This window comes from Rhodoferax sp. BLA1 (assembly GCF_013416775.1).
Classification (GTDB): Bacteria; Pseudomonadota; Gammaproteobacteria; order Burkholderiales; family Burkholderiaceae_C; genus Rhodoferax.
Map to the genome: position 1 here is coordinate 568,625 of NZ_SZVI01000001.1, position 57,671 is coordinate 626,295.

Consider the following 57,671-nt stretch of genomic DNA (forward strand, 5'->3'; position numbering starts at 1 on the left):
AGGGCAACCTTGTTGAAAACTACAAGAAGGCAATTACGGCTTTTAGGCAACTGCTGGCTAAGTACTTAACAGACCAAGGACAGGCCGATGCATTGAGAATGATGATCGAAGAAATAGATCAGATATATGCCGAAATGATCCGCACAGAGGGTACCTATCTGGATAAGTCCGAGTCGCTTCGGTACTTTATTTCTATCAAAGCGGTTCCCACGTTTGTGATGATGCTTAACCGCAGCATGCTGCGTTTCGGCATTGATGAAGCAAAGGGAATTAGTGCAGACGACGTATTCTGGTACTTGCCAACTTGGGAGCCAGATGGACGGCTGACAATGCCTTTGGCAAAAGTGGTGCGCTGGGCCTACGCGGCTTGTGGGACCTCCCAAAAACAATTTCACTGTCCTGGCAGGATCAGCGATCCGACGGAACCGGCGAAACAGCAAAACCTCGACAACGCAATCAACTGGACCCGTGGGAAGACGTTGCCTTCATTGCCCGCCTTGATGGCCAACTTCAACGAGTCGTTCGCGGCCCTAAGTAAATACAACCGCCCTGTGGAACTCGAGAAGCAGACGACCATCCTTACCTCGTTGGTATACGCGCGGTCTGCCACCTTCATCGCGCAGCTAATCCAAGACGCCTACAGCACAGCCTACTTAGAGGACGTCTGTCGGCAAATCCGGCAAATGACCCAGTTTCTGCAAGAAGAAGTGCAGGAATTCAAGGCTCAAGTTGTCCCCATCGTAGCGCGGCAACCCTCTAACGAACAAGCGCGGATTGTCTGGTTCGATGCCTGCAGGCATCACGAATATTTTGTCCGGCATAAGACAAGGAAAGTGCAGGAAACGCTGCTTAAGTTGCATAAAGAGCGTCCTTATAAACCGTTTCGTCCCGAAGTGCTTGATGCTCTGGTGAGCAAGTTCGGTAATTTTGCCGTCCATGCAAATACCGACAGGCTCCGGCGGCAGGCCAATTTCACGCCGCCCACGGGGTTTCAAGAAATGCTCTTTTGTGGGTTGGATATCAAGGGTCAGTCCGAAACTACTCTGGGGCAAATAGACGAATTCGAGCAGCGGTTAGCCAACGGGAAGTTACAAGACACGCTGTGCTGGTTACCACCGTGGTTGCGCGGCGTTTATCACTATCGCCGGGAAGATTTTGCGGCAGCTTTCCCGCACTACGAAGTGGCATTTGAGCAGGCCAAGTACAGAGCGGGGGCCTATCAATACAAGCTTGTGAACCAGTTCGTGGAGCTTGCGGCCAAAAACGACAAGGCATTTCACTTTAAGAAGGGAGTGGATTGGGCCACTTATATTGGTTTGGAGATTCGGTGGCTGCGCGACAAAGAGCCGACGCAGGAGAACCTAGACTTTGCGCGCTACATGATGAAGGTAGCCAACTACTCGCATCAACTCTAGCGGCCGCACGGACAACCTCGTACTTTGGTGAGGTCACCAGCAGCGACGGCACTCACGGCGAGGTCTGATGCGGGGTCATCATTTGCAGCATCAATCAAATCCATCGCTTTGTTTCCTTTTCTACTTGGTGTTGGGCTAAAGCTAAAAATGACCGCTTCTGGTCGTCATGAGACGACCACTTTGAAGATGGACAATCTCGACAGCAGACATTGGCGACCCAGTGACGCAGATACACGGATGTCGGCTATCGGGTGCCGATTTCGACTACCGCTACGACTTCAATGGGTCGGGTCCTGTCTATGGCTACCGAAATCTCAATGGCTTCTGCCAGCCTGACGTTAACTGCGGCCATGCGGCGTCAAGTTACAGCCAAGATGAGGATTCCATGATGTAAAAATGTAGCGAATGGGTCACTTTTACAGCCTAGAAAGCGAACTTGTATACATATAAATTTACAATGTTGTCTAAGATCATCGCAATCAGAACCGATTTGAGAGTGAGTTAGCCGAAAAATTCTGCTGTTTTTACCTAAGAGTCAAAGTCTCAGGTATACATTACCGTTTTGAGAAGTATTTTTTGACACAGTCGTGATCTCAAAAAGCCCGCATAGCGGGCTTTTTGCTGTCCAAAAAAACATGCTTTCCTGCTGCGAAAATACGGTGTCTGTACAAGCAAGACGCTATCGACGGAACCCTGAACCGGGGTTCTGCCAGCCCGCCATCACCAACCCATCATCTTTCAAAACCATGCCGCTTTATTGGTGACAGCGCACGCTGTTGCCCGCAGAGGCGAGCGCACGACAACAACAAGGAAAACCATGAGCCTTTTGAACTGGACCGAAAAATCAACCGAGGTGCTGCAACAAGGCGGGGTCATCGCCCCCGATGAACGCCTGCCCTGGCCCCAGACCACCGTGATGGGCATGCAGCACGTGATTGCCATGTTTGGCGCGACCGTGCTGGCGCCGATCCTGATGGGTTTCGACCCCAATCTGGCCATTCTGATGAGCGGCATCGGCACCCTGATCTTTTTTGTGATGACCGGCGGCAAGGTGCCGAGTTACCTGGGCTCCAGCTTTGCCTTCATCGGGGTAGTGATTGCCGCCACCGGTTATGCCGGTAAAGGGCTCAACACCAACATGGGTGTGGCACTGGGCGGCATCATTGCCTGCGGCGCGCTGTACACCGCGATTGGTGTGCTGGTGCAACTGGTGGGCACACGCTGGATCGAGAAGCTGATGCCACCAGTGGTGACCGGTGCGGTGGTGGCGGTGATCGGGTTGAACCTGGCCTCGGTGCCGATCAAGAACATGGCAGCCAACAATTTCGAGAGCTGGATGCAGGCGGTGACTTTCCTGTGTGTGGCGCTGGTGGCGGTGTTCACGCGCGGCATGGTGCAGCGGCTGCTGATTCTGGTGGGGCTGATCGTCGCCAGTCTGGTGTACGCGGTGCTGACCAATGGACTGGGGCTGGGCAAGCCGATGGATTTGTCGAGCCTGTTCAATGCCGCCTGGGTGGGCATGCCCTCGTTTGCCGCACCGGTGTTTGACGCCAAGGCGATGCTGATGATTGCCCCGGTGGCGATCATTCTGGTGGCGGAGAACCTGGGGCACCTGAAAGCGGTGACCGCGATGACCGGCAAGAACCTGGATGTGTACATGGGCCGCGCCTTCATCGGTGACGGTGTGGCCACCATGGTCAGTGGCGCGGCTGGTGGCACCGGTGTCACCACCTATGCTGAGAACATCGGTGTCATGGCCGCCACCAAGATTTACTCCACAGCGATGTTTCTGGTGGCCGCTTTGCTGGCAGTGGTGCTGGGCTTCAGCCCCAAGTTTGGCGCCATCATCCAGACCATTCCGCTGCCTGTGATGGGCGGTGTGAGCATTGTGGTGTTTGGCCTGATTGCGGTGGCCGGTGCACGCATCTGGGTTGAAAACAAGGTTGACTTTGCTGACAACAAAAACCTGATCGTTGCGGCCATCACGCTGGTGCTGGGCACCGGCGACTTCACCCTGAAGTTTGGCGACTTTGCGCTGGGTGGCATTGGTACCGCCACCTTTGGCGCGATTGTGTTGTACGCCTTGCTGAACCGCAGTTCGCGCAGCGCCTGAACCAAGCGCAAACCTCGGGCCTGCACCGCTGCAAGCCCGAGACCAGTCAAAAAGCCCCGAGTGATCGGGGCTTTTTTTTGCCTGATGGGCAGATGCTGGTCGGGTCGGGTGCAGCGTGTACTTGGGTGTTTGTGGCACTTTTTTGAACTTCCTCATATACTCCCCACCGTATTTTGAAGGAAACTCCATGTCCATCTCTTTTCCATGGTTCTGCGTCAAACCGATCAGATCGTGCAGGTGCTGCCTGGTTGTAGCGGGTCTGTTGTTGGGTGTCCAGGTTGGGGCTCAAAACCCGATTCAGGTTCCGGTGACGGCGGTGCAGTTGCAAGCGGTGGGTCAGGGGTTTGAGATGGACGCGGTGGTGCAGCCCGTCAAGCAGGCCACACTGTCGGCCCAGGTCTCCGGTCGGCTCTTGTCCCTGCTGGTCAAGGCGGGTGATCAGGTGAAAACCGGCCAGCTGCTGGCCACCATCAACGACAGCGAAACACTGGCCGGGCTGCAAGGTAACCAAGCCCAGGTGGCGCAAGCGCAGGCGCAGTTGCACAACGCCCAGGCCAACTTTGACCGCACGCGCGATCTGTTGCGTCAGGGTTTTATCAGCGCAGCGGCCATGGACACGGCCGAAGCACAGCTCAGGTCAACGCGGGCGGCGCTGGATCAGGCAACAGCAGGTGTCCGCCAAGCCCATGTATCGCAGGGTTTTACCCGTGTGACGGCGCCTTTTGAGGGCCGTGTGTTGCAAACCGAGGCCGAGGTGGGCGACTTGGCGCAGCCGGGCAAGACCTTGCTGACGCTGTATGCAACGCTGCCGCTGCGGGTGGTGGTGCAGGTGCCGGTGTCGCGATCGGGGTCACTCACACCCAGCAGCCAGATTGAGGTGCAGCTGCCTGCGGCCGACGGTGCCATGCGCTGGATTCGCCCGGCACGTGTTGACCGCCTACCGGGCGCCGACCCGGTGTCGCAGACCATCGAATGGCGGCTGGAGCTGCCAGCACAAGCGGCTACAGGGCTGACGCCTGGGCAACAGGTCCAGGTGCGTTTTGCCGCTGGCCAGAAGCAACGCCTGATGGTGCCCGCTGCTGCGGTGTTGCGCCGTGGTGAGCTGACGGCGGTTTACACGCTCAGTGGCACCACTTTTGTGCTGAAAGCGGTACGGCTGGGGACCGACCACGGGCCACAGGGGTTTGAAGTGCTGGCGGGTTTGCAGGACAAAGACCAGGTGGCGCTGGACCCGGTCAAAGCCGGGCTAACAGGTGCGCGTGCCCTGCCCGCAGGCGCCCCGGCGCAGTGAGATGACCATGTCAAACCCTGAACCCTTGGGTATTTCCGGGCGCCTGGCGCGGGCCTTTCAGCACAACGCCATCACCCCGTTGCTGGCCTTACTGGCCGTGTTGCTGGGCTTGTTTGCGGTTCTGGTGACCCCGCGTGAGGAAGAGCCACAGATCAATGTGACCATGGCCAATGTGCTGATCCCGTTCCCCGGGGCCAGCAGTGTCGACGTGCAAAACATGGTGGCGCTACCCGCTGAGCAGGTGCTCGGCCAGATCGCCGACATCGAGCACACCTATTCGGTCGCGCGCCCGGGCATGGCGGTGCTGACGGTGCAGTTCAAGGTCGGTGTGCCCAGAACCGAAGCCTTGGTGCGTCTGTACGACGTGCTCAACGCGAACCAGGACTGGTTGCCAAGCGATCTGGGAACCCTGAGCCCGATCGTCAAACCCAAGGGCATTGACGACGTGCCGGTACTGGCGCTCACCTTGTGGAGTCACGATTCGCTGCCTGCAGTGGACCTGGAGCGCACCGCCCATGCGGTGGAAGCTGAACTCAAGCGTGTACCTGGCACCCGTGAAGTTCAAACCATTGGGGGACCGGGGCGGGCGGTGTTTGTCTGGCTGGACCCGGCGCGGCTGCGCGAACGCGGTGTGGATGTGTTGTCGCTCAAAACGCTGCTGGCCAGCGCCAATGCCAGCCAGCCGTCCGGCTCGGTGATTCAGAGCGACGTTGCCAATGGCCAGATGCTCCAGGTGGAAACCGGTGAATTTTTGCGCTCGATCGAAGACGTGGGCGACTTGGTGGTGGGTGTCAGCAAAGGCGCACCCGTGTTTCTGCGCGAGGTGGCGCGTCTTGAGGTGGGTGCCCAACTGCCTCAGCGTTACGTCTGGTTCACACCCGGTGCTGCGCACCAGAGCGCCAGCGCACCAGGTAGCGCCGCAGAACCTGCCACAGCGGGCTCGGTGCACCCGGCGGTCACCCTCACGGTCACCAAAAAACCGGGTACCAACGCGGTGGATGTGACCCAGGCCGTGCGGGCCCGGGTGGCAGAGCTGCAAAACACGGTGATTCCGGCCAACATCAGCATCAGCATCACCCGCGACTATGGTGAAACCGCAGCCGAAAAAGCCAACAAACTGATCCAGAAGCTGGTGTTTGCCACCGGCTCGGTGATCCTGCTGGTGGGTTTTGCACTGGGTCGCCGTGAAGCGGTGATTGTGGGCACAGCGGTAATCCTGACCTTGGCGGCCACCCTGTTTGCCTCCTGGGCCTGGGGTTTCACCTTGAACCGTGTGTCGCTGTTTGCCTTGATTTTTTCGATCGGCATTCTGGTTGATGATGCCATTGTGGTGGTCGAGAACATCCACCGCCACCAGCAGCTGGAACCCACGGCAACCCTGCGCCAGATCATTCCGAAGGCGGTGGACGAGGTGGGTGGTCCGACCATTCTGGCCACGCTGACCGTGATCGCAGCCTTGTTGCCAATGGCCTTTGTCAGCGGGCTGATGGGCCCGTACATGAGCCCGATCCCGATCAACGCCAGCCTGGGCATGGCCATCTCGCTGGGTATTGCGTTCACCGTCACCCCCTGGCTGGCATTGACACTGATGCGCCCGTCTGGACACGGGCCGGATGTGAACCACAGTCCAAGTTCTGGCAAAAGCGCCAAGCTGCAGCGCTTTTTTGCCCGGGTGTTGACGCCGTTTCTCGACAGCGCCCGCCACCGCTGGCTGCTGTTGGCCGGCATCCTGGTGGCACTGGCTTTGTCGGTGGGTTTGGCGATGGTGCAGTGGGTGGTGCTCAAGATGCTGCCCTTTGACAACAAGAGCGAGTTTCAGGTGCTGGTGGAGATGCCCGCAGGCACCCCGCTGGAAAACACAGCGGCCACCTTGCAGGAGCTGGGCGCTTATCTGGCACAGCAGCCCGAGGTGTTGAACCTGCAGGCCTACGCGGGCACCGCCTCACCGATCACCTTCAACGGGCTGGTGCGCCAGTATTACCTGCGCGCCGACGCAGAACTCGGTGATTTGCAGGTCAACCTGGTCGACAAACACCACCGTGATGAACAAAGCCACGCCATTGCCCAACGCCTGCGCCCGGCGCTGGAGAAGATCGGGCAGCGTCACAACGCTGTGATCCAGGTGGTAGAAGTGCCACCCGGCCCGCCGGTGATGTCGCCCCTGGTGGCCGAGGTGTATGGCCCGGACGAAGCGGGTCGCCAGGCTTTGGCGGCCCGGGTGGCCAAAGCCTTTGCGGCGACGCCCGACATTGTGGGGGTGGACACCTCGCTGCAGGTCAACGCGCCGCGCGCTTATCTGCGGGTACGCCGCCAGCGTGCCGAGTCGCTGGGTATTTCGGTGGCGACCGTGGCGCAAACCGCTGCTTTGGCTTTGAGTGGGTCTGACGCGGCCTATCTGCACGACGGTCAAAGCAAGTACCCGGTACCGGTGCGCCTGCAGTTGCCGCTGCAAGACCAGGTGGACCTGGCAGCGGTACTGGCTTTGCCCCTGCGTGCCAGCAATGGCCAGTTGGTGCCCTTGTCGGAGCTGGTGCAGGTGGAACACGGTCTGATCGACCAGCCGCTCTACACCAAGGACCTGCAGCCACTCAGTTATGTGTTTGGCGACATGGCGGGCCAATTGGATTCACCGCTCTACGGGCTGTTCGCCATCCGGGACATGCTGCAGGCAGCAGCCCTACCCGGTACGGGTGAGGTGGGTGAGTACTGGATCAGCCAGCCCAGCGACCCGTACCGGCAATACGCCATCAAGTGGGACGGTGAGTCCCAGATCACCTACGAGACCTTTCGCGACATGGGCACCGCGTACGGCGTCGGTCTGATCCTGATCTACCTGCTGGTGGTGGTGCAGTTCAAGAGTTACCTGACGCCGCTGGTGATCATGGCGCCGATTCCGCTGACCATCATTGGTGTGATGCCGGGGCATGCCTTGCTGGGTGCCCAGTTCACGGCCACCTCGATGATTGGCATGATTGCGCTGGCCGGGATCATTGTGCGCAACTCAATCTTGCTGGTGGATTTCATCGAGCTGCAGCTGACGCAGGGCATCGCGTTCAAGGACGCCGTGGTGGCCTCTGCCGCAGTGCGCGCCCAACCGATTTTGCTCACCGGCCTGGCCGCCATGATCGGCGCGTTTTTTATCCTGGACGACCCGATCTTCAACGGGCTGGCGATCTCCCTCATTTTTGGCATTCTGGTGTCCACCGTGCTGACCCTGGTGGTGATACCTGTCCTGTATTACGCGCTGTTTCGGCGTCGTATCCAAGCGCACACAGATGCGCTGGTTTCTCTCGACTGATGTTCATCATTCCCCATAAAACAGGAGACAAACATGGCCCATATCATCATCATGGGGGCAGGCATTGGCGGCATGCCCGCCGCTTACGAACTGCGTGAAATGCTGCCCCCGGAGCACCGCATCACGGTGCTCAACATCACCCCCTACTTTCAATTTGTGCCGAGCAACCCCTGGGTGGCCGTGGGTTGGCGCCAGCGCGAAGAAGTGACTTTGCCGATTGCCCCGTACCTGACACGCAAAAAAATCGGGTTTGTTGCCCAGGCGGTGACACACATCGACCCAGTCGCCAACCAACTGACCCTGGCCGACGGTGACAAGCTGGACTACGACTATCTGGTGATTGCCACCGGCCCCAAACTGGCGTTTGACGAGGTGCCCGGAGCGGGTCCGATGTCGTCTGGCGGCGGGGGCTTCACCCATTCGATCTGCCATGTGGACCATGCGCAGGCCTTTTTTGCCGAGTACGAAAAATTCCTGGCCAACCCCGGGCCGATTGTGGTGGGCGCCATGCCGGGTGCCAGCTGTTTTGGCCCGGCTTACGAATTTGCCATGGTGCTCGACACCGACCTGCGCCGACGCAAGCTGCGCCACAAGGTGCCCATGACCTATGTGACCAGCGAGCCCTACGTCGGCCACCTCGGTCTGGGTGGTGTGGGTGACAGCAAATCGATGCTCGAGTCCGAGTTCCGCAACCGCGACATCAAGTGGGTCACCAATGCCCGGACCACCAGCGTCGAGGTCGACAAGATGCAGGTGACCCAGCTCGACGACCTGGGCAACGCGGTCAAAGAGCATGCGATTGGCTTCAAGCTGGCGATGATGTTGCCCGCCTTCAAGGGCGTGGATGCGGTGGCCGCTGTGCCGCAGCTGTGCAATCCGCGCGGCATGGTGCTGATCGACGAATTCCAGCGCAGCAAGGCCTACCGCAACATCTTCTCGGCCGGTGTGTGTGTGGCGATTCCGCCAGTCGAGGTGACCCCGGTGCCCACCGGCTGCCCCAAGACCGGCTACATGATCGAGAGCATGATGACCGCCATCTGCCACAACATCAGCAACGAGCTGGCAGGCAAGCCGGTGACCGGCAAAGGCACCTGGAACGCGGTATGTCTGGCCGACATGGGCGACACCGGCGCCGCGTTTGTGGCCCTGCCGCAGATCCCACCGCGCAATGTGAACTGGTTCAAAAAAGGCAAGTGGGTGCACCTGGCCAAGATTGCGTATGAAAAGTACTTCATGCGCAAGCTCAAAAAAGGCACCTCCGAGCCCATTTACGAGAAATACATCATGGGTCTGCTCGGCATCAACCGGCTGGACAACTGATTTTTAAAGGAGGTGTGAGATGACGGTACAACGTTATATTTTGGTGTTTGCGGGCCTGTTTGTGATGCTGTCGCTGGCCTTCGGGGTCGAGGGCAGCCCGCTGTTTGTGAGCAAATGGGCGCTGGCATTCACCGCGTTTGTTGGTGCCAACCTGTTCCAGTCGGGCTTCACCAACTTTTGCCCGCTGGGCATCATCTTGAAGAAGCTGGGTGTGCCGGAGGCTTGAATCGGCTATGCACGCTAGACTGGATAGCAGCGTCCGGCAGCGGGGCCAGGTGTCCGCCCGCCCATGGCGACGCTCAGCATTGGTCAACGAGGAAACACATTCATGACGGTATTAACAAACGAGACGGCACGCACTGATGTGATCAATCGGCTGCGCCGTGCCGAAGGGCAACTCCGGGGCGTGCAGCGCATGGTCGAAGAGGGTGAGAGCTGCCTGAAGATCAGCCAGCAGCTCTCCGCCGTGCGCAAGGCGCTCGACAGCACCTACCTGCGCATGACCCTGTGTTACATGGAACAGGAGTTGCAACAGCAGATCCCGGCAGAACAGATGCAGACACCGGCCATGGAAAGCCTGCTCAAAGACATGGAAGGTCTGCTCGCCAGGATTGGCTAAGCTTATATAAACAAATAGCCTTCTAGCCCTTATACAACAAGGACTAATAGCTATGAATAACAGAGTATTTTAAGGCGCCTTGGCGTGGTCGATGATGCCGCCGCCCAGGCACACCTCGCCGTCGTACAACACCGCAGACTGGCCTGGCGTCACCGCCCACTGGGCCTGGCTGAAGCTCAGCGCAAACTGCTCACCCGACACATCGCGGAGTTCACACGGCGCATCCGCCTGGCGATAACGCGTCTTGGCGGCGAGCGCCTGCGGCTGTGGCGCGTGTCCGGCGACCCAGCTGGCTTGCCCGGCTTGCAAGGTCATCGACTGCAGCCAGGGGTGATCGTGCCCCTGCACCACCCACAAGGTGTTGCCCGGCACATCCTTGCGTGCGACAAACCAGGGCGCATGGTCACCGCCACCGCGTTGTGCCCCCTTGGCCTTGAGACCACCAATGCCCAGGCCCTGGCGCTGGCCCAGGGTGTAAAAGCTCAGACCCACATGCTGGCCAATGGTCTGCCCCTTGTCGTTCTTGATCGGGCCGGGTTCTTTGGCGATGTAGCGGTTCAAAAAGTCCCGGAACGGCCGCTCACCAATAAAACAGATGCCGGTGGAGTCTTTCTTCTTGGCATTGGGCAGACCAATCTCCAGCGCGATGCGCCGCACCTCGGTCTTGAGCAGCTCACCCACCGGGAACAGCGTTTTGGACAGTTGCGCTTGCGTCAGGCGATGCAAAAAATAGCTCTGGTCTTTGGAGGGGTCCAACCCCTTGAGCAACTCGTGCAAACCACTGGCCGGGTTCTGCCGCACCCGGGCGTAGTGACCGGTGGCGATCTTGTCTGCACCCAGGCGCATCGCATGGTCCAGAAAGGCCTTGAACTTGATCTCGGCATTGCACAGGATGTCGGGGTTGGGTGTGCGCCCGGCGCTGTACTCTCGCAAAAAGTCGGCGAACACCCGGTCGCGGTAGTCGGCGGCAAAGTTGACGTGTTCGATCTCGATGCCAATCACATCGGCCACGGCGGCGGCGTCGACAAAGTCCTCGTTGGACGAGCAGTAGCCGGTGTCGTCGTCGTCTTCCCAGTTTTTCATGAAGATGCCGAGCACCTCATGGCCTTGCTGTTTGAGCAACCAGGCGGTCACCGCCGAGTCGACCCCGCCGCTGAGACCCACCACCACGCGTTGAGGTTTTGTGCTCATGCTGCACCCAACGTGATGACGCTGGCATCGGTGTGGATCAGGTCCAGCGGGAAGCGCTGGCCAGACAAATAATCTTCCATACATTGCAGCACCAGCGGGCTGCGGTGGCGTGCGGCGCTGGCGCGGATCTCGTCGGGGGTGAGCCACAACGTGCGCACAATGCCGGTGTCCAGCTGCCGCTCTGGCAACAGCGCGCCCAGTGTGCCAGCAAAGGCAAAACGCAGATAGGTCACATCCTGCGCATCTTCAGTGCCATTGGCGGCACGCTGAGAACGCGACATGTAAACGCCCACAAGATGGGTCGGGGTGAACAGGTACCTGGTTTCTTCGAGCGTCTCACGCTGGCAGCCTTGCACCAGGGTTTCACCCTCGTCCAGATGCCCGGCCGGGTTGTTGATGCGCAGGCCCTCGGGCGTGTGTTCTTCCACCAGCAAAAACTTGCCGTCTTGCTCAATGATTGCCGCCACCGTGGCGCTGGGTTTCCATCTGTCAGTCATGCCTGAATTATCCCGGATGCGGGGTAGCAGGGCTGCTGTCAGCAAAACGCCTTTGCCGAGGCGACAGGGTGAAGACCCCTGGTAAAACTGTTGTAAGCTCAGCGGGCTTCCCAAAACGCGTGTTTTGGCTTTGCTTTTTGCAAGAAAACAAGGAGTCTTCCCATGCAAGCTGATATAGCCACTGCTGCCCAGCCGGGTCAGTCCGTGGAGTCAGGTTCCCCCGAGTCTGCGAAGTTGGCGCAGTCTATCGGTGTGCCCTGCGAAATTTTTCCAGGCGAAAAACGGGTCGCTACCGTGCCCGAGGTGGTGGCCAAGCTGATCAAGCTCGGCTTTACCGTGGCTGTCCAGTCTGGTGCGGGCGCAGCTGCCAATATCAGCGACGCGGATTACCAGGCTGCCGGTGCCAGCATCGTGGCAGACGCAAGCCAACTGTGGTCGACCGCCGACATCGTGTTCAAGGTCCGCCCACCAACGGCGGATGAAGTGGCCCTGATGCGTGAAGGTGGCACCTTGATCAGCTTCATCTGGCCCGCCCAGAACCCTGAGTTGATGCAGTTGCTCACCGCCAAGAAGACGACGGTGTTGGCCATCGACGCCTTACCCCGCACGCTCAGCCGTGCCCAGAAGATGGACGCCCTGACCTCGCAGGCTGGGGTGGCTGGTTACCGTGCGGTGATCGAAGCGGCCAATGCCTTTGGCCGTTTCTTCAACGGCCAGATCACCGCTGCGGGCAAGGTTCCTCCAGCCAAAGTATTCATCGCCGGTGCCGGTGTGGCTGGCTTGGCTGCCATTGGCACCGCAGCGGGTCTGGGCGCCATCGTGCGTGCCAACGACACCCGCGCCGAAGTGGCCGACCAGGTGGTCTCGCTCGGTGGTGAATTTGTCAAGGTCGATTACGAGGAAGAAGGCTCAGGCGGCGGCGGTTACGCAAAGGTGATGAGCGAGGGCTTCCAGCAAGCCCAGCGCGAGATGTACGCCAAACAGGCCAAGGAGGTGGACATCATCATCACCACCGCGCTGATCCCCGGCAAACCCGCACCCAAACTGATCACCGCCGAGATGGTGCGCAGCATGAAACCCGGCAGCGTCATTGTCGACATGGCCGCCGAACAAGGTGGCAACTGCGAACTGACCGAACCCGGCCATTCCGTGGTGAAACATGGTGTGACCATTGTTGGCTTCACCGATCTGGTGTCACGCCTGGCGATGCAGTCGTCCACACTCTACGCCACCAACCTGTTCCGCTTGTCCGAGGAGTTGTGCAAGACCAAGGACGGTGTGATCAACGTCAACATGGAAGACGATGCCATCCGTGGCCTGACCGTCACCAAGGACGGTGCCATCACCTGGCCAGCGCCAGCGCCCAAGCAGGCACCAGCCCCAGCGGCTGCCAAACCCGCTGCAGCGCCTGCGGCCAAAAAGGCCCATGGCCACGGTGAAGCCAGTGCGCCCATGGCAGGCAGCAAGCTGGCCATCGTGTTTGGTGTGGCGGCAGCCTTGTTCTGGCTCATTGGTGCCAACGCGCCCAAGGAGTTCATGTCGCACTTCACGGTGTTTGTGCTGGCGTGTTTTGTCGGTTACATGGTGGTGTGGAACGTCAAACCGGCTTTGCACACACCACTGATGAGTGTGACCAACGCCATCTCCAGCATCATCGCCATTGGTGCGCTGGTGCAGATCTCACCGATTGCGGACGCGCTGGATCGACCCAACAGCCTGATCACCTGGGTGGCAGCGGCGGGCATTGTGCTCACCGCCATCAATATGTTCGGTGGCTTCGCTGTGACCCAGCGCATGCTGGCGATGTTCCGCAAATAAGAAGGGGCCAGAAATGTCTTCAAGTTTGGCCACGGTTGCCTACATTGGCGCAACCATCCTTTTTATCCTGAGCCTGGGCGGTCTGTCCAACCAGACCACCGCGTTGCGCGGCAACCTGTACGGCATGGTCGGCATGACGCTGGCGGTGCTGGCCACGGTGTTTGGCCCCCAAGTCACGGCGGCGGGTTTGCCGTGGATCATCGGCGCCATGGTGCTGGGCGGCGGCATTGGGTTGTACGCAGCGCGCACTGTGCAGATGACCCAAATGCCGGAGCTGGTGGCCTTGATGCACAGCATGGTGGGTCTGGCGGCGATGCTGGTGGGTTTTGCCACCTACATCGACCCAACAGCCAGCGCCGGTTTTGAAGGCGCGGCCAAAACCATCCACGAACTGGAAATCTACATTGGTATCTTCATCGGTGCCGTCACCTTTGCCGGTTCGGTGATCGCTTTTGGCAAGCTGTCGGGTCGGGTCAGCGGCAACCCGGTCTTGCTGCCGGGGCGCCACTGGCTCAATCTGGCCGGTCTGCTGGTGGTGATCTACTTTGGTGGTGTCTTCATGCAGGCCCACGACGTGCAGGCAGGCATGCTGCCGGTGATTGTGATGACCATCGTGGCGCTGCTGTTTGGGGTGCACATGGTGATGGCCATTGGTGGTGCCGACATGCCGGTGGTGGTCTCCATGCTCAACAGCTACTCCGGTTGGGCGGCAGCGGCCACCGGCTTCATGTTGTCCAACGACTTGCTGATTGTGGTGGGCGCCCTGGTGGGCTCCAGCGGTGCGATTCTGTCCTACATCATGTGCAACGCCATGAACCGCAGCTTCATCAGCGTGATTGCCGGTGGTTTTGGCACCACCAGCACACCCAAGCCAGCTGCTGGCGGCGCAGCGCAGCCAGCCGGTGAAGTCACCCCGGTGACGGCGCTGGAAACGGCCGAGCTGTTGCGCGAAGCCAAGTCCGTGATCATTGTGCCGGGCTACGGCATGGCGGTGGCGCAGGCGCAGCACACGGTGTTCGAGATCACCAAGTTCCTGCGTGAAAAAGGTGTGAACGTGCGTTTTGGCATCCACCCTGTGGCCGGACGTATGCCGGGCCACATGAATGTGCTGCTGGCCGAGGCCAAGGTGCCCTACGACATCGTGTTCGAGATGGATGAACTCAACGAGGACTTCCCCGACACCGATGTCACCATGGTAATTGGTGCCAACGACATCGTCAACCCAAGCGCCCAGGACGACCCGAGCAGCCCGATTGCCGGTATGCCGGTGCTCGAGGTCTGGAAAGCCAAGACCTCCATCGTCATGAAACGCAGCATGGCCTCGGGCTACGCCGGTGTGGACAACCCCTTGTTTTACAAGGACAACAACCGCATGTTGTTTGGCGACGCCAAAAAAATGCTCGACGAGGTGCTGACCGCACTCAAAGCCTGAGCGGCCACCCGCCAAGCCCTGCTGACAGGGCAACACACGCTGCCCCAGCCCCCAAGTCCGCTCTGCGGATTTGGGGGCTTTTCCCTAATTAGGGAAAACATAGACGATGCCAGCGGTCCAGCGAGTGAGAATCCTGCATCACATCAGAATACGGAGACTTCCTCATGACCGACCGCATCTGGCTGCAAAGCTATCCCCCGGGTGTTCCCGCAGACATTGACGAGAACCGTTACAGCTCTCTGGTGGAGCTGATGGAGGAAAGCTTCAGCAAATACGCCAAACTCAGCGCCTACAGCTTCATGGGCAAGGAGCTGAGCTACGCCGAGGTGGACGAGATCAGCCAGACCTTTGGCGCCTACTTGCAAAGCCTGGGGCTGGTGCGTGGTGACCGGGTGGCTGTCATGATGCCCAATGTGCTGCAGTATCCGGCGGTAGTGGTGGCCATCCTGCGTGCTGGCTTCACACTAGTGAATGTCAACCCGCTCTACACCCCGCGCGAGCTGGAGCACCAGCTCAAAGACTCGGGCGCCAAGGTCATTGTCATTCTGGAAAATTTTGCCGCCACGCTGGAGAAATGTGTGGCCAACACCCCCGTCAAACATGTGGTGTTGTGTGCCATGGGTGACCAGCTGGGCCTGCTCAAGGGCACCTTGGTGAACTATGTGGTGCGCAATGTCAAAAAGATGGTGCCCGCCTACAAGCTGCCCGACGCGGTGCGCTTCAACGCAGCGATGGCCCAAGCCAGCGGCAGCAGCTTGAAAAAAGTCAGCATCCAGGCCAATGATGTGGCGGTGTTGCAATACACCGGCGGCACCACGGGCGTCTCCAAAGGAGCCGTGCTGTTGCATCGCAACCTGATCGCCAACGTGCTGCAAGCCGACGCCTGCTTCCAGCCCGCACTAGGCCGGATCGCACCGGGTGAACAGATCAACTCGATCTGCGCATTGCCGCTGTATCACATCTTCGCGTTTACCGTGGGCATGATGTTGTCGCTGCGTGTGGGCGGCAAACTGATCCTGATTCCCAACCCGCGTGATTTCCCGGCGGTGCTGGCCGAGCTGGCCAAACACAAGGTGCATGTACTGCCGGCGGTCAACACCTTGTTCAACGGCTTGGCCAACCACCCGGACTTCGGCAAGGTCGACTGGTCACACCTGGTGGTGTCGGCCGGTGGTGGTACTGCGGTGCAAAGTGCGGTGGCCAAGCTCTGGTTTGAGAAGACCGGCTGCGCCATTTGTGAGGGTTATGGTTTGAGTGAAACCTCACCGATTGCCACCTGCAACCCGGTCAATGTGACCGAGTATTCCGGTGCGATTGGGGTGCCGGTGCCCAGCACTTGGCTCAAGTTGCTCGACGACGATGGCAATGAATCGGCCCCGGGGCAACCCGGCGAGATCGCCATCAAGGGCCCGCAGGTGATGGCGGGTTACTGGCAGCGCCCGGAAGAAACCGCGCAGGTCATGACGCCAGACGGCTACTTCAAGTCGGGTGACATCGGTGTCATGGACGCGCGTGGCTACTTCAAGATTGTGGACCGCAAGAAGGACATGATTCTGGTGAGTGGTTTCAACGTCTACCCCAACGAGGTCGAGGACGTGGTGTCGCAGATGCCCGGCGTGCTGGAGTGTGCCTGTGTGGGTGTGCCCGACGACAAATCGGGTGAAGCCGTCAAGCTGGTCATTGTCAAAAAGGACCCCAACCTGACCGAGGTGGATGTGCGCGCCTACTGCAAGGAAAACATGACCGGCTACAAACACCCTAAGGTGGTGGAGTTCCGCACCGAGTTGCCCAAAACCCCGGTGGGTAAAATCCTGCGGCGCGAATTGCGCAACCCCTGAAGGATTTCCGTTGACAACACTTGCCATCGTCAGTGCCCTGCTGGATGAACAAAAAGGACTGCTAGACCAACTGCAACACCCCACAAAGCGGGAGCGTGCCGGGCGCACCTTCTGGTGTGGCCAGTGGGCGGGCCACGAGGTGGTGCTGGTGTTGTCCAAGGTCGGCAAGGTGGCTGCAGCCAGCACCACGGCCACACTGATTGAGGCCTTTGGTGCCGAGCGAGTGTTGTTCACCGGCGTGGCCGGTGGCATTGGTGACGGTGTCAAGGTGGGTGACGTGGTGGTGGCGGACGCCTTTGTCCAGCACGACATGGACTCTGGCCCGCTGTTCCCGCGCTTTGAGATTCCGCTTTATGGCCGCGCCACCCTGGACTGTGATGCAGCCCTGTCTGCTCTGCTACTTGAAGCAGTTCACGCTGGATTGGCGGAGGTTGGCGACCATTTTCACCGTGATAACTTGCTGGCAGATGCGGCTGTGCACAGCGGGCTGATTGCCAGTGGTGATCAGTTTGTGTGCGATCCCTTGAAGGTGCACAAGATCCGCACCGATTTGCAGGCGGCAGGCCATCAAGCACTGGCGGTGGAGATGGAAGGCGCCGCCGTGGCGCAGGTGTGTTTTGACTACGGCATCCCGTTTGCGGCGATGCGCACCATCTCCGACCGGGCGGACGCCGACGCCCACATGGATTTCTCGGCCTTTGTGCAGCAGGTGGCCAGCCCCTATGCCTTGGCGGTAGTGTCGCAGTTCATGCAATCGCTACCAAAAAGATAGCCATCAGCCATTATGAAATAAGGGCTAGAGGCCAATTTCTTATTTAAGCCAACCGCGTTTCCTGAAGTACCACATGGGGCCCAAGGCACTGGCCACCATGAGCGCCAGGGCGTAGGGGTAACCCAGCGACCAGTCCAGCTCGGGCATGAACTTGAAGTTCATGCCATACAGGCTGGCAATCAGGGTCGGCGGCAGCAGCGCCACGCTCGCCACCGAAAAGATCTTGATGATCTTGTTCTGGTTGATGTTGATGAAACCCACGGTGGCGTCCATCAAGAAGTTGATCTTGTCGAACAAAAAGGCTGTGTGGGAGTCAAGCGAGTCCATGTCGCGCAAAATCTGCCGCGCCTCCTCAAACTGCTCGCCGTTGAGCATCTTGCTGCGCACCATGAAACTGACCGCACGGCGGGTGTCCATCACATTGCGGCGGATGCGCCCGCTCATGTCTTCGTGGCGGGCAATCGCACCCAGCACTTCACCCGCCAGCGCGTCAGTGAGGTCGCCCGAGAGCACTTTCTGGCTGACTTTTTCGAGTTCGTCGTAAATTTCTTCGAGGGTGTCGGCCGAATACTCGGCATCGGCGTCAAACAGCTTGAGCAACACCTCTTTGGCGTCCTCAATCAACCCCGGTGCGCGCCGGGCCCGCATACGCAGCAGCCGAAACACCGGCACATCTTCGTCGTGGATCGAGAACAGCACACCCTTGCTTTTGAGTTCCTCGTTGTCGGTGTTCAAGATAAAGGCCACACGCACCGTGTGCGGCTCAGAGTCGTCAGCCACCAAAAAGTCGCTGCGGATATGCAGCTCACCGTTGTCTTCTTTGTAGAAGCGGGCCGACTCCTCGATGTCCTCGTCCATCGCGTCTTCGGGAATCGACAGGCCGTAATACTGCTTGATCCAGCGTTTTTCTTCCGGTGTCGGGGATTCGAGGTCAACCCAGATGGGTTGGAAACGCGACAACTCTTCCAGGGATTCGATTTCTTCCTGGAACAGGCGGCCATTGGCAAGGGTGAAGATATTGAGCATGCGCTCACTCCCAAAATAAACAAAGCATCAGCGGGTGGATTGGGTTGGCTTCCAACCCCTGATGCGTGTTTTGGGGTCGAAAGCTACCGACTAGGGTAGGTTTCCAAGAGGGTCTTCCGGTTGTTGAGAACCTCAGGATTATGGCATCGGGAAGTGCCTCCAGACAAGGAAAGCGCGGCAAGCCCTGACACTGTTGCAGTGCAGCATGGAAATAGTTGCAATACGCCTATCAGCGGGGCATAGTGTCATCAAGGATTCAAATTTGTTCCCCCCTGTCGTTGGCAAACTTGCCCGCGACTCTCTCAACCAAGCTGTAGGAGACTCCTTATGAATTTGACAATCAGTGGGCACCACCTGGAAGTCACTCCCGCGTTACGGTCTTACGTCACCAACAAGCTGGACCGGATCAAACGCCATTTCGACCAGGTTGTGGATGTCAAAGTTCTGCTGACCCTTGAAAACCTCAAAGAAAAGGAACGTCGACAAAAAGCTGAGTGCAATATTCATATCAAAGGCATCGAACTGTTCGCCGAAAGCGCCCACTCCGACCTGTATGCGGCGGTGGATGAGCTGGTGGACAAACTGGACCGTCAGGTGGTTCGCCACAAAGACCGCTTGCAATCCCACCATCACGATGCCGCCAAGCGCCTGATGTAATTTAAACTCCGGCAAGCCGCCCGCTGGTGCGTGCGGCTTTTTTTTGCGCCCAATTTTTCCGGGCGCATAATTTGGGCCAATCATGAACCGACTCGCGTCTATCCTCACGACTGAACATGTGCTTGTTCAGGTGGACATATCCAGCAAAAAAAGAGCTTTTGAAGAAGCAGGCCTGCTGTTTGAGAATCTCCACGGCCTGAGCCGCGCTCTGGTCACGGACAGCCTGTTTTCGCGCGAGCGTCTGGGCTCGACTGGCTTGGGCCATGGCGTGGCCATTCCGCATGGCCGCATCAAGGGTCTGAAGTCACCGATGGCTGCCGTGTTTCAACTGGCGCGCCCGATTGGTTTTGAAGCCCCGGATGAGTTGGCTGTTGGCCTGATGATTTTTTTGCTGGTGCCCGAGGCGGCCACGCAGAAACACCTGGAAATCCTGTCTGAAATCGCAGAAATGCTCAGTGATGCAGATCTGCGTGACAAACTCATGACCAGCCCCACGGTAGCCGACCTGCACGGTCTGATCACCGGCTGGCAGTCAGTCCAGTCTAACTAAGCCAGCACCTTGAAACCCACCGTTATCAGTGCGGATGTCCTCTTTGAGGCGTTTCGCGGCAACTTGCGCTGGGAGTGGGTCGCTGGTTTGGGGGCATCCGAGCGCCGGTTTGATGAGTTGGCGGTGCGTGCGGCGCGCTCCGGCGCCGACCTGGTCGGTTACCTAAACTACATCCATCCCTATCGGGTACAGATTCTGGGTGAGCGCGAAGTCGCCTACCTGGCGGATGCCACGCCCGAAGACGGTTTGCGGCGCATTGCCCGCATCGTCACGCTGGAGCCGCCGGTCCTGATCCTGGCCGATGGTCAAGCCGCCCCGGAAGCGCTGATGTCGATGTGTGAGCGCGCTCAGATCCCGATGTTTGCCACCCAGGGTTCCTCGGCCTTTGTGATCGATGTGTTGCGGGCCTACCTGTCCAAACACTTTGCCGACCGCTGCACCATGCATGGTGTGTTCATGGACATTCTGGGTCTGGGGGTGATGATCACTGGCGAGTCTGGCCTGGGCAAGAGTGAATTGGGCTTGGAGCTGATTTCACGCGGCAACGGTTTGGTAGCTGACGATGCGGTGGATCTGTACCGCATCAACCAGGACACGATTGAGGGGCGCTGCCCTGAACTGCTGCTCAACTTATTGGAAGTGCGCGGCATTGGTCTGCTCGACATCCGCTGCATTTTTGGTGAAACCGCGGTGCGGCGCAAAAAGCGGCTGCAACTCATAGTGCATCTGGTACGCCGCGAAACCATGGAGCGTGATTACGAACGCATTCCCTACGAACCCTTGACCCAGGACGTGCTGGACGTGCCGGTGCGCAAGGTGGTGATCCAGGTGGTGGCTGGCCGCAACATCGCGGTGCTGGTGGAGGCGGCGGTGCGCAACACCATCTTGCAGATCCGTGGGGTGGACACCTACAAGGAGTTTGTGGAGCGCCACCGCAAAGCGATGGAAGAAGCGCCTTAACGGGTTTTGCTGCGGTGCTCGCAGGCGCTGCCACGGGTGCAGTGTGCGTACAGACTCAGGGCGTGGTCGGCAATCGCAAAACCCTTTTCCTTGGCGACAGCGTTCTGACGTTGCTCGATCTGGGGGTCAAAAAACTCTTCGACACGGCCACAGTCCAGACACACCAGATGGTCGTGGTGCTGGCCTTCGTTGAGTTCATACACTGCCTTGCCACTCTCAAAATGGCTGCGTGTCAGGATCTCGGCCTGCTCAAACTGCGACAACACCCGATACACGGTGGCCAGGCCCACATCCGATTGCTCTTCCAGTAACACCCTGAACACATCTTCCGCCGTCATATGGCGTCGGGTGCCCTTCTGGAAAATTTCGAGGATTTTCAGCCGAGGCAAAGTGGCCTTCAGGCCGGTGCTTTTGAGTTCGTCAATCTTGCTCATACAGAGGTTCCGGTTTCGCGCGCAGGTGCGTCTGGGCTGGGGGGCATGGTTGAAAACGCTGCCAGTACAATGCAAGCATCATATCGTTGCGGCCTGTCCTATGTTTGATTCCATTGTTCGTTGTGTCTGCTGGAGTGCACTTGGAGCCGCTGGCGTGATGCTTTCCGGGTGTGGCACGCTTGACAGCACCAGCAACCGGGTGGCCAGTCTCGTCAGACCCTACAAGATCGATATTGTCCAGGGTAATTTTGTGTCTAGCGAGCAATTGGCTGCCCTCAAAGAGGGTATGCCACGGGCCCAGGTCAAAAACATCCTTGGCACACCACTGCTCACCGACATTTTCCACGCAGACCGTTGGGATTATGTCTTCACCTTCAAGCGCCAGGGGGTGGAACCCCAGGCCCGCAAGGTGACGGTGTTCTTCAAAGACGATCTGCTGGTGCGTATCGTGGCCGACCCTTTACCCACGGAAGCTGAGTTTGTAGCGTCGATGGACTCGGATCGCAAGGCCGCTTCGGTGCCCGTGTTGGAAATGTCCCCCGACAGCTTAAAAGCCGCCGCCCCGGCCAAAACAAGCCCTACGGCAGAACCCACCAAGCCGCTCGCAGCCCCTCCCGCCAGCTACCCGCCACTTGAAGACAGCGTGCGTTAACGAGACCCCATGAGCGACTTACATCTCCACCGAATTTGTGTGGCCGGTGCCAGCGGTCGTATGGGCCGCATGCTGGTTGAAGCCATCTCCCAAGCCGAGGACTGCCAACTCAGCGGTGCACTGGATGTATCGGTTTGCCCGGCGATCGGCCTGGACCCGGCCGCATTTTTGGGCAAAAGCAGCGGCATCAGCATCACCGCCGATTTGCCCACAGGCTTGAGCAACAGCGATGTGCTGATTGATTTCACGCGGCCAGAAGGTACGCTGGCCCATTTGGCCGTATGCCGAGAACTCGGTGTGAATCTGGTCATTGGCACCACCGGTTTTACCGATGCCCAAAAGACTGAGATTGCAGAGGCGTCCAAAGACATCGCGATTGTGTTTGCACCCAACATGAGTGTGGGTGTGAACGTGACCCTCAAACTGCTGGAGATGGCGGCCAAGGCCTTGTCCACCGGCTACGACATCGAGATCATCGAAGCCCACCATCGCCACAAGGTGGATGCGCCATCCGGCACCGCGCTCAAGATGGGTGAAGTCATTGCCGGCGCCCTTGGGCGCGACCTCAAAGACTGTGCGGTATATGCGCGTGAAGGGGTCACCGGTGAGCGCGACCCGTCCAGCATCGGGTTTGCCACCATCCGCGGTGGCGACATTGTGGGTGACCACACGGTGTTATTTGCCGGTACCGGCGAGCGCATCGAGATCAGCCACAAGTCGTCCAGCCGCGTCAGCTACGCACAGGGCAGCCTGCGCGCCGTGCGTTTCCTGGCCGGTCGTACCTCCGGCCTGTTTGACATGGCCGACGTGCTCAACCTGAAATGAATCTGGCACAGTTTTTCTGGCAGGGAGATGCCTTGGCGCGCGGTGTGGCCCTGTTGCTGCTGGCGATGTCGGTCAGCAGCTGGGTGGTGATTCTGTGGAAAGCCTGGTTGCTGCACCGCGCCAGCCGTGACGTGGATCGTTGTATCGCTGCCTTCTGGCAAGCAGGCAATGTCGACGACGCCAGCCAGAGTATCAAGGCTTTTGACCGTGAAGCCCTTGTACTGCCTATGGTTTTGGCTACAAAAATTGAAGCAACTTACACCCTGGCCGGAGCCGGCGGTCTGCAAACCCAGTTGACCCGGGTACTGCGCAACGCCCTGCACCAGGCCTTGACGAAGCTGCAACACGGCCAGGTATTGCTGGCCACCGTGGGAGCCACCGCCCCTTTTGTGGGTTTGCTCGGCACGGTGTGGGGTATTTATCACGCGCTGATTGGTATTGCGACAGCTGGGCAGGTCACCATCGACAAAATTTCCGGCCCGGTGGGTGAGTCCCTGATCATGACCGCAGCGGGTCTGGCGGTCGCCATCCCTGCGGTGCTGGCCTACAACGTGCTGGGGCGTTCGGTCGCGCGTATCGAAGCCGAACTCGAAGGTTTTGCACGTGACCTGCGTGAACTGGTGGGCCACACCAGCACGCCCCTTTGACCACGGGCTGATAACCATGTCCTTTGGTCGTCTGGATCGCAGCTCGGGCGCCCAACCCATGAGCGACATCAACATGACGCCGCTGATCGACGTGATGCTGGTGCTGGTGGTGATTTTTATCATCACCGCGCCCTTGCTGGCCAGTTCCATCAAACTGGACCTGCCCAAAACCGACGCCGCCAAACCCAGCGAGGTGCCACAGGCTGTGCGTGTGGTGGTGGACGCCGCCGGGCAGGCGTTTGTGAATGATCGCCCGGTGTCGCAAGACGAACTGGCCCAGCAGTTTGCAAACGCGCAGCGGGCCAACCCCGACACCGAGGTGCAGTTGCGTGCCGACAAAAGTGTGCCCTATGGCCGCATCGTGGAGGTCATGGGTGCCGCGCAAAAGGTGGGGCTGAACCGAATTGGTTTTGTCGCCGATGCCCCGCCTGCCAACACCACATCCCCTGCAACAGCACCCGTGGCGGCACCTGCCGGGGGCGCGCTACGCAAACCCTAAAATCGGGTCAGTTTCACCGGGCACGTTGTGCGTGCGCGGGGTAAGCACCAGATACCTCTCCTTTAGTCACCTCCCGCCAGAGCGGTTTGTTCCGCCGCCAAGATAGATCGCCATGCAAGACAAATACCAGCACCTTGATGTAGAACCCGCCGCCCAGGCCCATTGGCAGTCCACCGATGCCTACCGCGTTTCAGAAAACGCGCTGGACGCCAACGGCCAGCCCAAGAAGAAGTTCTACGCCTGCTCCATGCTGCCCTACCCCAGCGGCAAGTTGCACATGGGCCATGTGCGCAACTACACCATCAACGACATGCTGACGCGCCAGCTGCGTATGCAGGGCTACAACGTGCTGATGCCCATGGGTTGGGATGCCTTTGGCCTGCCTGCTGAAAACGCGGCTCTCAAAAACGGCGTGCCGCCCGCCAAGTGGACGTTTGAGAACATCGCTTACATGAAGCAACAGATGCAGGCCATGGGCCTGGCCATCGACTGGAGCCGCGAAGTCGCCACCTGCACCCCCGAGTACTACAAGTGGAACCAGTGGCTGTTTTTGAAGATGCTGGAAAAAGGCATCGCCTACCGCAAGACCCAGGTTGTCAACTGGGACCCGGTCGACATGACGGTGCTGGCCAACGAACAGGTGATTGACGGCAAGGGCTGGCGCACTGGTGCTACTGTAGAAAAGCGCGAAATTCCAGGTTATTACCTCGCCATCACCGACTACGCTGACGAACTGCTGGCCAATGTCACCGGTGACAAGATGCCGGGCTGGCCAGAGCGTGTCAAGCTGATGCAGGAAAACTGGATTGGCAAGAGTGAAGGTGTACGTTTTGCTTTCCTCCACGACATTCAGGGTGCTGACGGCAAGCTGATCAATGGCGGGCGCATGTATGTGTTCACCACCCGTGCCGACACCATCATGGGTGTGACCTTTTGTGCGGTGGCGCCGGAGCATCCCTTGGCGATGCATGCCGCAGCCAGCAACCCGAAACTGGCCGCGTTTATTGAAGAATGCAAAAAAGGTGGCACCACCGAGGCCGAGATGGCGGTCAAGGAAAAAGAAGGCCAACCCACCGGCTTGTTTGTCACCCACCCGCTGACCGGCAAGCAGGTCGAGGTGTGGGTTGGCAACTATGTGCTCATGAGTTATGGCGACGGCGCGGTGATGGGTGTGCCAGCGCATGACGAGCGCGATTTCGCGTTTGCACTGAAATACGCGTTGCCGATCCAGCAAGTGGTAAGCGTGGGGCAGCAGGTGTTCGACAACCAAGTCTGGCACGACTGGTACGCCGACAAAGGCGCCGGTGTTGCTATCCACTCCGGCAAATATGACGGCTTGGCTTTCAAGGACTGCGTCGCTGCTGTTGCTGCCGATCTGTCCGCCCTGGGGCTGGGTGAGAAAAAAGTCACTTGGCGCCTGCGTGACTGGGGCGTGAGCCGCCAGCGTTACTGGGGCACACCGATCCCGATCATCCACTGTGATGACCACGGTGCGGTGCCGGTGCCCGAGAAGGATTTGCCGGTGGTGCTGCCCGACGACCTGGTGCCGGACGGCTCGGGCAACCCGCTCAACAAATGTGAGGCGTTCCACGCCGGTGTCACCTGCCCGATCTGCGGCAAAGCGGCGCGCCGTGAAACCGACACCATGGACACCTTTGTCGACAGCTCCTGGTACTTCATGCGCTACTGCGATCCCAAGAACGCCGACAAGATGGTGGCCGAGGGTGCCGACTACTGGATGCCGATGGACCAGTACATCGGCGGCATCGAACACGCCATCCTGCACCTGTTGTACGCGCGGTTCTGGACCAAGGTAATGCGTGACCTGGGCCTGGTCAAGGTCGACGAGCCCTTCACCAAGCTGCTGACCCAAGGCATGGTGCTCAACCACATCTACAGCCGCCGCAACGACAAAGGTGGCAAAGATTACTTCTGGCCGAGCGACGTGGAGCATGTGTTTGACGACGCAGGCAAGGTCATTGGTGCACGCCTGATCAACGCCGTGGACGATTTGCCAGTGGGCACACCCATCGACTACGAAGGTGTGGGCACCATGTCCAAGTCCAAAAACAACGGTGTGGACCCGCAGGACCTGATCGAAAAATACGGCGCCGACACCGCCCGCCTGTACACCATGTTCACCGCGCCGCCCGAGGCCACGCTGGAGTGGAACGACGCCGCGGTGGAGGGCAGCTACCGCTTCCTGCGCCGGGTCTGGAACTTTGGCGTCAAATTGACTACTATGGATTTGGAAGCTGCTCGCTCAATATCTACAAGGGCTACAGGCCTGAAAGATGTTGAATTCGGGAAAGAGGCCAAGGACCTGCGGCTCGAGATCCACACCGTGCTCAAGCAGGTGGACTACGACTACCAGCGCATGCAGTACAACACCGTGGTCTCTGGCGCCATGAAGATGATCAACGCGCTCGAAGACTTCAAGGCGGTGGAAACCGCGGGTGCCCAGGTGGCGCTGATCGAAGGTTTTGGCATCTTGCTGCGCTGCCTGTATCCGGCCACACCCCACATCACCCACGCTTTGTGGTCACAGCTGGGTTATGCCGGTGCCCTGGGTGATCTGCTTGATGCACCTTGGCCGAAGGTCGACCCCAACGCTCTGGTCAAGGACGAGATCGAACTGATGCTGCAGGTCAACGGCAAGCTGCGTGGCTCCTTGGTGGTCAGCAGCAGCGCCGACAAGGCAACGATTGAGCAAGCGGCCATCGCCCATGAGATGTTCCAAAAGCTGGCCAATGGTGCGGCGCCCAAAAAAGTGATTGTGGTGCCGGGCCGTCTGGTCAATCTGGTGGTGTAAGGAGTTCCCATGAAACCTGCTGAGTTCACATCAACACCTTCCTCTCCAACACAGGCTGCGGGCCTGTCACGACGCCGTGTCGGAGCGGCCTTGCTGGCAGCCGGTCTGCTGGCCGGTTGTGGCTTCAGGCTGCGTGGTCAGCAGAACTTTGTCTTCACCAGCATCGCCATCCAGCCCAACCCGGGTAGCGCACTGGTGCAGGAGTTGCGCCGCTCTTTCAAGAATGCGGTGCGGGTGCTGGAGGCCGATGCGCCGCTGACACAGGCCCAGGTGGTGCTCAAGGTGCTGGGTGAACAGCGCGAAAAAGTGGTGGTGGGACTGAGCTCATCCGGTCAGGTGCGGGAGTTACAACTGCGGCTGATTGTGAAGTTCAGGCTGGACACCCCGCAAGGTGACGAGCTGATCGCCGACACCGAGATTTCGCAGCAGCGTGACGTCAGTTACAACGAATCCGCCGCGCTGGCCAAGGAAACCGAAATCGCCTTGTTGTACCGCGACATGCAAAGTGACGTCGCGCAGCAAATCCAGCGTCGGCTGGCGGCCATCAAAAAGCTTCCGTAACGGCGGCGGCCACGCTGCGCAGGGGCACTGCGGCTACCGGCCGGATCAGCTGGTACAGGTCCTTGGGGTCGCTCAACTGCGCCATCAGTGCAATCGGGGCGCCCAGCTGCAGCGCCTGCGCCTGGGCATACAGGTAACGCAGCGCAGAAAAATCTTCCATCGCAAAACCGACCGAGTCAAACATCGTGATTTGGGTGGTGTTGTCACGCCCCACGGTCTGACCGGACAACACGCGCCACAGCTCGGTCACGGCAAAGTCAGCAGGCAGGTGCTGCAGGTCTCCCTCGATACGGGTTTGTGGCTCAAATTCCACAAATACCTTGGCTGCCCGCAACACATCGGCATGGATTTCGGTCTTGCCCGGGCAGTCCCCGCCCACGCCGTTGATGTGCATGCCAGGCGCCAGCATGTCGGCCGTGATGATGGCCGCGTTGGTTTTGTCGGCGGTGATGGTGGTCACGATGTCGGCACCGCGCACCGCTTCCCTGACGCTCGCGCAGGGCATCAGGCGCAGACCGGCAGCATCCGGGTTGGCCCGCAGGTTGGCCATCAGCTTGGCCGTGGCCTGGGGGTCAATGTCGTAGAGGCGGATTTCTTCAATGTCGAGCAGGTGGTGGAAGGCCAGCGCCTGGAATTCACTTTGGGCGCCGTTGCCAATCAGCGCCATCACCCGGCTGTCGGGGCGGGCCAGCGCACGGGCCGCCACCACCGAGGTGGCGGCGGTGCGTAGCGCGGTGGTCAATGTCATCTCGCTCAGCAGCAACGGCGCACCAGTGGCCACATCGGCCAGCACACCAAAGGCCATCACCGTGGGCAGGCCTTGGCTGGTGTTTTTGGGGTGGCCATTGACGTACTTGAACGCATAGCGGCTGGCATCGGCAATCGGCATCAGCTCGATCACACCGTCGACCGAGTGGCTCGCCACACGCGGCGCCTTGTCAAAACTGTTCCAGCGCAAAAAATCCTGGTGGATACAAGCGGCCAAACCTTGCAGCGTGGTGGCGAAACCCTGGCGGCTGATGAGCGCGGCCACGTCCTGCGGGCTGAGGAACAGCGGGTTGGTGTGGTGGCTCAAGGGGGTGTTGGGGCTGGGCATGACGGGTCTCTTGGGATGGGCCAAATTCTGGAAACAGATAAGAACGAGTTTGCCCGTGCACGCAAACAATAACAATCGTCAACTTTGTATAGAAATCGTCACATAATTGCCGTTTTGACAGACTTGGTTGTCACTATGGATGAAACTGATCAACAATTGCTGTCGCTGCTGCGACAAGACGCCCGACTCTCGGTGGCGGCGTTGGCGCTCAAGTTGAAGGTGTCGCGTGGCACCGTGACCAACCGCATCCACAAGCTCGAAGACGACGGTGTGATCGTGGGTTACACCGTGCGCCTGCGCCCGGACGTACAACACGACCAGATCACCGCCTGGATGAGCATCGCCGTGGACGGCAACCAGACCCGTGCGGTGATTGCCGCCTTGCTGGGTGAGCCCGGTGTGGCCACCTTGCATGACACCAATGGCCGCTGGGATTTGCTAGCCGAGTTGCGTGCCGAGAGCCTGCAGGAGCTGGCCAAGGTGCTGGAGCGCATTCGCCTGCTCAAAGGCATCAGCAACACCGAAACCAGCATCCATCTGGAAACCTACCGGCTGTCTTGACCAAGATTCGGCAGTTGCGCGCTTCTTTGACGCAGGTGGTCGATGGCACAGGCAATGTCACTATGATGGATGGGTGAAGTCAGCCGCTCAAGTGCTGCGTTGCGACCCAGAGTGGATGACCCTTTGATTGGCATCGACAACAGGAATAAGAGACATGGTAAATCTGCACAACTTGAAAATTTCGACGCGTCTGTCTGTGGCCTTTGGGCTGCTGATTGCTCTCTTGGTGGTCATTGTCAGCGTTGCTCTGCTGCAGATGAAGACCATGCACGCGGTGACGCTGGACATTGCCGAGCAGCAATTGCCGGATGTGGAACTGGTCAATCGCATCAAGATCAACTTTTCCAACCTGCGCATTGACGAGACCCAGCACGTCATGAACCAGGAGGAAAACGGCATGGCCAAGACCGAGCAGGCCATGAAGGAACGCATGGGCGCCATCAAAACAGACATGGCGGCCTACAAACAACGTCTGACAGGAACGGAGCAACAGCAGCATGTTCAGGCGCTGGAGGCGGAATGGCAGAACTACACCACCATCCACCAGCAGATTGTGGACCTGTCGACCAAGCGCGAAAAGTTCACCGCCAGAAAACTGCTGGAGGGTGACTCCAATGCTTCTTTTGGACGCCTCAATACCTCCTTGAACCAGCTGGCCACCCTGACACACGACGCGGCGACCGCCGCCACGGCGGCCAGCGGCGCGACTTACGCCAACGCCCGTTACGCGATGCTGGGGGCCTTGGTGGTCTGTGTGCTGCTGGCCGTGGGCGCAGCGGTCTGGCTGATTGGCTCGGTCACCAAACCTCTGCATGCCGCTATCGAGGTCGCCAGCAGAATTGCCGCCGGTGATTTGTCGCATGACATTGCGATTGACTCCAGCAACGAAACCGGGCGCCTGCTGCAAGCCTTGCAGCGCATGCAAACCAGTTTGCTTGACATTGTTGAACAGGTTCGAGAAGGCTCGGGCAATGTGGCCAATGCCAGCGCAGAAATCGCCCAAGGCAACCAGGACTTGAGTGATAGAACCGAAAACCAGGCCAATGCCCTGCAGGTCACCGCGTCGTCCATGCATACCTTGGAGTCCACCGTCCGCCAAAACGCCGACAACGCCAGGCAGGCCAATGAATTGGCCCTGACGGCATCCTCCGTCGCCATCAAAGGGGGTGACGTTGTTGGCGAGGTGGTTGAAACCATGAAAGGCATCAACCAGTCCTCGCGCCAGATCGCCGACATCATCCAGGTGATTGACGGCATTGCGTTTCAAACCAATATCCTGGCGCTCAACGCGGCGGTAGAGGCCGCACGTGCCGGTGAACAAGGCCGTGGTTTTGCGGTGGTGGCATCCGAAGTGCGCTCCCTGGCAGGCCGTTCCGCCGAGGCCGCCAAGGAGATCAAACACCTGATTGGTGCCAGTGTGCAACGGGTGGAGCAGGGCACCGAACTGGTGGACCGTGCCGGTGCCACCATGTCAGAAATTGTGGCAGCGATTCAACGTGTGACCGACATCGTGCGTGACATCAGCGCGGCCAGTTCAGCGCAAAGCCAAGGCGTGTCCCAAGTGGGCGAGGCGATTGGCCAGATGGATCAGACCACCCAGCAAAATGCCGCCCTGGTTGAACAAATGGCCGCTTCGGCCAACAGTTTAAGAAGCCAGGCCAATGGGTTGGTGGATGTGGTTGCCCTGTTCAAAGTGAATGCTGCTGCACCCCAGGCGCGCTCTGGGCAACTGGCGCTGCTGGAAGGCTAAACTGCTTGCATGCAACTCAGCCCGTCCCAGTTATCTATCCACCTGAACAAGGGGTTAAAAAGCCTCTACACCCTGCATGGTGACGAACCGCTGCTGATCACCGAGGCGCTCGACGCGATCCGGGCGGCTGCCCGCACCCAAGGTTTTACAGAGCGCACATCCCACACTGTCAGCGGCGCCAACTTTGACTGGAGCGAGGTGCTGGCCGCCTGCGGCTCGCTGAGCCTGTTTGCCGACAAGCAGATTGTTGAAATCCGTATCCCCAGTGGCAAACCTGGCAAAGACGGCAGTGTGGCGCTGCAGCAGCTGGTGGAGCAATCGCGCGGCAACGACAGCACCTTGACGCTGGTGGTTCTGCCCCGGCTCGACAAGCTGACCAAAAGCAGCGCCTGGTTTGTGGCGCTGGAGAGTGGCATCACGCTCGAAGTCAGCCCGGTCGAGCGCGCTGCCTTGCCACAGTGGATTGCCCAGCGTCTGGCCGCACAAGGCCAACGTGTGGCCGCAGGTGAAGAAGGCCAGCGCACGCTGCAGTTTTTTGCCGACCGGGTCGAAGGCAACTTGCTGGCCGCGCACCAGGAGATCCAGAAGCTGGCGCTGCTGCACCCGGCGGGGGAGCTGCGGTTTGAGCAGATCGAGTCGGCGGTGCTCAATGTGGCGCGTTATGACGTGTTCAAGCTATCCGAGGCAGTGTTGGCGGGCCAGGCGGCGCGGGTGCAGCGCATGCTAGATGGCTTGCAGGCCGAGGGTGAGGCCGAGGTGCTGGTGCACTACACCCTGGCAGAGGACATCCGCGCGCTCAAACGGGTCAAAGACGCCATCAACCGGGGCAGCCCACTGCCGATGGCGCTGCGTGAACAACGGGTCTGGGGCAACAAGGAGCGTTTGTTCGAGCGCGTGTTGCCACGCCTGAGTGATGTCGATTTGGCGCAGCTGCTGCACAGCGCACACCTGGTGGATGGCATCGTCAAGGGTTTAAAACAAGCCGACTGGCCCAGCGCGCCCTGGCAGGCGCTGGCGCGGCTGGCCATGATGCTGTGTGGACTGTGCGCCGTGGCACCCGGCAAAGCCGCTGCCGGGCAGCGGTAAATCTAAGTCAAATTGCTTCTAAGCCCTTACCCAGATTGGGGAAGTAGCTATCAATACAAAAGCAATTGGCAAACGCGATGTCAGCGCTGCAGCACCTTGCGGATGGCCTGCGCCAACTCTTCAGCGACAAACTTGGCCACATAACCATCGGCACCGACTTTGCGCACATGGTCTTCGTTGGTGGCGCCCGTGAGTGAGGAGTGGATCACCACCGGGAGTTTGCTGAAACGGGGGTCCTGCTTGATGTTGCGGGTCAGGGTAAAACCATCCATCTCGGGCATTTCCAGGTCGGTCAGCACCATCGCCACCTTGTCGCGGATGGTTTGACCCTGTGCCTCGGCCTCAGACGCCATGGCCTTGAGCCGGTCCCAGGCTTCCTGGCCAGACTTGGTCATGATGTAGGGCACTTCCATGGATTTGAGGCCCTGCTCGATCATCATGCGCGCCACCGCCGAGTCGTCAGCAGCCAGTATGACCGTGCCCGGTGGCAATTGCAGCTTGCCAGTGATCTCGATATCTGAGGCGTGTTGTTCAGGGAACACATCGCGCAAAATCTGCTCCACGTCCAGCACCTGGGCCAACCGTGTGTTCTCGGCGGCACCATCCAGACGCGCAATGCTGGTCACCAGACCACCACCCCGGCCTTCGGCCGACAGCACCTGCTTCCACTCCAGGCGCACAATTTCGTTGACTTCTTCCACCGCAAACGCCTGGGTGGTGCGGGCAAACTCGGTCACCAGCAAAATGCCCAGGCCCTTGGTCGGGTTGGTGCCCACGAGGAAAGGCAGGTTGATCACGGTGATCATCTGACCACGGATGTTGGCTACCCCCATCACCGACGGTGGCGAGTTCACCATGGCAGTGATCTCGGGCATCACCAGAATCTCACGCACCTTGAACACGTTGATGCCAAACAGCTCACGCCGGTCTGTGCCGGGCGCCTCCCCCAAACGAAACAGCAGCAGCTCAAACATGCTGTTGCTTGCCAGATTGGTCCGTTCGTCAATGTCTCGCATGGTTGATTTGTTCATGGTGTGTCTTCTTTGAAATGGATCCGGCACTGAACTCGGATGTTAACGTCTTTGCCGCTATTTTGGCCAGAGCACCCAAAGTCGCACGGGTTGCTTGAGTCGACCCGCCAATTCACCCGCTTCCTCACCCCAACCAGCAAAATAATCTGCGCGCGTCGGCCCCACAATGGCACCACCGGTATCTTGCGCCAGCACCAGGCGCTGCAAGGACAGGTTGGGGCCTTCAGAGGCCAGCCAGACCGGCGTGCCGTAAGGGATGCTGAGCGGGTCCACCGCTATCGAGCGCCCCGGCGTCAGCGGCACACCCTGCGCACCACGTGGGCCAAAAGCCGCATCAAAGTCATTTAAAGTTTCTTCCTTGAAAAACACCAGACGCGGGTTTTGCCACAACAACTCGGCCTGGCGTTGCGGGTTCTGGGTCAGCCAGGCGCGAATGCCTGGCCAGGAGGCATCGCGCACCTCGCCCTGGTCCAGCAGCCAGCGGCCGATGCTCTGATACGGCTGCCCGTTGTGCGCCGCAAAAGCCAGTCGCACCAGGCGCTGGCGGCCATCGGGCTCGGTCACACGCAGGCGCCCGGAGCCCTGGATCTGCAACAACATCGCCTCGACTGGGTCAGCCAGGTACAGCAGTTCACGCCCGCGCAAAGCCGCCTGTGGCTGCGCCAAGGTGTCGGCGTCCTTGCGGCTGAACCAGGGTTTGCCCGGGATCAACCCGGCCGGGGGCTGGTACAGCGGGGTGGTGAAGCCATCACCTGGCAGGCGGCGCGCGGCAAACTCGGGCTCGAAGTACGCCGTCAACAAACCCGGCGTTGCGCCCCCCTGCAGCGGCTCCACCCGGTAAGGCTGCAAACGCGACAGCAACCAGCTGCGTTGCGCCTCGGCATCTCCAATGCTCAGTCGCCGCACCTCAGGGCACAGCGGCGCAAACACCGGCCCCGGACGTTCACAACTTTTGAGCCAGGCGTTCCAGGCCTCATGCAGCGCGTCTTGCTCTAGACCAGGCAGCTCAGACCAGGCCACCGGCACCCAGCGGCTGTTGCGTTGCACCAACACGGAGCCCGAGGGCGCAGCATCCGGCGCGGCGCTGCGGGCTGCGGGCGCGATGGGTGGGCTGGTCGGCGACACGCCGTCGGTGCGGTAGCCGGGGCTGGACAGGGGCACGCCGCCGCAGGCCACCAACAAAGCCAGCACGCCAACACTTGTGACTGCCCGAAAGAGAGACGAGGCAGTCGTCATAAAACGCGATGCGCCAGGGCTGGCAAACGGCTGCGGCATGCGGTCAAAAGTTCAAAGTCGAGCTCCGCCAGTACCACCCCGGCTTGCTGCGCGCGTTGCGCCAGCACCTGGCCCCACGGGTCGATCAGCATCGCCTGGCCCCAGGTCTGACGCCCGTTGTCATGCTGGCCACCTTGCGCGGCAGCCGCCACAAAGGCCAGGTTTTCGATGGCACGGGCACGTAGCAGCACCTCCCAATGTGCCTGACCGGTGGTGTAGGTGAAGGCACTGGGTGCCAGCAGCAGGTGCACCCCGGCCTCTGCATAGGCCCGGTACAGCTCCGGGAAACGCATGTCATAACAGACACTCATCCCAATGCGCCAGCGGTGCCCATCACGCGAATCCAGATCAAACATCACCGGCTCGGTGCCAGCCTCCAGAACCGCCGACTCATCGTAGCGTTCTGTGCCATTGTCAAAACGGAAAAGATGGATTTTGTGATAGCGCGCTATGCAGGTGCCATCAGGGGAAAAGGCCAAACTGGCATTAAAAACCCTCTCAGAGGCGGTGGTGACATCAGCACCGTCTGCTCGCAACGGGATGGTGCCACCCACCAGCCACAAACCTTCGGCCCGGGCTGTTTCTGCCAGAAACTGCTGCAGCGGCCCCTGGCCAAAAGGCTCGGCGATGCCCAGCTTGTCGGCATCACGCTGGCCCATCAGACAAAAGTACTCTGGCAACACCGCCAGTTCGGCACCACCCAGGGCGGCCTGGTGCAGCAAGTCAGCGGCTTGCGCCAGATTGGCCGACAGACTGGTGGACGACACCATCTGGATCACGGCAACTTTCATGGGGTTTTCTCCTTGGGCAGCGCGCTGGCGCTGCTGATTTTGGTGACTCTGGGGTCGGCCCAGGAGCCGTCAATGTGAAATTGCTGGGTCGCGGACTCGATCAGTGGTCGCCTCAACACCATTTGCGCCAGAAAGGTGCCCAAACCAACGGCGGGGTTGATCACCGTGGCAATCAGGGAGGCGGTGCCGGCGTTGATCTCGGGCACCACCACCACCCGCAGGTCCTGGGTCTCCAGATCGATGTTGGCCGAGCCTTCCATCAACACCGCAGCATTCACACCTTTCATCTGCAGGTTGTTGGTGCGGGCAATGCCTTGGTCCACCGTGACGTCGCCGCGCAAAAAGTCAAAGGCAAAACCTTCGCTGAACACATCCCGAAAATCCAGTGTCAGGCGCCGGGGCAGGGCCTGCAAACTCAGCACCCCCAGCAGCTTGGCCAGGCCGGGGTCGGCTTTGAGGAACTGCCCCGAGGCCACATTCACCGTGAACGCCCCGCCCAGGCTCGGGAAATCCGGCTTGAGTGGTGAGCCGATCCAGGACACCTGCCCCTCCATCTTGCCGCTGGCCTGGCGCACCACATCCTTCATGCCAAAGCGGCTGAGCAGCTTGCCACCGTCGTTCATGTCGAGCTTGAAACTCAGCACGGTTCGACTGCGCTGCGCGCTGCTGGTCGAGCCACCTCGCCCGGGCGCCGGGGCCAGGGCATTGATGCGCGCCCAGTTCCCCGAGGTGGTCAAGGTCGCCTCCGGGGTGATCAGATTGAGCTTGTTGAGCCGCCACTCGGTGGTGGCGCCAGCGGCGCGATTGACGGCGTCGACCTCCAGACGCCCGAGGCGTTTGCCACGCAACTCGAATTCGTCGACCACCACGTCCAGCGCGGGCATGCTGGCGGGCTGGCTGTCGATCAAAGCCTCCAGCTCGGTGGCGGCACCGGGCGCGATGGTCAGGCGCGACAGCCGGGCATACACCCGCCCACCGCTGCTGGCCACCGTGGCCGCACTAGCCTGGCGGTATTCGAGGTAACCCGCCAGCTCGGTCGCCTCGACATTGCCGCGCCAGACCTGGTCTTCCCGGCGTGCATCCAGCGTCACCCGGTTGAAGGTCCGCCCACCGGCGGTCAGGACACCGGTGCGTACCGCCAGCACACTGGGCACATAGGCCATGTCCACAGCAGCACTGTCCCCCGTGGCCACAGACGATTTACCGAAGAGGGGCTGCAACACATCGCTCCACGCGTCAGCGTTGAGCTGCGTGAGGTTGACGTTGGCACTGACCCCCTGTGACGGCAGCGCGGGTGAGGACGATGCCTCGGCCCCCAGCAACACCTGACCCCGCAGCACACGTGGCTCGGCTCGGCTCACATCACGCTCGTAGGTCAAGCGGCCAAGCCCTTCCAGGCTCAGGCTCAGGCGGTCACGCGCAGCCGCCGCACCGGCCTCACCACTGAACATGCCAGACTGGTAACGCAGCGGCAGGCGGGCCTGCGCCTCTTTGGCCAGCGGCGCCGGCAAGGTGGAGGCCAAACCTTGCAAGCTGCTGGTCACCAACACATCCGGGGCGCCAGCACGCCAGCCCACGGTGGCGTTGTAGGCGGTGCTGCCACTGGCGTTCTGTGCCAAGCGCGAGACAAAACCCAGTTCACTGGCCTGGCGCAGTCCTTCGGCGCTGGCCACACCGGTGATGCGCAAACTGGTGGGTACACCACGTGCTGTGGCCTCGGCCACCGCCCCGGGCAGCAGCACCAGACCACCGTCCAGCCGCGCGTCACCCCCCAGCAGACGGGCCTGCACCCCCGCCAGGCTGAGCCCGGTTTGGGTGTAATTCACCACCCCGCGGGCGCGCGTGAGTTTGGGGGTGTCGGGCGAGATCTGCACATCATTGCCTAGCAGCGAGACACTGCCCGCCACCTGCGACTTGTTGATGTCGGCAATTGGCAAATCCAGCTTGAGTTTGAAATCCGCATTGCCAGAGGCCACCGCACCCGCCAGCGCATGGCCCGTCAAATCTGCGAGCGCCGAGCTGTTCACCACCCGCAAGGCGTCTTTGAGTGGGCCTTTCATCTCGGCATGGACCTCCACCCGGGTCTTTTGCAAATCGTTGATGGCCACCTCGGCTTGCGAAATATGTAGCGCGCTACCCTCACCCAGCTTGGCTTGCGCGCCTTTGACATGCAATTGCATGCCATTAAATAGCAACTGCCCGCTGAGTTCAGTCAAGATCGGCCAGGGCAGCTCTTTGGGGCCTTGCAGGCGTCTGGGTAAATAGGCCAGCCGGGCTTGGCTGACATCGGCACTGATCTTGAACACACCCTGGGCGGGCCGCGTGGCGGGTATGTCGTTGATGTCGCCCTTGATGACAAACTGCACATTTTTGGCATGGCCAGCCAGCACCGCGTCACGCACATAGTCGCGCGCCTGGGCATCAATCACCAGGGGCAGATAGCGGTACACGCGCGGCCCCTCGGCCCGGCTCAAGCTGGCCTGCAGATCAAGCACGCCGGGAAAGAGGCTGCGCCCCACCGAGGTGACAGGGTCACTGGTGTGCCATTTGATGCGTGCCTGACCTTCCGCATCTGCGTTGCTGAACTTGACATTGGCAACATCCACAGCCATCTGCTCGCCCGCCAGCTGCCACGACACGTCCGCACTCAGCTGGTCAATCGGGATCACCCCATCCTGGAAAAACGTCGGCACCGCCACACTGCCTTGCGCCACCGAAACCTTGGCCCGCCCCGCTCCCTGGTCAAAATCCAGATCAGCGTCCAGCCCCTGAACACCTGGCGTATCACCAACAGCGGCCAGCGCCAGTTGCCGCAACCGGCCCTTGGCCCGATAGGAAACAGGTGCGGTCACCGGTCCCTGCCAGTTGGCTGTGAGTGACTCAACCCGGCCCTGCGGCGCATACCGCATCAGACCGTCGCGCAGCTTGGCGTCCAGTGGCAGCCGGTCCGCAATCTGGGCCAGGGCGGCCAGGTCCAGCTGGTCGGCTTGTAACTCACCATGCGCTGCGGACTTGCCCTGGGGCCCCTGGGACAACACCCGGACGTTGCCGCCCGGCCAGTGTTGGCCTTCCGCGGTGTCAAACACCAGCGACTGGGTCGACACCTCAAACCCGTCTGCCCAGACCCGCCCGGCCAAACGCCCCTGCACCTGCTGCAACGACAACACCTGCAAATCGGCCCCGAGCTTGACCGCCACCTGGGCCAAGGCCAGGTCGGTGGTCACCCCGGTCAGTTGGCCCTGCTTGACATCGCCCCAGGCGCGCAGCGCACCCCGGCCCTGCTGCAAATCAAAACCGAGGTCGGCAAAACGGCGCAACTCAGACAGGTCAACCCGCCCAAAAGACGCAAACAGCTGGCCATCCCAGTCCTGCCAGCGCCCGTTGTCGCGCGCCAGCAAGGGCTGCACAAACTGGCCCTGGACCGTGAATCGCTCCCCCCAGGCCAGCGGCGGCGTCATGTCGATGCGCAGGTCATGGTGGCGCCCGCTGTTGCGGGCCACCGCATTAACCTGCTGCAAGGACAGCGGCTCGGTGTGCCGTATCTCGTCGGTCCAGCGCACCGTGCCGCCCTGAATCGCCAATTCGCGCTGGGAGAAGAGCCAGTTCAAGCTGTCCTGGTTGCTGCCACCTGCCCCAGAAACATCGAGCCCCGCCACCGTGATACGGCCACTGGCATCACGTCGGATGTCCAGCTCAGGCTGGTCAATATAGAGTTGCTCAAACCCAAGATGCCAGACCGAGCGCGGCGACAAACTCACCAGCACACGCGGCAAACGCAGGGCGACACGGCCAGCAGCATCGAGCATCTCCACGTCGCGCAGTTCCAGCGACGGCATCAAGCCGCTGGAGCGGGCTGAGACCGCACCCACACGCACCGGAACCCCCAGCGCTTTGCTGGCCTGGGCCTGCAGCTGCGGGCGGAAATCGCCGATTCGCGGCACAATCCACCAATGAAGCGTGGCCCAGGTCGCGCCAAACAACAGCCAGACCAGCACCGCGATGATCAACAGGCCACGCGTCAGGGCGGACCAGGTTCTCAGCAAAGTGAAAGTCGGGGGAGACAAATTTTTTGGATATGAAGTTGCACAGCAGAATTATGACCCGCCCCTCCCTGGCTCTGTATTCCCGCTTTGCCCAGCGTGTACATCGCCGCTTTGAACAGCAACTGCCACTGTTGGCGCCCGGTCTGCCCACACCCGGCCACCTCCAGGCCACCTTTGATGCCTTGAAAACCTCAGGCCAGGACACTGGCAGTGCGCTGCGCATCACCCGGGCGCTGGTGCTTGAGCGCCTGCTGAGCCTGGACTGCGATGCCCAGGCCAGCCTGTCGCAGGTCACCCAGGCCATGACCGATCTGGCGGAATTTGCCCTGAACCAGGCGCTGGCCGAGGTACTGGCCAACTTGGACCAGACCTACGGCCCACCGATGGCGACCAGCGGCCAGCGCGCCGAGTTGTGGATTGTGGGCATGGGCAAGCTGGGGGCACGTGAACTCAATGTCTCCAGCGACATCGACCTGATCTACATCTACGACGAAGACGGGGACACCGCTGGCGACGCGCTGGGACGCAACCGCATCACCAACCACGAGTATTTCGGCAAGGTGGTGCGTGCCGTCTACGGGCTGGTGGGGGATGTCACCGAATACGGCTTTGTGTTCCGGGTCGATCTGGCGCTGCGCCCCAACGGCAACTCGGGCCCGGCTGCGGTGTCGCTCGACGCCTTGGAGCAGTACCTGCATGTCCAGGGCCGTGAGTGGGAGCGTTTTGCCTGGCTCAAGAGCCGGGTGGTGGCGCCCCGAGCCAGCGTTGAGCGTGGTGCCATCCAGCCGCTGCGCCAGGTGGTGATGCCCTTTGTGTTCCGCCGGTATCTGGACTACAGCGTGTTTGACGCGCTGCGCCTGTTGCACCACCAGATTCGCAACCACGCCAGCAAACGCAGCGCGGGCCGGCCCGAACGCGCCAACGACGTGAAGCTCTCGCGTGGTGGCATCCGCGAGATCGAGTTCATCGTGCAACTGCTGCAGGTGGTGCGTGGTGGCCAGTATCCCGAGCTGCGCACCCGCCCGACCTTGAGCGCCTTGTCGCGCCTGGTCAAGGCCCAGCTGATGCAAAGCGACACCGCCCAGGCACTGGCGCAGGCCTATGTGTTCCTGCGCCAGGTGGAACACCGCATCCAGTACCTGGACGACCAGCAGACCCACATCCTGCCCACCCAGGATGCCGATCTGGCCTGGATTGCCAACACCATGGGCTTGGACTCGGCCCAGACCCTGCTCACACAACTCGACAGCCACCGGGAACTGGTGGCACAAGAGTTTGACAAGTTACTCGGTGGCGGCGCGCCCGAATGCAAGGGTTGCCACGCTGGCAAAACACCCGAGGTAACGGCCAGCATGACCGAGCTGCTGCCCCAGCTCGGCGATGATTTTCGCCAGCGCCTGACGGCCTGGGTTGAGCACCCGCGGGTGCTGGCCCTGCGCGAAGAAGCCCGCACCCGGCTGATGCGCCTGCTGTCGCGTACCGCGCAATGGGTGCGTGAAGGACGGGTGACCGAGGCCGCCGCAGTGGGCCTGGTGGACTGGATGGAGCCTTTGCTGCGCCGCGAAAGTTACCTGGCTTTGTTGCTGGAGCGGCCCAATGTGCACAAACGCCTCTTGCGCCTGCTGGGCGCGGCGCGCTGGCCGGCGCGTTATCTGTTGCTGCACCCCGGCGTGATTGATGAGCTGGCGGTCTCGACCATGCTCGAAGCGCGTTTTGACGCCACGGTGTTTGAGGCCGAGCTCGACCACCGCCGCTTGACACTGCAGACCGCTGGTGAAGACGACGAGGAAGCGCTGCTCAACCTGCTGCGCCGGGCGCACCATGCCGAGGTGTTTCGTACCCTGGCGCGCGACATCGAAGGCAAGCTCAGCGTCGAGCAGGTGGCTGATGACCTCAGTGCGCTGGCCGATGCGGTGTTGCGCACCACCACCCGCTGGTGCTGGAGCCGACTCAAGAAAACCCACCGCGAACAACCCCGGTTCGGCATCATTGCGTACGGCAAGCTCGGTGGCAAAGAGCTGGGCTATGGCAGCGACCTGGACCTGGTATTTGTGTTTGACGACGACGATGACCGTGCGCCCGAGGTCTACGCCAACCTGGTGCGCAAGCTGATCAACTGGCTCACCGTGAAAACCGGTGAAGGTGACCTGTACGAGATTGACACCGCGCTGCGCCCCAATGGCAACGCGGGTCTGCTGATCACCTCTTTCTCCTCCTACGCCAATTACCAGCAGCAGCGCGGCTCCAACACCGCCTGGACCTGGGAACACCAGGCCATCACCCGCGCCCGTTGTGTGCTCGGTGACGAGGCCCTGCACACCCGGTTCGAGGCAGTTCGCGCCAGTGTCATCAGTGCCGAGCGTGATGTGGCCGCCCTGCGCACCGAGATCAGCGCCATGCGTGCCCGGGTGGCCAGCGCCCACCCGATCCGCGGCGACAAATTTGATGTCAAGTTCAGCCCCGGCGGCATGATGGACGCCGAGTTTGTGATGCAGTTCCTGGTGTTGTCGCAGTCAGGCGCTCATCCAGAGCTGATGGTCAATGCTGGCAACATTGCCTTGCTGGAACGCGCCGAGGTGCTGGGCCTGTTGCCCGCTGGCATCGGCCACGCCGCTGCCAGCGCCTACCGCATCTTGCGTGTGCTGCAACACCGGGCACGGCTCAACGAAGAGTCGCCCCAAGTCGGCCCCGAGGAATTACAGACGGAACGCCAGGCGATCCTGGCCTTGTGGCAGACCGTCTTCGATTTATAAACCGTCCACCAGCGGCGCCAGCGGCCTTCGCCGACTGGCGCCTGCTCTGTTTCCCAACCTCTGTCGACACACCTTCATGTCAAACCACTTCCCCATCACGCTGTCTCTGCTGGCTTGCACCCTGTTGCTGGGTGCCTGCAGCGACGCGGCCAAAGACACCCATCCACAACAACTCGTCAGCCAACGTGTCGCCGTGTTCAAAAAAATGACCCAGACGCTGGAGCCTTTGGGCCTGGTCGCGCGTGGCCATAAGGACTACGTCAAACCGGTCTTTGTCGAGGGTGCCCAGGCGCTCAGAGACTTGTCCGGCCAACCCTGGGCTTTTTTCACGGCCGATGGCAACTACCCACCCACCCGTGCCAAACCTGAAGTCTGGAGCCAGCCGACCGAGTTCAAACAGGCACAGGACAAGTACCTGGCCAGTGTTGACCAACTGGTGGCGGTGGCTGGCAGCGCGGACCTGCCAAGCATTAGCGCGGCCGTCAATGAAGTGGAAAAAAGCTGCAAAAGCTGCCACCAACAGTTTCGCAACGAGCGCTGATACACCCATCAGCTATCCAATAAGTAGCTACCAGCCCTTTATAAATAAGGGATAGAAGCACTTTTTACGATGAACTTCTGATTTTCTTCACGAGCGCGGTGGTGGAGTAGCCGTGCACAAAAGGCAGCGCCAGCGCCCTCCCGCCATAAGCTTTCACCACCTGGGTCTCGGCCAGTGTCTCCATGTCGTAGTCACCGCCCTTGACCAGGATGTCGGGGCGCACCAGCCGAATCAGTTCCAGCGGGGTGTCTTCGTCAAACCAGGTTACCAGCGAGCTGCTGGCCAGCGCCGCGATAACACAGGCGCGGTCCACCTCGTTGTTAAGCGGGCGGTCCGGGCCTTTGCCGAGCCGTTTGGCCGAGGCGTCGGTGTTGAGCGCCACCACCAGGCTGCCGCCCAGCGCACACGCCTGCTCCAGGTACATCACATGGCCGCGGTGCAACACGTCGAACACCCCGTTGGTGAACACCAGCGGGCGTGGCAATCGCGCCAGACACGGCAACAGCTGGTCGGGTCGGCACAGTTTTTGGGTCAATGCCCCGCTCGCCAGGGCATCGTCAAAGGCAGGAACAGAATGGGTTTGTGGCATGTATTGGATGCTATCAGGCACAGACTCTGGTTTATGCTCCCGGCACCTGCGCCAATGTGGCCTGCTGGGCATAATCAAAGTCGCTATGAACCTGGTCCCTGTCACCACCGATTCGATCCTTGTCGGCCAACCTCTGCCCTGTGCGCTGCTCGACCAGAACGGCGTATTGCTGGCCAGCCCGGGCTACATGGTGGGTAGTCGCCAGGAGCTGGAAGTGATGGTTGGCCAGCGTAGCCAGATCTACATCGACGCAGACCAGACCGACAACCTGCGCCGGGGCTACGTCAACCGGCTCAACAACCTGGTGCTGGAGGACAGGTCGCTGGGGCAAATTGCCGAGGTCCAGGTGTCCCCTTATGACGCCAAGCGCAACAAGAGCATCGACATCGACAACGACGAGGCCGACTGGCTCTACCTGCAACACCAGGCGCACGCCTTGCTGCGCGACCACCAGGGCGACACCTTTCTGCCACGGCTGGAGCGCTTGCAAACCGATCTGGAGCGCGAAACCCAGCGCAACCCTGACGGGGCCTTGTTTGCGCTGATCCACCTCTCGGGCAGCGAAATTCGCCACTACAGCGCCACCCACGCGATGCTGGTCAGTGTGATGTGTTGCCTGGCCGCACGTGATGTGCTGCGTTGGCCCGCCGCCCAGGTGCGAGCACTGAGCAGTGCGGCGCTGACCATGAACATCAGCATGACCGAGTTGCAGGACCGGCTGGCCGCGCAAAAAGAACCGCCCAACCCGACGCAGTTGAAACACATCCAGACACACGCCCCCCGTTCGGTGGACCTGCTGCAACAAATGGGGGTGTCCGATGCACTGTGGCTGGAGGCGGTGCTCAACCACGGCACCAAATCCCCTGGACCGCTGGCGCCACGCAGCGACGGCCAGCGCCTGGCGCGCCTGATCCAGCGTGCCGACATGTTTGCGGCCCGCATGTCGCCGCGCGTGACGCGTGCACCTGAAGCCCCCGGCGTGGCCATGCAATCTTGTTATTTTGATGAAAACAAGCAGATCGACGAGGCCGGTGCCGCGCTGATCAAGGCCGTGGGCATTTATTCCCCTGGCACCTACGTCAAACTGACCTCGCAGGAGGTGGCGCTGGTCATCAAGCGCGGCCTCAACACCACCATGCCCAAGGTGGCGGTGCTGATCAACCGGCACGGCATGCCCACGGGTGAACCGATTGTGCGCGACACCAGCCAGGCCGAGTACCGCATCACCAGCAGTGTGCCCTTTCGCGATGTCAAGGTCACCCACACCCTGGAGCGGCTGATGTCCCTGACACGCCAGGTGATGGCAGAACGCCCCTGGTAAATGGCCGGCGGCTTGCCGCGTTGCGGACCAAATACTCCTGAAAACATAGCTATTGCCGCTTGACCAACAAGGGCCAAGGCCTCAAAAGGCTTGTAAAGACCGTACACTTCAGGCCCCTTGGCCCAGCGGCCATCCCCCAAAGAAAGAACCCACCGTGACCCTGCCACGCCACCAGGACCCGATTGCCGCCATTGCCACCGCCCCGGGCCGGGGTGCGGTGGGCATCGTGCGCGTCAGCGGGCGCGGTCTGCAGCCGCTGGTGTTGGCCCTGTGTGGCAAAGCCCTGCGCCCGCGCGAGGCGATGTACACCGGTTTTTTGGACGGCCAGGATGTGGCGATTGACCACGGGCTGGCGCTGTACTTTCCGGCCCCTCACTCTTTCACCGGCGAGGATGTGCTGGAGCTGCAGGCGCATGGTGGCCCGGTGGTGTTGCAGCTGCTGCTGGCACGCTGCCTGGAAGCCGCCGCAAAGCCGCAGCCCGACGGCCAGCCCACGCTGGCGCATCTGCGCCTGGCGCTGCCGGGTGAATTTTCCGAGCGCGCTTTCCTCAACGACAAGATCGACCTGGCCCAGGCTGAGGCGATTGCCGACCTGATCGACGCCAGCACCGAAGCTGCCGCGCGCAGCGCCAGCCGCTCGCTGGCCGGGGCTTTCTCACACGAGATCCACCAACTGCGTGACGCGCTGATCCACCTGCGCATGCTGGTGGAGGCCACGCTCGACTTCCCTGAAGAAGAAATTGACTTCCTGCGCCAATCGGACGCGCAGGGGCAGCTCACACAACTGCAACAGCGTTTGACCCAGGTGTTGGCCAAAACGCGCCAGGGCGCCCTGTTGCGCGAGGGCATCAAGGTGGTGATTGCCGGGCAACCCAACGCTGGCAAGTCCTCCCTGCTCAATGCCCTGGCCGGTGCCGAGCTGGCCATTGTCACCGCTGTGGCGGGCACCACACGCGACAAGGTGCAGCAAACCATCCAGATCGACGGCGTGCCCTTGCATGTGATCGACACCGCCGGGCTGCGCGAGAGTGACGACGAGGTCGAAAAAATCGGGATTGAGCGCGCCTGGCACGCCATTGGTGAGGCCGATGCGGTCTTGTTCCTGCACGACCTTACCCGCGTGGACGCTACGGAATACAGAGCTGTTGATGCAGACATCACAAGGGCTATGACCGAAAAACTGCCACACACTGTGACGGTGATCGATGTCTGGAACAAGCTCGACAGCGCACCCGACAAGGCGCCCGCGCACGGCATCGCGCTGTCGGCCAAAACCGGTGCCGGGCTCGATGCGCTGCGCCAGCAGTTGCTGGCCCTGGCCGACTGGCAACCCGGCGCCGAGGGTCTGTTCACCGCCCGGGCGCGCCATGTTCAGGCCTTGCAGCAGGTGCAAGACCATCTGGAACTGTGCGACCAACACCTGGCCCAGCAAGCCCAGGCGCTGGATGTGCTGGCCGAAGAACTGCGGCTGGCACAAAATGCCCTCAACAGCATCACCGGAGAATTCAGTGCCGATGATTTGTTGGGTGTCATTTTTTCGAGTTTTTGCATTGGAAAATAACCGGGCGTCAGGCTGCCAAACAGCGGACTGACCGAGAATGCCCATTCCTATCGGCTCGACTGCTCAAGAGGTTCACCATGTCCGTATTCAGTTGGTTGTTTGCCAAGTCAGCGCCAGAGCCCGCCGCAGATGCGCCCGCCGCTACCAAGAGCGCAGCACCCAGATCCGTGCCCGGACCGAACTCGGTCGATCCTCTGGCCGACCTCAAACACCAGCGCCACGAACGGCGTGAAAACCTGTACGACGTGGTGCGCAATGTCATGTTGCGCAGCGAGGTGCTGGCCTCGCACTACAAGTTCAAAGTGCTGTCACTCGACGCACGGGGCCGCCAGTTTCTCGTGATGATCGACTTGATGGGTGACCAGGTGCTGGCCCCAAGCCGCTGGAATGCGGTAGAGCAGCTGATGGCCATGACGGCTGCGCAGCGTTACGACCTGCAAGTCAAGGCGGTGTACTGGCGGCTGGTGCCCCACACGGCGGCTGAGGCGGCTCGACTCAGAGAGGAGCCGACACGGGAGCCCGCCCGGCCCACGGCGGCAGCTACCCCGGCCAAACCAGCACGTCCAGGCTTTGATCCAATCGACAACGACGAGGTGTTGGCCTTCAAAAAAGCCATCTCAGAGGCCTCACCTGGCACACCCGCAGACGTCAAACCCGGAGAAGTGTTGACCTCGGGACCGCGCAAACCAGCGCCACCACCCGGTTATGAAGACACCCAGCTGCTGGAGCCGGACGATGCGGCCTCACCCTTGAGCCGCACCCAATTCGGCGGGCTGTAAACCCGCCCAGGGGGCTTACAAACCCTCGAAATCGACCAGGGTGAACAACGGCAAACCGTTGGCACGCAGCTTGGCCGATCCGCCCAGTTCAGGCAGATCCACAATGGCGGCGCCTTCCATGACCTCGGCACCGAGTTTTTCCAGCAGTTTTTTGCCGGCCATCATGGTGCCGCCGGTGGCAATCAGGTCGTCGATCAGCAGCACCCGGTGGCCAACCTTGACCGCATCCACGTGCAACTCCACGGTGGCGCTGCCGTATTCCAGTTCGTAGGTTTCTTCCACCGTGGTGAAGGGCAGCTTGCCTTTTTTGCGGATCGGCACGAACCCGACACCCAGCTCGTAGGCAATCACCGAACCAATGATGAAGCCGCGCGCGTCGAGCCCGGCCACCACATCAGGGCGCATGCTCGGGTCCATGTAGCGATGCACAAAGGCGTCGATCAGCACCCTGAACACCTTGGCGTCCTGCAGCAGCGGCGTGATGTCGCGAAACTGCACGCCGGGTGCCGGCCAGTCCATCACGGTGCGGATGTGCTCACGAAGGTATTGGTTGACGCTGGTGTTGTACATAAAAAAGGCAGAGTTGGAAGATCAGACGCTATTGTGCATGGCGCTGTGGCCACGCCGGTTTGGGGAACATCAACCTTTGAGCAATCTCAACTCGGTCTGGCTGATGGCGTCGGCCTTGCCGGAAATCACCAGGGTGTCACCCGCCACCAACACCAGTTCATCGGTGAGGGGCATGATCTGCCCGGACTGGCGACGCAGACTCACCAGCCGGGTGTCAAGCACATCCAGCGACAAGTCACCCACCTTCTGGCCGATGGCTTTGGCGTGCACAGGCAGCTGCAGAGTGCTCAGGCGCTCCAGCTGCGCTTCATCAGCATCCCCATCGTCGGCACCCCGGAAGAAACCACGCAGCAGGCTGTAGCGGGCGTCACGCTGCTCGCGCACGATGCGGATCACCCGGCGCATCGGCACACCCACCAGCGCCAGCGCGTGGCTGGCCAACATCAGTGAGCCTTCGATGGTTTCGGGCACCACCTCGGTGGCACCGGCTTTTTGCAACAGTTCCAGGTCGTGGTCGTCCTGGGTGCGGATCACCACCGGCACCTGCGGTGCATGCTCCTGAATGTGGGACAGCACCTTGAGGGCACTGGCGGTTTCCAGATAGGTCACCACCACCGCGCTGGCACGCGCCAGGCCGGCAGCCATCAAGGCTTGCAATCGCCCGGCGTCCCCAAACACCACCGAATCCCCCGCCGCTGCGGCTTGACGCACCCGGTCCGGGTCCAGGTCAAGCGCCATGTAGGCGATGTGCTCCTTGTCGAGCATACGCGCCAGATTCTGGCCACAGCGGCCGTAGCCGCAGATGATGACGTGTTTGTTGGCCTTGATGGCTTTGCGGGCGATGGTGGTCATCTGCACCGACTCCATCAACCATTCGTTGCTAACCAGGCGCATCACGATGGCGCTGCTGCGCATGATGATGAAGGGTGTGGCCAGCATCGATAACACCATGGCGGCCAGAATCGGGTTGAGCAGCTCCGGCGGCACCAGGTTGTTGTTTTGCGCCAGTGTCAGCAGCACAAAACCGAACTCACCGGCTTGCGCTAGGTACAGGCCGGTGCGCAACGACACCCCGGCGCTGGCACCAAAACCTTTGGTGATCAGAGTGATCATCGCGGCCTTGAATAACACCGGCAGGGTCACCAGAATCAGCACCAGTGGCCAGCGCTCCAGCACCAGGCGCCAGTCCAGCATCATGCCGATGCTGATGAAAAACAGGCCCAGCAGCACATCGTGGAAGGGGCGGATGTCGGTCTCCACCTGGTGCTTGTACTGCGTCTCCGAGATCAACATGCCCGCGATGAATGCCCCCAGGGCCAGGCTCAGACCCGCCAGCTCGGTCAGCCAGGCCAGGCCCAGCGTGACCAGCAGCAGGTTCAGCACAAATAACTCTTCACTCTTGCGCCGTGCCACCTGGGTCAACCACCAGCGCATCACACGCGGCCCGCCCACCAGCAACAGGGTGATCAGAACCCCGGCCTTGAACAGCGCCCAGGTCATGGTCTCCGCCATCTGTTCGGGCGAGGCGCTTAACGCCGGAATCAGCACCAGCAGGGGTACCACCGCCAAGTCCTGGAACAGCAGCACCCCCATGATCCGCTTGCCATGTTCGCTCTCCATTTCGATGCGTTCGGACATCAGCTTGACCACAATCGCGGTGCTGCTCATGGCCATCGCACTCGACAGGGCCAGGGCTGTTTTCCAGTCCATCCCCCACTGGCTGGGCGCCAGCGTCGCCAACACCATGCTGGCCGCAGTGGTGACCAGGATGGTCAGTGTCACCTGGAACATGCCCAGACCAAACACATGCTGGCGCATGGTGCGCAATTTGGGCAGGTTGAACTCCAAGCCGATCACAAACATCAGGAACACCACGCCAAACTCACCCAGGTGGCGCACACCGTCGGCATTTTTGGCCAATGCCAGCGCATTCGGACCGATCACCACCCCCACAGCCAGATAACCCAGCATGGGCGGCAGTTTCAGGGAACGGCACACCACCACACCGAGCACGGCGGCCAACAGGTAAAGAAGGGTTAGATCAAGCGGATTCACCCCTGGATACTAACAAGCGATTTTGGGATGAACCCTGGCTGGCCGATAAAATGCGGCTATGAAAAACCTGCCCACCTCTGCGCCATCTTTTGACGCTGACCGCGTTCTGATGCTGGCCCGAGACACCCTGGATGTGGAGGCGGCAGCGATGCTGCGCCTCAAGCAACATCTGGGTGACAACTTTGTCAAAGCGGTCCAACTGGTGCTGGCCAGCCCCGGACGAGTGGTGGTCATGGGCATGGGTAAAAGTGGCCACATTGGGCGCAAGATTGTGGCCACACTGGCCTCCACCGGCACACCAGCCATGTTTGTGCACCCGGCCGAGGCCAGCCACGGTGACCTGGGCATGATCCAGCCGCTGGATGTGGTGCTGGCCATTTCCAACAGTGGTGAGTCCGACGAGCTCAACGTGATCCTGCCGATGATCAAGCGCCTGAGCATCCCCTTGCTGGCCATGACTGGCAACCCGACCTCGACGCTGGCACGCCATGCCACCGTTTTTTTGAACAGCGGTGTTGAAAAGGAAGCCTGCCCGCTGAACCTGGCCCCCACCGCCAGCACCACCGCCCAGTTGGCGCTGGGTGATGCACTGGCCGTGGCGCTGCTGGACGCGCGCGGCTTCAAAGCCGAGGACTTTGCCCGCTCCCACCCCGGTGGTGCACTGGGGCGCAAGTTACTGACCCATGTGCGTGATGTGATGCGCACCGGTGAGCAAATTCCACGGGTCGGGCTGGACGCCAGTTTCAGCGAGCTGATGCGCGAGATGAGCGCCAAGGGCTTGGGCGCCTCCACTGTGATTGACGAGGCCGGCCAGGTACGTGGCATCTTCACCGACGGCGACCTGCGCCGCCTAGTGGAAAAGGGCATCGATTTACGTCAGACCAGCGCTGGGCAGGTGATGCACCTCAACCCGCAGACGGTCAGTGTGGATGCACTGGCGGTGGAGGCCGCCGAGCTGATGGAGTTGCGTCGCATCACCAGTGTGCTGGTGCTTGACGCTGCGGGCCAACTGTGCGGCATGCTCAATTTCAACGACCTGATGCGGGCCAAGGTGATCTGATGGCACCTGTCCTGAACTTTTCGCCCGAACTGCTGCTCCAGGCCCAAGGCATCCGCGTGGTATTTCTGGATGTGGATGGTGTGCTGACCGACGGCGGCCTGTATTTTTCTGAAGGCGGTGAAACCCTCAAACGTTTCAACACGCTCGATGGCCATGGCCTCAAGCTGCTGCAGCGCGCAGGCATCACCCCGGCGGTGATCACCGGGCGCGACTCCAAACCCTTGCGCCTGCGACTGGCCGCACTGGGCATCGAACATGCGGTTTTTGGCACAGAGGACAAACGCCCTGCCGCCGAAGCCATCCTGCAGACCCTGGGGCTGGACTGGACACAAGCCGCCGCCATGGGTGACGACTGGCCAGACCTGCCAGTGTTGACGCGTTGTGCCCTGGCTTGTGCCCCTGCCAACGCCCAGGCTGAGGTGAGCGCACGGGCACATTACGTCACACGCCTGCGCGGCGGCGACGGGGCGGTGCGCGAGCTGTGTGACCTGTTGCTGGTCGCCAGTGGGCGGTATGCCCAGCTGCTGCAAGCCTATTTGCCATGAACAGGCTGCGCTGGGCCTGGGACCGTTTGGCCTTGTACCTGCCGGTGCTGCTGATGGGGCTGCTGGCGGGAGCCACCTACTGGCTGGTGCGCAGCACACCCAGCACCGGCGCCGTTGCCGAGGCCACAGCTCCCCAGCATCAGCCCGACTATTTCATGCGCAAGTTTTCTGTCAAGACCTTTGATGTCACAGGACAGCTCAAGAGCGAAGTCAAAGGGACCGAAGCGCGGCACTATCCCGATACCGACACCCTGGAGATCGACCAGGTGATCATCCGTTCTTTTGATCAGGAGGGGCGTTTGACCACAGCCACTGCCCGCAGTGCACTGAGCAATGAGGACGGCTCCGAAGTCACCCTGATCGGCAACGCCAAGGTGCTGCGAGCCGCCACCGTGAGCGCCACCGGCAAGGAGCAACCTGAGCTGACATTCAGCGGCGAGTATTTGCATGCGTTCATCAACACCGAGCAGGTCAGCTCGAACCAACCAGTTGTCCTGACACGGGGGCCGGACACCTTCACCGCCGACAACATGGCCTACGACAACCAAACGCGTGTGATTCAACTCGACGGCCGTGTCAAAGGTGTGCTGATTCCCAGCCCCAAACGCTAATTAAATACCCACATGGCACCTCTCGTCCTGATCACCGGCGCCTCCAGCGGTTTGGGGCAAGCCTTGGCCCTGCACTACGCCCGTCAGGGCTGGCAGCTGGCCCTGGTTGCTCGCCGCGGGGATAGCATCAAATCATGGCTTAGCCCTTATGGAATAAGCGCAGATAGATATCAAATATATAGTACCGATGTAACAGATACCCAGGCGATGCAGCACATGGCACAAGCGTGCATGGCGCGCCAGGGTGTGCCTGATGTGGTGATTGCCAATGCAGGCATCAGCATCGGTGTTGATTCGTCACGCCCCGAAGACCTGGAGGTCATGGCGCGCATTCTGGCCACCAACGTGATGGGAACAGCCGCCACCCTCGGGCCGTTCATCCCCGCCATGGTGGCGCGCGGTTCAGGCACCTTGGTGGGCATTGGCAGTGTGGCTGGCATCCGGGGCCTGCCCGGCCACGGGGGTTACTGCGCGAGCAAAGCGGCGGTCATCAGTTATTGCGAAAGCCTGCGCGGTGAGTTGCGCAACACAGGCGTCAAGGTCGTGACCCTGTGCCCGGGCTACGTCGCCACACCACTGACACAAAACAACGGCTACACCATGCCCTTTTTGATGCAAGCAGAGGCTTTTGCAGACAAAGCGTTCAAAGCCATCCAGGCGGGTTGCAGCTACCGGGTGATCCCGTGGCAAATGGGTGTGGTGGCGAAGGTGCTGCGCCTGCTACCCAACGCCTTGTTTGACAAGGCTTTCGCCGGGCGCCCGCGCAAACCACGCAGCAACAACGACAACTGAATTTAGCCGCCAAAACAAAAAGGGTCCCGAGGGACCCTTTTTTGTCAGACCGAAGTCTGAGTCAAGCAGTATGTGCTTAGTAGCTGCTACGGCCACCGCCGTAACCGCCGCCACCACCGCCGCCGTAACCACCACCGCCGCCGCCAGAGCGACCGCCACCACCGTAGCCGCCACCGCCGCCGCCACCACCGAAGCCGCCGCCACCAGAGCGGGGAGCACGGGGTTCCATCGGACGGGCTTCATTGACCACGAGGCCACGACCACCGAACTGTTGGCCGTTCATGGCGTTGATGGCTGTTTGTGCTTCAGCATCGCTGCCCATTTCAACGAAACCGAAACCTTTGGAGCGGCCGGTGTCACGTTCCATCATGACTTTGGCGCTGGTAACGGAACCGTGTTGGGAGAATGCCTGTTGCAGGTCATCGTCACGGAAGGAATATGGCAGATTGCCGACGTAAAGTTTGTTGCCCATGAAAGGACTCCTCAAAATAACTCAAAACGCGATGGAGTCCATGACCGCTGCAACCAAACCTCTGGAGACTTAGAGAAGACGCGTAACTGGCATTCACCGCAAACCCATACCACTCCATGTAGGAGCAATATGGCGACGATGATACGTCAAGTTCCCGTTTTTCAAACTATTTTTTCATCCCTGTTGAAAATGGCATGAATCTGTCGTCCAGATACCACTGTCCTAGGGTTCACCCGGCTTGCGCACGCCGCTCCTGGCGCACCGGCACACGCAGGTCATCCAGGTAGTCCTGGGCGATGTTGACACCCGAGCGCACACCCAGGTCACCGACGTGCTGGGCCAGCCATTGGCGGGCGTGGCTTTGTCCCAGATCGTGCAGAGCGTTGATCAGCGGCGCATCGGTTGCCAGCTTGGTGGCTGCGCCAAGCTGCTCCAACACCTCACCACCGTCAATGCGGTGCAGCAACACATCCTTGTAATGGTCAGGGTTGAGTTTGCCTTCCTTGAGCAGGCGCTTGACAAAGTCGATTGCGCGCATTTCAGCCATCAGCGCGGCGTTGAAAGTGATTTCGTTGAGCCGATCCATGATGTCCACCGCGCTGGTGGGCAATTTGTCGCGCCGGATCGGATTGATCTGCACCAGCACAATGTCGCGGCTGGCGCATTGGTAGATCAGGGGGTGAATCGCCGGGTTGCCAACGTAGCCACCGTCCCAGTAAAACTCGCCGTCAATCTCCACCGCCTGAAACATCATGGGCAGACAGGCCGAGGCCATCACCGCGCTGGCGGTGAGGCGTTCACCCGAAAACACCTCGGCCTTCCCTGTGCTCACCTTGGTGGCCACCACAAACACCTTGAGATCCTTGAACGCGGCCAGTCGTTCAAAATCAATCTGACGCTCGACAAAATCCTTCAGCGGATTGATGTCTAGCGGATTGCTCTGATAAGGCGACATTGACCCCGACCAGGCGCGCGCCATCGCGTCAGCCCATTGTCCGGTGGGAGAGCTGTCCAGCCCTGTCAAACCGAACATCAAGTCAAACGGCGCACGCTGCGCCTGGCTGAGGGCGCCCATGGCCACGATGCCGTTCCAGAAATTGGCCAGCGACTCGCGCGCGGCTTCACGCGCCGTCACACGGGATCGCCCTTGAGCCTGCGCCAGGCCGTGCGCCAGGGCCACAGCGTTCATGGCGCCAGCGCTGGTGCCGCTGATGCCTTCGATGTCGATGCGCGGGTCTTGCAACAGCACATCCAGCACCCCCCAGGTGAAGGCACCGTGTGAGCCGCCGCCTTGCAGACCCAGGTTGATGCGGTGTGTGTGTGCCCCAACTGCGGGCGGGTGATCAGGATGCGTGTACATGGCTTGAGCTTAGCAGCACCCCAACGCTCCCCTGCCAGACAGCTTGGCGAGCCCACCGACAACACGTCAAAACGCTATCAAATGCAAAGCTAATATCCCTTTATTGATAAGGGCCTGAAGGGTATTTTTCACATAGTAGGCCTGCGATTACTTTCGCAATCCAGGCAGCGGTGCTAAAGTTGTAACAGACGAGTAGGGTTGACAAAACCGGCAGGTGAGGGCACATGAAAGACTTGCAACAACTGGTCAAAGGGGGCGCAGCGCTGATGGCAGTTTTGCTGTGTTCCTGCCAGCCCCTTTCTGATGGGGTGGCCCGCAATGTCGGAGCATTTGCTTTGGCCATGCGGCCGATTGAAAGCCGCTGATGCGCCACTTCCTGCACCACCTGCTGCTGGGCAGTTTGCGCCGTCAACTGGTGAGCGGCACGGTGCTGTGCGTCGCCCTGACGCTGTCAGCCTTGGTCTGGGATCTGACACGCCGCCAGCAGGAAGCACTGCTTGCCGTTCAGCCCAGCCAGACTGCGGCTTTGGCTGATGCGGCCTTGCAGGCGCACCTGGCGCAGCTGACTCGTGATGGTGTGATTTATGTGCTGTTGGGCACCGTGCTGGCCGCTTTTTTTTCAGTGGCTGCCAGCGGGCTGCTGGCGCGTCGGCGGGCAGCCACCACTGGGCTTGTCCCTGTGGTCGAGCCTGCCGTGCAGCACGCCGAGGAAAACAGCGAGGCTTTTAAAAGTCTGATTCTGGATTCGGTGGCGGCCGGGGTGGCGGTGATTGATCACCATGGCAGCATCCTGGCGGTGAATGAACAATGGCGGCGTTTTGCGCCGGACCACAGGCCTGCGTCCGACCAAGCTGGGCCACACACCACCATCGGCGCCAACTATCTGCAAGCCTGTGGCGTCACCTACACCAGCGACAACCCGACTTTGGGGCAGGTGCGCGAGGGTGTTGAGGCCGTGCTGGCTGGCCGATCAACCCACTTCTGTCTGGACTACCCCACCGATTCGCCCGACCAGCAGCGCTGGTTCTGCATGGTGGTGCGGCCTTTGCACCTGCATACCCACGGTGGGGCGGTGATCACCTGCACCGATATCAGCGCCACCAAGCTGACCGAACGCCGGGAGCAGTTTCGCGGCCATATCCTGGAGCTGATGACCGGAGATGCCAGGCTGCCAGATGTGTTGCGCGCGATGGTGCTGGGCGTGGAGCAGCTGCACCCCGCCATGCTGTGCAGCATTGTTCTGCTCGACATCCAGGGACGGCATTTGGAGTGCTCTATCGCACCGAGCCTGCCCGATTTCTACAACCAGGCCCTGGTGGGCCTGGTCATTGGTGTTGGCCAAGGCTCGTGTGGCACGGCCGCTGCCACCGGTCAACGTGTCATTGTGGAGGACATCGCCACCCACCCCTACTGGGCCAACTACAAGGCACTGGCTTTGCAAGCGGGACTGCGTGCCTGCTGGTCGCAGCCGGTGCGGTCCTCCAGCGGGCGGGTGCTGGGCACCTTCGCCATTTACCACCGCCAGGTCAATTCGCCAGCGCCCCATGACATTGCCCTGATCGAGCAGTCTGCCCACCTGGTCAGCATTGCGCTGGATCAAAAGGCCACCCAGGACGCTTTGCGGGCCAGCGAAGACATGTTCCGCACCTTGTTCGAAACCCTGCCCACCGGCGTTTTGTACCAGAACCTCGACGGCGTCATCACCTCGGCCAACCCGGCGGCGCAGCGGCTGCTGGGCCTGACGCTGGACCAGTTGCAAGGCACCACCTGCACCGACCCGCGCTGGCGCGCCATCCACGAAGACGGCAGTGATTTCCCCGGTGAACAACACCCCATATCTAGGGCGCTCAGGACCGGCCAACCGGTACGCAACGTGATCATGGGTATTGCCGTGCCTGAACGCGATTACGTCTGGCTGCTGGTCAGTGCCATGCCCTTGTTCAAAGACGGCAAGCTGGCCCAAGCCTATGTGGTGTTTGAGGATGTGACCGACCGCCATGAGATGGAGCAGCAGGTCAGACACATGGCTTTTTACGACGCACTGACACAGCTGCCCAACCGGCGACTGCTGACCGACCGGCTGGCCCAAGCCATCACCGCAAGCCGACGCAGCGGCTGTTATGGCGCCATGATGTACATCGACCTGGACAACTTCAAACCGATCAATGACCGGCATGGCCACGAGTTGGGTGACATGTTGTTGAGTGAGCTGGCGCGGCGCCTGAAAGCCTGCGTGCGCGAGGTCGACACCGTGGCACGCATCGGAGGTGACGAGTTTGTGGTCATGCTGACCGACTTGGCGGTGGATGCTGGTGCCTCCACAGCGCAAGCCCAGGTCGTTGCGGGCAAGATACTGACAAGCTTGGCCGAGCCTTATGTGCTGATCTTCTGCGACACCGGTGATCAGACCTGCGATGTGGGACACCGCTGCACGGCCAGCATCGGTGTCACCCTGTTCTCACACCGCGACACCAGCCAGGCGCAGATATTGCATCGGGCAGATGTCGCGATGTACCAGGCCAAGGGCGAAGGTCGCAACCGGGTGCGGTTTTTTGAGGCGCCTTGACGCAGGATTTGAAAGCGCGGCCCGCTGCGACGCTCAAGCCAGCCTGAGTGCCAGGTAGATCTTGACACCATCGCGCAGCACCAGCAGTGCCACCGACTTGCCAGCCTGCTGCACCGCCGTGTCGACCTGGGCCAACGTGCTCACGGTCTGGCCATTGATCGCCAGCAGCAGATCACCGGGTTGAACACCTGCCCGGTCAGCCGCAGCGGCCACACCCTCAATCAGCAAGCCCGCATCGCTGGTGGGGCCGGGTTTGTCAGCTACTTTCGGCTGACGCAACAGCAGACCGAGCCGGTCCACCGGTCTGGATGCGACGGTGGCAGTGGCTACCGGCTGGGTCACCGGCACGGTCGCATCACCCAGCTGGACCTGCATCGTGCGCGTGGCGCCCTTGCGCCACACGTTCAGTTCCAAACGGTCACCTGGCTGCGCCAAACTCACGCTGGCAGAGAGGTCGCCCGAAAACTCGATCACCTTGCCGTTGACCGCCAGCACAACATCGCTGTCCTGCAGACCCGCCCGTTCGGCCGCGCTGCCTTTTTCCACATTGAGCACCAGCGCTCCGGCCGGTTTGCCCAGTTTGAAAGCTTCCGCCAGTGTTTGGTTGACATCCTGCACCTCCACCCCCAGCTTGGCGTGGCGTACCTTGCCGGTACTCAGGATCTGCTGTTGGATACGCTGCGCTACCGCCATCGGAATGGCAAAGGACAAACCCTGGTAACCCCCCGTTTTGGTGAAGATTTGCGAGTTGATGCCAATGACTTCGCCCCGCATATTGATCAGCGGCCCACCCGAATTGCCCGGATTGACGGCCGCATCCGTCTGGATGAACGAGACCGAACCGTCCCCCGGCAAAGAGCGCCGGGTGGCGCTGATGACACCCGCCGTGACCGTGCTTTCGAACCCGAAGGGAGAGCCGATGGCCAGCACCCATTCACCGACCTGCGGCGGGGTTGATGCCGTGGTGGGGGCAACCTTCAAATCACGTGCCTCAATTTTCAGCACGGCGATGTCGGTGCGCTTGTCCGTGCCCAGAACCTTGGCCATGAATTCTCTGCGGTCGGTCAGTTTGACCACCACCTCTTCCGCATCACTCACCACATGGGCGTTGGTCAGAATCACACCCTCCGAGCTGACGATGAAACCGGAACCCTCTCCGCGCACAGGAATGTTCAACTGCGACGGCAAACCACCAAAACGCTTCTGAAACCCGCGCAGAAAGTCACTCACCGCGTC

General features: G+C 60.8%; 48 protein-coding genes (2 of these 48 running past the window's edge). 33 read left to right on the forward strand and 15 right to left on the reverse strand.

Translation table 11 applies throughout. The features are described from left to right. The 7 genes from FDG13_RS02775 to FDG13_RS02805 all read left to right on the forward strand — a co-directional run. On the forward strand, window positions 1-1,415 hold the 3' portion of the coding sequence (locus FDG13_RS02775; protein ID WP_180125257.1) for a hypothetical protein. 157 nt of this gene lie to the left of the window's left edge; 1,415 of the gene's 1,572 nt are visible here — the last part of the coding sequence; its start codon lies off the left edge, out of view; it ends in the stop codon at window positions 1,413-1,415. Between the two features lie 817 nt (window positions 1,416-2,232). Continuing rightward, window positions 2,233-3,528: a solute carrier family 23 protein gene (locus tag FDG13_RS02780; RefSeq protein ID WP_180125258.1), complete on the forward strand. Its 1,296-nt coding sequence runs from the start codon at window positions 2,233-2,235 to the stop codon at window positions 3,526-3,528. Window positions 3,529-3,715: 187 nt separating this feature from the next. After that, the gene (locus FDG13_RS02785; RefSeq protein ID WP_180125259.1) at window positions 3,716-4,819 is read left to right on the forward strand and encodes an efflux RND transporter periplasmic adaptor subunit; all 1,104 of its coding nucleotides are present in this window, start codon (window positions 3,716-3,718) and stop codon (window positions 4,817-4,819) included. A 1-nt stretch (window position 4,820) separates the two neighbouring features. Then, window positions 4,821-8,117 carry an efflux RND transporter permease subunit gene (locus tag FDG13_RS02790; RefSeq protein WP_180125260.1) on the forward strand — a complete coding sequence of 1,099 codons (3,297 nt, stop codon included), beginning with the start codon at window positions 4,821-4,823 and terminating at the stop codon, window positions 8,115-8,117. Between the two features lie 33 nt (window positions 8,118-8,150). Beyond that, entirely contained in the window at window positions 8,151-9,437 is a 1,287-nt protein-coding gene (locus FDG13_RS02795; protein WP_180125261.1) for an NAD(P)/FAD-dependent oxidoreductase, read from the forward strand. A 19-nt stretch (window positions 9,438-9,456) separates the two neighbouring features. Beyond that, window positions 9,457-9,663, forward strand: a complete 207-nt coding sequence (locus FDG13_RS02800) for a DUF2892 domain-containing protein (RefSeq protein ID WP_180125262.1) — start codon at window positions 9,457-9,459, stop codon at window positions 9,661-9,663. A 102-nt stretch (window positions 9,664-9,765) separates the two neighbouring features. Beyond that, on the forward strand, window positions 9,766-10,056 hold the full coding sequence (locus tag FDG13_RS02805) for a metal-sensing transcriptional repressor (protein WP_078364642.1): 291 nt from the start codon (window positions 9,766-9,768) through the stop codon (window positions 10,054-10,056). Between the two features lie 69 nt (window positions 10,057-10,125). Here FDG13_RS02805 and mnmA read toward each other — a convergent pair whose 3' ends face one another. Both mnmA and FDG13_RS02815 read right to left on the reverse strand, forming a co-directional pair. Further along, on the reverse strand, window positions 10,126-11,247 hold the full coding sequence (gene mnmA, locus FDG13_RS02810; RefSeq protein ID WP_180125263.1) for a tRNA 2-thiouridine(34) synthase MnmA: 1,122 nt from the start codon (window positions 11,245-11,247) through the stop codon (window positions 10,126-10,128). Further along, the gene (locus FDG13_RS02815) at window positions 11,244-11,744 is read right to left on the reverse strand and encodes an NUDIX hydrolase (protein ID WP_180125264.1); all 501 of its coding nucleotides are present in this window, start codon (window positions 11,742-11,744) and stop codon (window positions 11,244-11,246) included. Before FDG13_RS02815 ends, mnmA begins: the two co-directional genes overlap by 4 nt. Before the next feature lie 162 nt (window positions 11,745-11,906). Here FDG13_RS02815 and FDG13_RS02820 point away from each other — a divergent pair, with 162 nt between their 5' ends. The 4 genes from FDG13_RS02820 (at window position 11,907) to FDG13_RS02835 (ending at window position 17,604) form a co-directional block, all read left to right on the forward strand. Continuing rightward, the gene (locus FDG13_RS02820; protein ID WP_180125265.1) at window positions 11,907-13,562 is read left to right on the forward strand and encodes a Re/Si-specific NAD(P)(+) transhydrogenase subunit alpha; all 1,656 of its coding nucleotides are present in this window, start codon (window positions 11,907-11,909) and stop codon (window positions 13,560-13,562) included. Between the two features lie 13 nt (window positions 13,563-13,575). Next, the gene (gene pntB, locus FDG13_RS02825; RefSeq protein ID WP_180125266.1) at window positions 13,576-14,994 is read left to right on the forward strand and encodes a Re/Si-specific NAD(P)(+) transhydrogenase subunit beta; all 1,419 of its coding nucleotides are present in this window, start codon (window positions 13,576-13,578) and stop codon (window positions 14,992-14,994) included. A gap of 164 nt (window positions 14,995-15,158) precedes the next feature. Further along, the gene (locus tag FDG13_RS02830) at window positions 15,159-16,832 is read left to right on the forward strand and encodes a long-chain-fatty-acid--CoA ligase (protein WP_180125267.1); all 1,674 of its coding nucleotides are present in this window, start codon (window positions 15,159-15,161) and stop codon (window positions 16,830-16,832) included. A gap of 10 nt (window positions 16,833-16,842) precedes the next feature. Beyond that, entirely contained in the window at window positions 16,843-17,604 is a 762-nt protein-coding gene (locus tag FDG13_RS02835; RefSeq protein ID WP_180125268.1) for a 5'-methylthioadenosine/adenosylhomocysteine nucleosidase, read from the forward strand. 39 nt (window positions 17,605-17,643) lie between these two features. On the opposite strand, the gene corA is transcribed toward FDG13_RS02835, so the two are convergent. After that, the gene (gene corA, locus FDG13_RS02840) at window positions 17,644-18,630 is read right to left on the reverse strand and encodes a magnesium/cobalt transporter CorA (protein WP_180125269.1); all 987 of its coding nucleotides are present in this window, start codon (window positions 18,628-18,630) and stop codon (window positions 17,644-17,646) included. A 327-nt stretch (window positions 18,631-18,957) separates the two neighbouring features. On the opposite strand from corA, the gene hpf reads away from it, so the two are divergent. The 3 genes from hpf (at window position 18,958) to hprK (ending at window position 20,797) form a co-directional block, all read left to right on the forward strand. Beyond that, window positions 18,958-19,287 (forward strand): ribosome hibernation-promoting factor, HPF/YfiA family, encoded by a 330-nt coding sequence (hpf, locus tag FDG13_RS02845; protein WP_078364652.1) that lies wholly within the window; start codon window positions 18,958-18,960, stop codon window positions 19,285-19,287. Between the two features lie 82 nt (window positions 19,288-19,369). Then, entirely contained in the window at window positions 19,370-19,837 is a 468-nt protein-coding gene (locus FDG13_RS02850; protein ID WP_180125270.1) for a PTS sugar transporter subunit IIA, read from the forward strand. A gap of 9 nt (window positions 19,838-19,846) precedes the next feature. Beyond that, window positions 19,847-20,797, forward strand: a complete 951-nt coding sequence (gene hprK, locus FDG13_RS02855; RefSeq protein WP_180125271.1) for an HPr(Ser) kinase/phosphatase — start codon at window positions 19,847-19,849, stop codon at window positions 20,795-20,797. Here the strand turns inward: hprK and fur are convergent. Next, window positions 20,794-21,231 carry a ferric iron uptake transcriptional regulator gene (gene fur, locus FDG13_RS02860; protein WP_078364655.1) on the reverse strand — a complete coding sequence of 146 codons (438 nt, stop codon included), beginning with the start codon at window positions 21,229-21,231 and terminating at the stop codon, window positions 20,794-20,796. The genes hprK and fur overlap by 4 nt on opposite strands. A gap of 100 nt (window positions 21,232-21,331) precedes the next feature. On the opposite strand from fur, the gene bamE reads away from it, so the two are divergent. The 6 genes from bamE to lptE all read left to right on the forward strand — a co-directional run bounded on the left by bamE (window position 21,332) and on the right by lptE (window position 27,227). Continuing rightward, a complete protein-coding gene (gene bamE, locus FDG13_RS02865) occupies window positions 21,332-21,883 on the forward strand; it encodes an outer membrane protein assembly factor BamE (protein WP_180125362.1) in 552 nt (183 codons plus the stop codon). A 9-nt stretch (window positions 21,884-21,892) separates the two neighbouring features. Beyond that, window positions 21,893-22,708 carry a 4-hydroxy-tetrahydrodipicolinate reductase gene (dapB, locus tag FDG13_RS02870; protein WP_180125272.1) on the forward strand — a complete coding sequence of 272 codons (816 nt, stop codon included), beginning with the start codon at window positions 21,893-21,895 and terminating at the stop codon, window positions 22,706-22,708. Further along, window positions 22,705-23,355: a MotA/TolQ/ExbB proton channel family protein gene (locus tag FDG13_RS02875; protein ID WP_180125273.1), complete on the forward strand. Its 651-nt coding sequence runs from the start codon at window positions 22,705-22,707 to the stop codon at window positions 23,353-23,355. Before dapB ends, FDG13_RS02875 begins: the two co-directional genes overlap by 4 nt. A gap of 16 nt (window positions 23,356-23,371) precedes the next feature. Further along, the gene (locus FDG13_RS02880; RefSeq protein WP_180125274.1) at window positions 23,372-23,854 is read left to right on the forward strand and encodes a biopolymer transporter ExbD; all 483 of its coding nucleotides are present in this window, start codon (window positions 23,372-23,374) and stop codon (window positions 23,852-23,854) included. A gap of 112 nt (window positions 23,855-23,966) precedes the next feature. Continuing rightward, window positions 23,967-26,666, forward strand: coding sequence for a leucine--tRNA ligase (gene leuS / locus FDG13_RS02885; RefSeq protein ID WP_180125275.1), 2,700 nt, complete (start codon window positions 23,967-23,969; stop codon window positions 26,664-26,666). Between the two features lie 9 nt (window positions 26,667-26,675). Then, window positions 26,676-27,227 carry an LPS assembly lipoprotein LptE gene (gene lptE / locus FDG13_RS02890; protein WP_180125276.1) on the forward strand — a complete coding sequence of 184 codons (552 nt, stop codon included), beginning with the start codon at window positions 26,676-26,678 and terminating at the stop codon, window positions 27,225-27,227. Here the strand turns inward: lptE and FDG13_RS02895 are convergent. Next, window positions 27,211-28,323: an ornithine cyclodeaminase gene (locus tag FDG13_RS02895; protein ID WP_180125277.1), complete on the reverse strand. Its 1,113-nt coding sequence runs from the start codon at window positions 28,321-28,323 to the stop codon at window positions 27,211-27,213. The genes lptE and FDG13_RS02895 overlap by 17 nt on opposite strands. A 135-nt stretch (window positions 28,324-28,458) precedes the next feature. On the opposite strand from FDG13_RS02895, the gene FDG13_RS02900 reads away from it, so the two are divergent. The 3 genes from FDG13_RS02900 (at window position 28,459) to holA (ending at window position 31,720) form a co-directional block, all read left to right on the forward strand. Further along, window positions 28,459-28,884, forward strand: coding sequence for an Lrp/AsnC family transcriptional regulator (locus FDG13_RS02900; RefSeq protein ID WP_180125278.1), 426 nt, complete (start codon window positions 28,459-28,461; stop codon window positions 28,882-28,884). 172 nt (window positions 28,885-29,056) lie between these two features. Continuing rightward, window positions 29,057-30,634 (forward strand): methyl-accepting chemotaxis protein, encoded by a 1,578-nt coding sequence (locus FDG13_RS21275; protein ID WP_180125279.1) that lies wholly within the window; start codon window positions 29,057-29,059, stop codon window positions 30,632-30,634. Between the two features lie 9 nt (window positions 30,635-30,643). Then, window positions 30,644-31,720: a DNA polymerase III subunit delta gene (gene holA, locus FDG13_RS02910; RefSeq protein WP_180125280.1), complete on the forward strand. Its 1,077-nt coding sequence runs from the start codon at window positions 30,644-30,646 to the stop codon at window positions 31,718-31,720. A gap of 80 nt (window positions 31,721-31,800) precedes the next feature. Here holA and FDG13_RS02915 read toward each other — a convergent pair whose 3' ends face one another. Genes FDG13_RS02915 through FDG13_RS02930 form a run of 4 tightly spaced genes read right to left on the reverse strand, consistent with a single transcriptional unit; the run spans window position 31,801 to window position 38,860 of the window. Beyond that, window positions 31,801-32,751 (reverse strand): chemotaxis protein, encoded by a 951-nt coding sequence (locus FDG13_RS02915; RefSeq protein ID WP_180125281.1) that lies wholly within the window; start codon window positions 32,749-32,751, stop codon window positions 31,801-31,803. Window positions 32,752-32,808: 57 nt separating this feature from the next. Further along, window positions 32,809-34,026: a murein transglycosylase A gene (locus tag FDG13_RS02920; RefSeq protein ID WP_255435037.1), complete on the reverse strand. Its 1,218-nt coding sequence runs from the start codon at window positions 34,024-34,026 to the stop codon at window positions 32,809-32,811. Further along, complete coding sequence (locus tag FDG13_RS02925; RefSeq protein WP_180125283.1) at window positions 33,984-34,817, reverse strand: carbon-nitrogen hydrolase family protein; 834 nt, start codon at window positions 34,815-34,817, stop codon at window positions 33,984-33,986. Before FDG13_RS02925 ends, FDG13_RS02920 begins: the two co-directional genes overlap by 43 nt. After that, entirely contained in the window at window positions 34,814-38,860 is a 4,047-nt protein-coding gene (locus FDG13_RS02930) for a YhdP family protein (RefSeq protein WP_255435038.1), read from the reverse strand. The genes FDG13_RS02925 and FDG13_RS02930 overlap by 4 nt, the downstream gene beginning before the upstream one ends. A gap of 53 nt (window positions 38,861-38,913) precedes the next feature. Between FDG13_RS02930 and glnE the strand changes: the two genes are divergently transcribed. Further along, the gene (glnE, locus tag FDG13_RS02935) at window positions 38,914-41,613 is read left to right on the forward strand and encodes a bifunctional [glutamate--ammonia ligase]-adenylyl-L-tyrosine phosphorylase/[glutamate--ammonia-ligase] adenylyltransferase (RefSeq protein ID WP_255435039.1); all 2,700 of its coding nucleotides are present in this window, start codon (window positions 38,914-38,916) and stop codon (window positions 41,611-41,613) included. Window positions 41,614-41,689: 76 nt separating this feature from the next. Then, window positions 41,690-42,154, forward strand: a complete 465-nt coding sequence (locus FDG13_RS02940) for a cytochrome c (protein ID WP_180125286.1) — start codon at window positions 41,690-41,692, stop codon at window positions 42,152-42,154. Between the two features lie 64 nt (window positions 42,155-42,218). Here the strand turns inward: FDG13_RS02940 and FDG13_RS02945 are convergent, their stop codons facing one another. Further along, entirely contained in the window at window positions 42,219-42,743 is a 525-nt protein-coding gene (locus FDG13_RS02945) for an adenylyltransferase/cytidyltransferase family protein (protein WP_180125287.1), read from the reverse strand. A gap of 85 nt (window positions 42,744-42,828) precedes the next feature. On the opposite strand from FDG13_RS02945, the gene FDG13_RS02950 reads away from it, so the two are divergent. The 3 genes from FDG13_RS02950 to FDG13_RS02960 all read left to right on the forward strand — a co-directional run bounded on the left by FDG13_RS02950 (window position 42,829) and on the right by FDG13_RS02960 (window position 46,404). Further along, window positions 42,829-44,064 carry an HD-GYP domain-containing protein gene (locus FDG13_RS02950; protein WP_180125288.1) on the forward strand — a complete coding sequence of 412 codons (1,236 nt, stop codon included), beginning with the start codon at window positions 42,829-42,831 and terminating at the stop codon, window positions 44,062-44,064. Window positions 44,065-44,218: 154 nt separating this feature from the next. Then, window positions 44,219-45,625 (forward strand): tRNA uridine-5-carboxymethylaminomethyl(34) synthesis GTPase MnmE, encoded by a 1,407-nt coding sequence (gene mnmE / locus FDG13_RS02955; protein ID WP_370528144.1) that lies wholly within the window; start codon window positions 44,219-44,221, stop codon window positions 45,623-45,625. 77 nt (window positions 45,626-45,702) lie between these two features. Then, a complete protein-coding gene (locus FDG13_RS02960) occupies window positions 45,703-46,404 on the forward strand; it encodes a hypothetical protein (protein ID WP_180125289.1) in 702 nt (233 codons plus the stop codon). 15 nt (window positions 46,405-46,419) lie between these two features. Here the strand turns inward: FDG13_RS02960 and FDG13_RS02965 are convergent, their stop codons facing one another. After that, window positions 46,420-46,974: an adenine phosphoribosyltransferase gene (locus FDG13_RS02965; RefSeq protein WP_180125290.1), complete on the reverse strand. Its 555-nt coding sequence runs from the start codon at window positions 46,972-46,974 to the stop codon at window positions 46,420-46,422. A 69-nt stretch (window positions 46,975-47,043) separates the two neighbouring features. Continuing rightward, window positions 47,044-49,029, reverse strand: coding sequence for a monovalent cation:proton antiporter family protein (locus FDG13_RS02970; protein ID WP_180125291.1), 1,986 nt, complete (start codon window positions 49,027-49,029; stop codon window positions 47,044-47,046). 58 nt (window positions 49,030-49,087) lie between these two features. Here FDG13_RS02970 and FDG13_RS02975 point away from each other — a divergent pair, with 58 nt between their 5' ends. From FDG13_RS02975 to FDG13_RS02990, 4 genes are read left to right on the forward strand one after another with little or no spacing between them, the layout of a single operon-like run. Further along, window positions 49,088-50,089, forward strand: coding sequence for an SIS domain-containing protein (locus tag FDG13_RS02975; RefSeq protein ID WP_180125292.1), 1,002 nt, complete (start codon window positions 49,088-49,090; stop codon window positions 50,087-50,089). After that, a complete protein-coding gene (locus FDG13_RS02980) occupies window positions 50,089-50,634 on the forward strand; it encodes an HAD family hydrolase (protein ID WP_180125293.1) in 546 nt (181 codons plus the stop codon). The genes FDG13_RS02975 and FDG13_RS02980 overlap by 1 nt, the downstream gene beginning before the upstream one ends. Further along, on the forward strand, window positions 50,631-51,245 hold the full coding sequence (gene lptC / locus FDG13_RS02985) for an LPS export ABC transporter periplasmic protein LptC (protein WP_180125294.1): 615 nt from the start codon (window positions 50,631-50,633) through the stop codon (window positions 51,243-51,245). The genes FDG13_RS02980 and lptC overlap by 4 nt, the downstream gene beginning before the upstream one ends. Window positions 51,246-51,257: 12 nt before the next feature. After that, window positions 51,258-52,037 (forward strand): SDR family oxidoreductase, encoded by a 780-nt coding sequence (locus FDG13_RS02990; RefSeq protein ID WP_180125295.1) that lies wholly within the window; start codon window positions 51,258-51,260, stop codon window positions 52,035-52,037. 76 nt (window positions 52,038-52,113) lie between these two features. On the opposite strand, the gene FDG13_RS02995 is transcribed toward FDG13_RS02990, so the two are convergent. Next, window positions 52,114-52,509 carry an RNA-binding protein gene (locus FDG13_RS02995; protein WP_180125296.1) on the reverse strand — a complete coding sequence of 132 codons (396 nt, stop codon included), beginning with the start codon at window positions 52,507-52,509 and terminating at the stop codon, window positions 52,114-52,116. Between the two features lie 229 nt (window positions 52,510-52,738). Further along, the gene (locus tag FDG13_RS03000) at window positions 52,739-53,869 is read right to left on the reverse strand and encodes a patatin-like phospholipase family protein (protein ID WP_180125297.1); all 1,131 of its coding nucleotides are present in this window, start codon (window positions 53,867-53,869) and stop codon (window positions 52,739-52,741) included. Window positions 53,870-54,233: 364 nt separating this feature from the next. Between FDG13_RS03000 and FDG13_RS03005 the strand changes: the two genes are divergently transcribed. Then, a complete protein-coding gene (locus FDG13_RS03005) occupies window positions 54,234-56,435 on the forward strand; it encodes a diguanylate cyclase domain-containing protein (RefSeq protein WP_180125298.1) in 2,202 nt (733 codons plus the stop codon). A gap of 33 nt (window positions 56,436-56,468) precedes the next feature. On the opposite strand, the gene FDG13_RS03010 is transcribed toward FDG13_RS03005, so the two are convergent. Beyond that, window positions 56,469-57,671 carry the 3' portion of a Do family serine endopeptidase gene (locus tag FDG13_RS03010; protein WP_255435040.1) on the reverse strand. It continues 285 nt past the right edge of the window, so the window shows 1,203 of its 1,488 coding nt (coding positions 286-1,488); its start codon lies off the right edge, out of view — the gene reads right to left on this strand; the stop codon is at window positions 56,469-56,471.

What these genes read in the sequence shown, in the direction of transcription:
- FDG13_RS02780 (WP_180125258.1), top strand. Translation starts at nt 2,233, where the DNA reads ATGAGCCTTTTGAACTGGACCGAAAAATCAACCGAGGTGCTGCAACAA.
- FDG13_RS02785 (WP_180125259.1), top strand. Translation starts at nt 3,716, where the DNA reads ATGTCCATCTCTTTTCCATGGTTCTGCGTCAAACCGATCAGATCGTGC.
- FDG13_RS02790 (WP_180125260.1), top strand. Translation starts at nt 4,821, where the DNA reads ATGACCATGTCAAACCCTGAACCCTTGGGTATTTCCGGGCGCCTGGCG.
- FDG13_RS02795 (WP_180125261.1), top strand. Translation starts at nt 8,151, where the DNA reads ATGGCCCATATCATCATCATGGGGGCAGGCATTGGCGGCATGCCCGCC.
- FDG13_RS02800 (WP_180125262.1), top strand. Translation starts at nt 9,457, where the DNA reads ATGACGGTACAACGTTATATTTTGGTGTTTGCGGGCCTGTTTGTGATG.
- FDG13_RS02805 (WP_078364642.1), top strand. Translation starts at nt 9,766, where the DNA reads ATGACGGTATTAACAAACGAGACGGCACGCACTGATGTGATCAATCGG.
- mnmA (WP_180125263.1), bottom strand. Translation starts at nt 11,247, where the DNA reads ATGAGCACAAAACCTCAACGCGTGGTGGTGGGTCTCAGCGGCGGGGTC.
- FDG13_RS02815 (WP_180125264.1), bottom strand. Translation starts at nt 11,744, where the DNA reads ATGACTGACAGATGGAAACCCAGCGCCACGGTGGCGGCAATCATTGAG.
- FDG13_RS02820 (WP_180125265.1), top strand. Translation starts at nt 11,907, where the DNA reads ATGCAAGCTGATATAGCCACTGCTGCCCAGCCGGGTCAGTCCGTGGAG.
- pntB (WP_180125266.1), top strand. Translation starts at nt 13,576, where the DNA reads ATGTCTTCAAGTTTGGCCACGGTTGCCTACATTGGCGCAACCATCCTT.
- FDG13_RS02830 (WP_180125267.1), top strand. Translation starts at nt 15,159, where the DNA reads ATGACCGACCGCATCTGGCTGCAAAGCTATCCCCCGGGTGTTCCCGCA.
- corA (WP_180125269.1), bottom strand. Translation starts at nt 18,630, where the DNA reads ATGCTCAATATCTTCACCCTTGCCAATGGCCGCCTGTTCCAGGAAGAA.
- hpf (WP_078364652.1), top strand. Translation starts at nt 18,958, where the DNA reads ATGAATTTGACAATCAGTGGGCACCACCTGGAAGTCACTCCCGCGTTA.
- FDG13_RS02850 (WP_180125270.1), top strand. Translation starts at nt 19,370, where the DNA reads ATGAACCGACTCGCGTCTATCCTCACGACTGAACATGTGCTTGTTCAG.
- fur (WP_078364655.1), bottom strand. Translation starts at nt 21,231, where the DNA reads ATGAGCAAGATTGACGAACTCAAAAGCACCGGCCTGAAGGCCACTTTG.
- bamE (WP_180125362.1), top strand. Translation starts at nt 21,332, where the DNA reads ATGTTTGATTCCATTGTTCGTTGTGTCTGCTGGAGTGCACTTGGAGCC.
- dapB (WP_180125272.1), top strand. Translation starts at nt 21,893, where the DNA reads ATGAGCGACTTACATCTCCACCGAATTTGTGTGGCCGGTGCCAGCGGT.
- FDG13_RS02875 (WP_180125273.1), top strand. Translation starts at nt 22,705, where the DNA reads ATGAATCTGGCACAGTTTTTCTGGCAGGGAGATGCCTTGGCGCGCGGT.
- FDG13_RS02880 (WP_180125274.1), top strand. Translation starts at nt 23,372, where the DNA reads ATGTCCTTTGGTCGTCTGGATCGCAGCTCGGGCGCCCAACCCATGAGC.
- leuS (WP_180125275.1), top strand. Translation starts at nt 23,967, where the DNA reads ATGCAAGACAAATACCAGCACCTTGATGTAGAACCCGCCGCCCAGGCC.
- lptE (WP_180125276.1), top strand. Translation starts at nt 26,676, where the DNA reads ATGAAACCTGCTGAGTTCACATCAACACCTTCCTCTCCAACACAGGCT.
- FDG13_RS02895 (WP_180125277.1), bottom strand. Translation starts at nt 28,323, where the DNA reads ATGCCCAGCCCCAACACCCCCTTGAGCCACCACACCAACCCGCTGTTC.
- FDG13_RS02900 (WP_180125278.1), top strand. Translation starts at nt 28,459, where the DNA reads ATGGATGAAACTGATCAACAATTGCTGTCGCTGCTGCGACAAGACGCC.
- holA (WP_180125280.1), top strand. Translation starts at nt 30,644, where the DNA reads ATGCAACTCAGCCCGTCCCAGTTATCTATCCACCTGAACAAGGGGTTA.
- FDG13_RS02915 (WP_180125281.1), bottom strand. Translation starts at nt 32,751, where the DNA reads ATGAACAAATCAACCATGCGAGACATTGACGAACGGACCAATCTGGCA.
- FDG13_RS02920 (WP_255435037.1), bottom strand. Translation starts at nt 34,026, where the DNA reads ATGCCGCAGCCGTTTGCCAGCCCTGGCGCATCGCGTTTTATGACGACT.
- FDG13_RS02925 (WP_180125283.1), bottom strand. Translation starts at nt 34,817, where the DNA reads ATGAAAGTTGCCGTGATCCAGATGGTGTCGTCCACCAGTCTGTCGGCC.
- glnE (WP_255435039.1), top strand. Translation starts at nt 38,914, where the DNA reads ATGACCCGCCCCTCCCTGGCTCTGTATTCCCGCTTTGCCCAGCGTGTA.
- FDG13_RS02940 (WP_180125286.1), top strand. Translation starts at nt 41,690, where the DNA reads ATGTCAAACCACTTCCCCATCACGCTGTCTCTGCTGGCTTGCACCCTG.
- FDG13_RS02945 (WP_180125287.1), bottom strand. Translation starts at nt 42,743, where the DNA reads ATGCCACAAACCCATTCTGTTCCTGCCTTTGACGATGCCCTGGCGAGC.
- FDG13_RS02950 (WP_180125288.1), top strand. Translation starts at nt 42,829, where the DNA reads ATGAACCTGGTCCCTGTCACCACCGATTCGATCCTTGTCGGCCAACCT.
- FDG13_RS02960 (WP_180125289.1), top strand. Translation starts at nt 45,703, where the DNA reads ATGTCCGTATTCAGTTGGTTGTTTGCCAAGTCAGCGCCAGAGCCCGCC.
- FDG13_RS02965 (WP_180125290.1), bottom strand. Translation starts at nt 46,974, where the DNA reads ATGTACAACACCAGCGTCAACCAATACCTTCGTGAGCACATCCGCACC.
- FDG13_RS02975 (WP_180125292.1), top strand. Translation starts at nt 49,088, where the DNA reads ATGAAAAACCTGCCCACCTCTGCGCCATCTTTTGACGCTGACCGCGTT.
- FDG13_RS02980 (WP_180125293.1), top strand. Translation starts at nt 50,089, where the DNA reads ATGGCACCTGTCCTGAACTTTTCGCCCGAACTGCTGCTCCAGGCCCAA.
- lptC (WP_180125294.1), top strand. Translation starts at nt 50,631, where the DNA reads ATGAACAGGCTGCGCTGGGCCTGGGACCGTTTGGCCTTGTACCTGCCG.
- FDG13_RS02990 (WP_180125295.1), top strand. Translation starts at nt 51,258, where the DNA reads ATGGCACCTCTCGTCCTGATCACCGGCGCCTCCAGCGGTTTGGGGCAA.
- FDG13_RS02995 (WP_180125296.1), bottom strand. Translation starts at nt 52,509, where the DNA reads ATGGGCAACAAACTTTACGTCGGCAATCTGCCATATTCCTTCCGTGAC.
- FDG13_RS03000 (WP_180125297.1), bottom strand. Translation starts at nt 53,869, where the DNA reads ATGTACACGCATCCTGATCACCCGCCCGCAGTTGGGGCACACACACAC.
- FDG13_RS03005 (WP_180125298.1), top strand. Translation starts at nt 54,234, where the DNA reads ATGCGCCACTTCCTGCACCACCTGCTGCTGGGCAGTTTGCGCCGTCAA.